Origin of the sequence: Nonomuraea rhodomycinica (assembly GCF_013363995.1) — a bacterium.
In the GTDB taxonomy this organism is placed as follows: Bacteria; Actinomycetota; Actinomycetes; order Streptosporangiales; family Streptosporangiaceae; genus Nonomuraea; species Nonomuraea rhodomycinica.
In genome coordinates this window covers 1-54,533 of sequence record NZ_JABWGO010000007.1, presented here as the reverse complement: position 1 = coordinate 54,533, position 54,533 = coordinate 1, and the positions used below count along the sequence as shown (strand labels likewise).

Genomic DNA, 54,533 nt, shown 5'->3' with positions numbered 1-54,533 from the left:
TCGGTCGCGGGCGCCGTCTCCGAGGACCATGTCCACCTGCTCGGACTCGTCCAGCCGCAGGGCGATCTTGTCGGGGAACAGGTTGCGGATGTTCACGACCTCCTTGCGCGGATCCTGAAGCGCCGCCATCACGCCGACCCCCACGGAGCGGCCTTGGGTCGCAAGGGTGGCCAGCGCGGCGGAGACGCGTTGCCGGAGTTGCTTGTCGGGCTGGTAGGCGGTCAGGAACGCGACCTCGTCCACGAGCACCAGGACGAACGGGTCCTCCACCGTCGGGGTGTGGGAGCGCTGAAGACCGGCGAAGCGGGCCGCCCTCTTCTGCATCACCGAGACCGCCTCGTCCAGCAGGTCGGCGCAGTCAGCGGGATCGCTGGCGTAGCGGCCCTGGAAGAGTTCGCGACCGAAGGACAGCTCCATCAGCTTCGGATCGAGTGCCCAGACCTCGGCCAGGCCCGCCCGCATGGCAGGGAGCAGGCCCCGGATGGTGTCCCACAAGAACGAGCCCTTACCGGCCCCCGTCGCACCCGCGATCAGGACATGCGTGCCATGGACCTTGAGCCGCAGAGGCCGGCCATCTTCTTGCTTGCCGATCTCGACCGGCCCGACCGATGGCTGATCGGGGATCGGGAGAGCCGGGATCGAGGAGGCGAGTGGGTCGCTGCGTGGGAAGGTGAGCAGCAGTCGGCCGCCCTTGATGAGCCCGATGCGGCAGGAGACGGCGCCGAAGCCCTGGGCGAGGTTGTCGGTACGGTCGGTCCAGTCCTTGACCGCCTGCCCGCCGAGCATCCGGACGGTGATCCGATCGGCCCAGCCGTCACAGGCCACGCGGAGGAGCCGGGGCATGTAGACGCGGCCGTTGATGCGCTTGGCCAGCCCGGAGACCTCCATGACCGCCCGCCAGTGACGCCGATAGACCCACACCAGCCGCCACCAGGCCAGCAGCCGCCACCCGACGAGCCGGGCGAAGCAGTCGCGAGCCAGGAAGGCAAAGGCAAGCAGGACCAGGACGACGAACCCGAGCACCGAGACCGCGAGCTGCCAGCCGTACAGCACCCACAGCACGCCCAGAAGGGCCGGAATGGCGCAGGCGATGGGATGCCGCCAGAGAGCGCGGACCAGTGCGGAGACGAAGCGCCAGCCGTAGATGACGAGTGTGACGAAAACCGGAGTCTTGACGACGGCGGGCCGGAAGACCACGGCCGTGTCGGGAGTGGTGGAGACGAGGTTGCGCGCCTCGTCCCCGGGGAGTCGCTTGAACATTAGGCTTGAGCCCTCTCGTGATTCGCGTCAGGGGAGAAAAGGGGCCGCCGGAAGGACCAGTTCCAGCGGCCCCGCTTGCGTGTCAGGCCGCCGCCGGCTGTTCGGCGTGCAGCCGCTCGCAGTCGGCCAGGAAGGCCGCAGCGGCGTCGAGCAGTCCGCGAGCGAAGCGCACGTGCTGCTCGGCGACCTCGGAGCCGTGGGTCAGGCCGATGCTGACCCGGGCTCCGGCGTGCTCGATGTTGAGGAACGGACACCCGCGCTCGGCGGGGTAGTACTCGACCCGCGCCCGCTCATCCGGGTAGAGCGAGACCCTGATGCGGGGCTCCCCGTCCGAGGTGACGTTGATCGTGGTGTAGCTGTAACCGCTCATGCTGCGACCTCCTTGCCGTTGGACTTGGCCGTGTTGGTGGTGGTGTTGGTGCGGGGCGCGAGCATCTGCCGCGCCTTGATCGAGTACGCGAGACGCCCGGCCCCGTTGACGTACGGCGTGACGGTCAGCCCGTCGAACTCGACCGGCGTGAACGGCAGCCCCGCGACCGGAGCCGGAGGCACCGGCTGGACCGGGGCGAGGATCTTGACCGCCACCGTCTTCTGAGCCGCCTTCAGCGACGGGTCGGCGTCCATGACGGGGATCTGCCAGACGAGCTCGCCCGTCTGCTTGTCCCGCGCCTGGACGAACCTGCCGTTCGTCGACGCCTCGAAGTCCTTGACCGGCTCGACCTCCCCGACGGTGTAGCAGCCGTGCGGGAAGACCTGGCCGAACGTCACCGGAATGGGTCCCTGGATTGCCATGCTGACGATCTCCTTGTCTTGAGTGCTCAGCCACCTTGACTGGCCAAGTGCTTCTATTAACCAGCATGCTCACTTGGCCAGTCAAGTAAACCAAGACGACGTGCCCAGAAAGCTGGAGCGCCGACTAGCACATAAGGTGATCTTGATAAGGCGGGCTGTAACCCATACAGGGTTCGTGGCTATCTCTCCTGTGTGGGCCATCGCCTCGACCCGTGAGGAGCGCTTGTGACGGAGTACCGGTTCAACTCACCTCCCGGATGGCCCGTCCCGCCCCATGGCTGGAAGCCGCCGCAGGGGTGGCAGCCGGATCCGTCGTGGCCCCCGGCCCCTCCTGGATGGAACTTCTGGCTTCCGGAGAACACGCCTGCCCCGCCGGCTCCAGCCGTCGTACCGCAGGTTCCGGAACGGAAGAGCGGCGGGCTGTTCGGCGGCAAGAAGCAACTTGAAGAGGAGAACGCCCAGCTACGCGCGTGGGTGGAACAACTCGGCGGGATGGACGCCATGCGCATCGCGGCGATGACCGAGGCGCTACGCGCAGAGCACGCAGGACTACAATCCGCCCTCGACGCAGCCACTCAGCGGCTACGCGAAACCGAGCACCGGATAGTGCGGACCGAGGAGACCGTCCTCCTTCAGGAAGTCGGCATCTACGAATACCGACACCCATTGAGTGACGCGATCGCCTACAAGGACCAGCTCGCCCAGGTGAAGGCCCGCATCAAGGACATGGCCAGGGAGGGACAGGCCGTCGTCGGCGCCACGAACTGGCAAGTGAACGGGTCGGCAGCCGAAGGACGCAAGATGGTGCGCGACTTCTCCAAGCTCATGCTCCGGGCGTACAACGCCGAGGCGGACAACTGTGTGCGGACGATGCGCCCATACAAGCTGCAATCGGCGATCGACCGACTGGAGAAGGCAGTCGAGATGATCGTCAAGCTGGGGCGGACGATGAACATCCACGTCCATCCCGACTACCACCGCACGCGAATCTACGAACTGGAGCTGACTGCCGACTACCTGGCCAAGCAGGAGCAGGAGAAGGAGCTCATCCGCGCCCAGCGCGAACAGCAGCGGGAGGAGGAGGCCGCACGCCGAGACTTCGAGCGGGAGAAGGCGCGCCTGCGCAAGGAGGAGGCCCACTACCGGTCGGCGCTGGCCAAACTTCTGCAGAACGGCACGGCGTCTGCGGAGAGCGTCGAGGAGTTGAAGGCCAAGCTGGAAGAGATCGGGGCAGCGGTGGCCCACGTGGAAACACGGGAGGCGAACACCAGAGCCGGCTACGTCTACGTGATCTCCAACATCGGCGCGTTCGGCGACAATGTGGTCAAGATCGGAATGACGCGCCGCCTGGAGCCAGAAGACCGCGTGCGAGAGCTCGGCGATGCCTCGGTGCCGTTCAGGTTCGACACACATGCGCTGATCTTCAGCGAAGACGCCGTCGGACTTGAGTCGAGACTCCATGCCGAGCTGAACGACCGGCGACTCAACAAGGTGAACCTTCGGCGGGAGTTCTTCCGCGCCACTCCGGCCGAGGTACGCGACGTGTTGCGGAAGATCGCAGGTCAGCATCTCCTGGAATACCGCGACACGGCAGAGGCCCTGGAGTGGCGACAGTCGGCCGCGGTGACCGAACCGGCCTAACCAGGATCGGCAGCGTCCTTCACCACCTACCGCTAACGGATGGGATAAGCATCTTCGAGTTCGTGGCGATCCCCCGGCAGCACCGACTCCACCACGACCCAGGGCTTGCCGGTGGCGTCGCAGGCCACGGCGTACACGGTCAGCAGCGCGGCCGAGCTTTTGACGTCGAGGAGCGTGCACTCCTCCTTGGTCGGGTTGCGCGCAGTGATGTGCTCGATGATGTGATCGAGCGAAGTGCCGGCCGCGGCCTCGACGTACCGGCGAACACCCTGCTTCAGCTCCTCCGTCTCGGCCAGCGCCGTACCTTCGGCGACGGCGACCGGTAGCCAGGTCGAAGAGATCTCGGTCGGCTCATTGTCGTGCTCGACCAGCGTCCGGCGCAGCACCACCGGAGACTTGGGCTTGATCCCGAGATAGGCGGAGATCCGGTTCGGCGCCTCCACCTCTCCGGCCGCGAGCAGTCGGCTGGAGACCTGGACCTCTTTCCGGTCGAGCAGTTCCCGACCCGTCCGTACCTGCTGTCCAGTGGGGAGAGCCGGGCGACCACGCACGAAGCGGCCCTTCCCTTGATGGGTGACGATCCAGCCCTGATCACGCAGGACACCGAGAGCCTTGACGACGGTCGGCCGGGCCATCCCGAACTCGGCCATGAGTTGGTGCTCACTCGGGAGAGGAGAGCCGGGCGCGTATTCGCCCGAGTCGATGCGCCGCTCCAGTTCCGCGATCAGTTGCGCGTACTTGGGCGGCGTGTATTCAAATGACATCGGAGCCCCACATTCAACATGCCTGTCTAGCCAAGCAGGCTATCAGCGCATGGCGCTTGCGTAACCCTCTGTTGGGCGAGGAAGTCATAACCTCGAAGGTCCGACCGCGCCGCCGCCCGCACTCAACCGTCCTATCTGACCTCGCCCCCGAGCAACGAGGCCCAGACTGACTCGGCTCTCCGAAACGACCAGCGAAACGTCTCATGGGTCTCAACCGACCGGTCGAGCTGGACGGTACGCCGCACGAACGCCACACCACCCGCATGGCACAGCTCGTAGGTCGTCGCCTTGCAGTCACATGTCCAGGCGATCACCCGGACACGTTCCTGAGCCCTTAATGGGTCCTGCCAGACCAGGCGCATGTGGTCGGTCCGCAAGGGAGCCACGTGCGGGCTCATGCAGCCCGTGAAGATCTCCATCACGCCGCCCTCAGCCTGCCAACGCCGGAGCAGTCGAAGCACTCGATCTGCGCCAGCTCGACAGCCACGCCGTCAATGCGGCATTGCGCGTCCGCCCGGCTCCTGCGCACCCACCGCCAGCCCCTTCCCCGGCAGGCGCGGCACCGCTCACATGCGACTTGATCGTTGGCAGTCATAGGCCAAGGGTCGTCATCAGGACATACACAGCCCATCCCGAGACGGAATCCCTCTACCGGATGGGCAATATCCCTTGACGGGATATCGCCAGGCAGTGAGCGTGGGGTTACCGGCAGTCCACGGACACAAGGGGATACGGCAGATGCCCGCAGACGGGGCCGAACCGGTCGTCGTACCGGCTGACCTCTGGGAACGCCCCGAAATGGTCTCGGCCCTCACAAGTCGCGACATAGGCCATGTGTTCCGTTTGGTCCGTCAGTACGCGGGCGTCAGCCAGACCCGCATCGGCGTGGCGGTGGGCCTCAGCCAGGGCAAGGTCAGCGAGATCATGAAGGGCGCCGTCCAGGTCGCCTCGTTCGAGGTGTTCGAGCGCGTCGCCGAGGGCCTGCACATGCCCGACCTCGCCCGCATGACTCTCGGCCTCGCTCCCCGCGTGATCACCGGCGTTCCACTCCCCCGCATACCCATCCCGGCTCGGGATGGAACACCAGCAAGTGCCCTGCCTAGCGTGGAACAAGTTGGTCAGCTTGTTCTCGGCCCGCACCAGTCCGACGACGTCCACGACGTTGACGTGCTGACGCTGGCCTGGGTAGTGGGAAGGCTGGATACGCACGTGGACCGTCGAACGATGCTCCTCCTCGCCGCGGGCATGACCGCCGAAGCCGCGGCTTCCATCGTCGACCCCTGGGAGCGCCTGACCCGCGCGCTCAGCGGCCCCCAAGCCCTCGACGAGGACACCGTCGAACGCCTCGAAGCCCGCACGATCGGCTTCCACCGCCTCGAATACGTCCTCCCGGCCCGGGCCATCTACCAGGGCCTGACCACCCACATCACCGAACTGAGCAACCTCATCCAGAGCGGCCCGCCGGACCGCTTCCGCCGCAGGCTGGCCGCCACCGCCGGCGAAGCCTCCACCTTGGCGGCGTGGATCGCATGGGACCTCAAACAGCCGGCCCAGTCCGCCTCGTTCGACCGCGTCTCAGCCCTGGCCGCGAAGGAGAGCGGCCACCCCGTCATCCAGGCATGCACCTACGCCTACAAGTCCTACGCCCTCGAAGGCGTCCTTGCCCTGAAGGCCGTACAGCAGGCGAAGACCTACCTTCCACCCCACGGCGACGACGCCACCCGCGCCTGGCTCCTCAGCCGAGAAGCCGAAGAACTCGCCGCACTCGGCGACCGGCGGGCCGTCGAGCTCCTGCACCAGGCCGAAGAAGCATTCGACCGCGCCCAACCCCACCGGGAACGCGCCTGGACCCGCTTCCTAGACGCTGGACGCATGGCAGCCTTCCAGCTCTCCACGTACGTACAGCTCAGCGACGAACGTCATGTGCTCGAAGCTGGACAGTCCGCCCTCGACTCCATCAGCCACAAGACCGACCACAAACGAGCCGCGGTCATCTACGCCGACATAGCCAAGGCACAGTTCCAGCTCGGCGACATCAGCGAGGGAGTCTCCTACGCCCGCCGCGCCCTCGACACAGCCCAGCGCACCGAGTCGACATGGGGCCTCCAGCACTTGGCCGCAGTGGAGAAGACCCTCGCAGGGCAACAGGACCAGGCCGCCCGCGAACTCCTCGGCGACCTGATCGCTACCCGCCGGGACGCGGGGCTGTCTCCTGCCTGATCCACTCCAGATAGTCAGCCGTGCCTGCCACCAGGGGCACAGCCACGATCTGAGGCACCTCGTAGGAGTGCAGCTCACGCACCTTTACGGCCAGATCCTCAAAGCGCTCCATGGTGGTCTTCATCAACACCAGCCACTCATCAGCTTCATTGATCTCGCCCCGCCACCAGTACCGCGAGGTGATCTGCCCGGCCACCTGAGCCGCCGCAGTCAACCGGGCAGCGACAACTGCCGAACAGATCCGATCAGCCTCATCACGGCTGCTCGCGGTCACACGAACCTCAATACACTCGGCCACGCCGCATACACTGCCGAATTGTTCTCTTAAGGATCAAGCGGCGGCGCGCCGCGCCGCCGTACCCGGCCCTCCGCCGCCCGCCGACCGGGCGTGCGGCCTGGGGGCCGGTCCCGGTCGGCGGCGCCCCGGGCCGTAGCCGTACCACGCGACCGCCGTACCAAACGAACGCGCCGACCGCCGGCCCGCCGCCGCCACGCCAGCACCCGCCATGCCATCCTGTGCGCCATGGACGACCTCGAATTACTCCGACGGGAGTTCGACGCCGAAGACGGATCGTTCCTCATCCAGCTCCGCTGCGACCTCCATTGGGACCAGCAAGCCTTCAGCCGCCTGGAGCAAGCCATGCGCCGCGTCTGTGCCGAGCAGGAGACCAATGAGCGACTCGACCGATGGCTGGTCGAAGGCTTCTGGTACATGGCTGATTTCGTCCCCAGCCATACCAGCCATCCGAACTTCCCCCGCCCCGAACAACCCCAGTACTACGAAGCCGCCATCGAACGACTCCATGACCTCCAGAACTGGTTCGTTACCGGCCGGTCCCCTTATCTCGCCACGTACACATGGCCCGATCTCTAGGCAACTCATGGGCGACAAGAAGCCTCCGGCGGGGGCACTCCGGCTCTGGGATGATCGCTGTGCTGAGAGCAGATCCGTAGGTGGCTGAGGCGGAAGCTGATCATCCCGCCCACCATCGACCCGGGACAAGCCGAGCAGACCAAGGCCAGGGGGTCAAGGTCGTTCGTCCAGTGGGGCGCTCCACCTTGACCCCCTGGCCTTGGCCCGCTTCCCCTGCGGGCGGGTCGACGGCAGACGGGATGATCAGCAGGCGAAGTGCGCGCGTACCCGCGCATCGGTACATCGTCGCCGTAGGTTGCTCTGGACCCCTGGGTCGGAGGTCTGGCGCCCGAACCAAGATCCGGGATATACACGGGATGATCTACGACTCGCAGGCCGGAGCGACGACAGATTGCGGAGGTCAACACGCGGATTCGACCGTAGTCCGCGACACCCGGGAAAATCGTCGGCTCTTCCTAATCGAGCTCAAGCCATCGTTCTCCCTGCACGAGAAGATAGGCGAACGGTTCAACACGCCCCTCGGACACATAGGCAACACACATGTGGAGGCCGGGTTGATCCCGAGCCTCCACTAGTTGTTTCTACGGGTAGTACGTCGGGCGCGACGTGGCTCGGCGATCCGCCGGGTCACCAGGGACGGATCGGCGCCGGCTTCCAGTGCGGCGCGCGTGAATCGTCCCTGCTCGACGCGCCCCGCTTGGCTCCGCCGCCAACCAGGCGTCCACATGAGGACGATGAGGGGCCGTTCTGCTTCCGTCTCCGGCCGACGAGCGCGCTCCGCACGGAGTCGAAGTCATCCATGGAGATCAGCGGCTCTTAGGTGATCTGTCCCGATCGGCCGGTGAGGGTGGGCGGGTGCCCCCGCGGGCCGCCTTCCATCGGGAAGGCGGCCTTACCACTTCATGGCCGCTGGGGGATCAAGGAGCGGGACGTTCTACCAGGCGATGGGGCCAAGGCGATCGATGAAGGTCCCGGTGGGCCCGTCTGGGGGGAGCGTCGCGAGCTCGATGATCGGGTCGCTGCCCTCGGTGACCGTCAGCTCGCCCGTGTGGATGTTCATGTCGGTGGCGGTGAACTTGCCGTTGGCGACCTCGCCGGGGGTCACGGCGTTGAACTTGATGGCCGGCAGCGCCTGAGCGTATCGGACGGTGATCATGTTCAGGGCCGCCTTTGACGAGGTGTAGGCGAGTTCGTACATCTTCGAGACAGCTTGCGCGGGGTCGGTCACGACCGCGATCGACCCTCCGGCGCCGGTGACCATCACCACGCGCGGGTTGTCGGCCGCCTGCAACAGCGGTAGGAACGCGTGCGTGACCCGGACCGGTCCGTACACATTGGTGTCGTAGACGGCGTGGATGTCGTTGGCCGTCGCGTCCGCCGGGTTGATACCGCCGCCCGGCGTGCCGGCGTTGTTGATCAGCACGTCCATCCGGTCGGTGTGCTCCCGGACCAGCCGCACAGCCCCGGCCACCGACTCCTCCGAGGTCACGTCCAACGGGACCATGATGACGTGTGCGCCGTCGGCGGCCAGCTTCTGCGCGGCGGCCCTTCCTCGGCTCTCGTCGCGTGAGCCGAGGAAGACCCTCCAGCCCAGCTCTCCGAGTCTGCGCGCCGTCTCGTAGCCCAGGCCCTTGTTCGCTCCAGTGATCAATACTGAGGTCATGTTCTCTCCTGAGGTCGTTTGTGCTTACGGCGGGATCGGCGTCTTGTGAGCAGCCGCTCACCAGGTGACCGGGAGTTCGTGAACGCCGTAGATGACGGCGTCGGTCTTGAACGGCAAGTCCTCGGCCGGTACGGCGAGCCGCAGGGCGGGGATGCGGCGGAACAGCGGCCGAGGCACTGGTGCGGGCCGAAGCCGAAGGCGACATGGTGGCGGGCCCCGCGCTCCACATCCAGTTCGCCCGGGTCCCTGAACGCCGCCGGCTCCCAGTTGGCCGACAGCATCGAGACGATGACGCCCTCGCCGGCCTTGATGCTCGCCTCGCCGACCTCCACGTCTTCGGTGGCCACCCGGGAGGTGACTCCGTCGGCGATGGTGAAGTAGCGCAGCAGTTCCTCCACGGCCATGGGCGTCCTGCTCGGGTCGGCCTTGACCAGGGCCAGTTGCTCCGGGTGGGAGAGCAGCCCGACCACGCCGAGCGAGATCATGTTCGCCGTGGTCTCGTGTCCGGCGGTCAGCAGCAGGAAGGCCAGGCTCACCAGGCCCGCGGGACGATCAGCCGGTCGGGGCCGCGAACGTCGTGGAGGCCGGTGGTGCGGGCGTCCTCACGGGTCCTGCGGCGACGGTGGCGGCACGGCGCGCGCGCAGTCCGCCGACCAGGCACAGCACGACACCGAGCGTGAGCCAGGCCACCAGGACGGTGACGGAGTGGGTGGCGCCGCGGCCGTCGAAGAACGCGGTGGAGCGCAGCAACTGCCCGCCCGCCCCGGGCGGCAGCAGCCGGCCCAGCATGCCGGACCAGCCGGGCAGCATCTCGGGTGCGGTCGCGGCACCTGACAGGGGGTTGCCGACGAGCATCATGGTGACGGCGCCGAGCCCGAAGCCGACGAACCCGAGCAGCGCCTCCAGCCCGAGGATGCTCAGGGAGGTGGCCGCGATGGTCAGGGCGACGGCGCCGCTGTTGGCCCAGTAGGAGCCGTTGAGCGAGCCGAGCCAGAACTGCAGGATCGCCGCCGCGGCCAGGCCGCCGGTGATCGCGAAGGCGAGCGCTCCGGTGACCCGGCGGGCGGTGCCGCGGACGAGTCTGGTCAGCAGGAGAGCGGCGAGCAGGCCGACCATGACCAGGGGAAGGGCGCCGGCGGCCAGGCCGGCGCCACGCGGGTCGTCGGCCGGCAGGGCGGCGAGGTCGCGGATCGCGACCTCCGCGCCGCCGGTCCGTGCCTGCGCCTGGCTGAGCCCGGTCCGTGCCTGCGCCTGGCTGAGCCCGGTCGCGACGCTCTGCAGGGTCTGGGCGATCGCTCCGCTGGCGGCGGAGGCGATGACGACCTGCGGGGTGCCGGAGCTGACGTCGATCGCCCCGTACACCTCCCGGTCGCGGATCAACCGTTCGGCGGCTGCGGTGCCGGCGACCTCGGTGATCTCGAAGGCGTCCGGCAGGCGTCGGCGGAGCGCGGTGCTGACCTGCTCGACCGCGGCGGCCGGCCCGGCGACGGCGATCGGCACGTCGTGTACCGATGAGCGCACCGACGGCCAGGCGAAGGCGGTGAGCAGCACACCGGTGATCGCCGTGAGCAGGACGACTGCCCTGGCCACTGCCGGCCAGGGTGATGGCGATGTGTCGGCTGCCGGCGGGGCCTGAACGGCCATGTCCACTCCTCGAAAGAGAACGTTCGCGTGATTGATGTGGTGAAGGGATGAGCCGGTACGCGCGTTTGTGCGCTACTTCAGCGTGAGCGAGACCTCAGATCCGATGCGGGTCAGCTTGCGCGGGTTGCGGACGTAGTAGAGGCCGGTGATGCGGGCGTCCTCGACGCGCGCCGCGATGACGCCGTCGATCTCGCCGTCCACGCGCAGGAGGAGCGCCGGGCCGCCGTTGACCACGGTGGGCTCGCTGGTGAGCGCGACCTGGGCCTTGGCGAGGCCGACGACGATCATGCGGGCCACCTTGTCGGCGCCGATGATCGGCTGCGGCGCGGCCTGCTTGACGCCGCCGCCGTCGCTGATCAGGACGACCTCAGGGGCGAGCACATCTAGGAGACCCTGTAGGTCCCTGGTTTCCAGCGCGCGCTGGAAGGACTCCACAGCCGCCCGGGTCTGGCTCTGGGAGACCACCTCGCGGGGCCGCCGGGCCTCGACGTGCCGGCGGGCCCGGTGCGCGATCTGGCGGACGGTCACCGGGGTCTTGCCGACGGCTTCGGCGATCTCGTCGTAGCTGACGTCGAAGACCTCGCGCAGCACGAAGACGGCGCGTTCGGTCGGCGACAGCGTCTCCAGGACGAGCATGAGCGCCATCGACACGCTCTCGGCGAGCTCGGCCTCCTCGGCCACGTCCGGCGCGGTGAGCAGCGGCTCGGGCAGCCAGGGGCCGACGTAGGCCTCCTTGCGCCGCTTCATGACGCGCAGCCGGTCCAGCGAGCGCCGGGTGATGATCCGCACCAGGTAGGCGCGCTGGTCGGACACCTGCCCGAGGTCGACCTTGACCCACCGCAGCCAGGTCTCCTGCAGGGCGTCCTCGGCGTCGGCGACCGAGCCCAGCATCTCGTAGGCGACGGTGAACAGCAGGTTGCGGTGGGCCAGGAATGCCTCGGTCGCCTGGTCCATCCGTCCGCCACCAGCCATCGGCTCGGCTGTGCCCGTTGCCGCATCCCCGCGTTCGTTCATACCTGGCTCCTGCCTGTGCACCCGCAGATCCCGCTCCATGCACAAGGCGTCGGCGCGCACCGCTGTGTGACACCTACGACCGGTGACACACGTCACATGGCCGCACTGTCACAAATCTCGGGGCGCCGACGCCGCATGGTCGTCAGGACGCCGCGCGAACGACAGGCGCGGCACACGACTCCCCGAGCGATCACCTTGGCCCCGTCGCCCGGTGCCCGCCGCGCGAGCGCTCAGCAGAAAGAACGGATGGACATCATGAGCAAGGTCTGGTTCGTCACCGGTTCGTCTCGTGGCCTGGGCCGCGAGTTCGTCGAGGCCGCCCTGTCGCGCGGTGACAAGGTGGCCGCGACCGCCCGGACCACCGCAAGCCTTGACGAGCTGGTCGCCGCCTACGGCGACGCCGTACTTCCGCTCGAGATGGACGTGACCGACAAGGCCGCCGTCTTCGACAGCGTCAAGCGGGCCAAGGACCACTTCGGCCGCCTCGACGTCATCGTCAACAACGCCGGCTACGCCATGATCGGCGCGATCGAGGAACTGACCGAGCAGCACCTGCGCGACCAACTGGAGACCAACCTGTTCGGCGCGGTGTGGGTGATCCAGGCCGCGCTGCCCCACCTGCGTGAGCAGGGCGCGGGCCACGTCATCCAGATGTCCTCGGCCGCCGGGCTCATGGCGTTCCCGCTCGGCGGCGCGTACCACGTTTCCAAGTGGGCCGTGGAAGCCCTGAACGAATCCCTCGCCCAGGAGGTCGCCGGCTTCGGCGTCAAGGTGACCATCATCGAGCCCGGCGGCTTCGCGACCAGGAACGGCAAGAACCCCGACCCCCTGGCCAACGGCCACATGGCCGAGCCCGACCCGATCTACGACGCTCTGCGGCGGCGCATCGCCGGCATCGCCGGAAAGCAGCCCGCCGGCGACCCGGCCGCCGCGGCCCGGACCCTCCTCAAGATCGTCGACTCCGACGACCCGCCTCTGCGGGTGCTGTTCGGCCTGGGCTTCCACCCCATGATCCAGCAGGTCTACGCCGACCGCCTCAAGACCTGGGCCGACGGACAGGACCTGTCGGCCCAGGCTCACGGTCACCTCGACCAAGAAGATCGGTGACCCGGTGCCGAGCCGACCCACCCGAAGCAAGCGAGCCGACAGGAGCAACCCATGAAGCATCGCATCGTCGTCCTCGGCGCCGGCTATGCCGGGGCTTACGTGGCCGGGAACCTGGCCCGCCGGCTGTCCCCGGCGGACACCGAGATCACCGTGGTCAACGCCGAGCCGTACTTCGTCGAGCGGCTGCGGCTGCACCAGCTCGCGGCCGGCCAGGTGATCGAGGCCCCCGAGCTCGTCGACGTCTTCGCGGGCACCGGGATACGGCTGCGCCTGGCCCGCGTCACCGCCGTCGACCCCGAGCGCCAGATCGTCGCCGTGGCCGACGCCGGCGGCGGGGACGGGGGCGGCGGCGGGGGCTGCGGCAGGGGCGGGGACGGCGGCGAACTCCGCTACGACACGCTCGTCTACGCGCTCGGCAGCCACGGTGACGACGGCGGCGTCCCCGGCGTGGCCGAGCACGCCTTCGACATCGCCGCCCGGCCCTCGGCGCTACGCCTGCGCGAACGCCTCGACAGCCTGGACAGGCGGGGCGGAGGCGGGAGTGTGCTGGTCGTCGGCGACGGATTGACCGGCATCGAGACCGCCACCGAGCTCGCCGAGTCCCGGGCCGGCCTGTCGGTGGCGCTCATCGCCCGCGGCGAGTTGGGCGCCCGGCTGTCCGCCGGGGCCCGCGGCCACCTGCGCCAGGCGTGTGACCGGCTGGGCATCACCGTCCTGGAGCACACCAGCGTCGAAGCCGTCGAAGCGACGCGGGTGCTGTGCGCGGACGGCACCGCCCTGGCGTCCGACGCGACCGTGTGGACGGCCGGGTTCGCGGTCAGCCCCATCGCCGCCGCCGGCGGGCTGGAGGTCACCCAGGACGGGCGGATCGTCGTCGATCGCACCATGCGGTCGGTCTCGCACCCGAACGTCTACGCCGCCGGCGACAGCGCCTACGTCATCGGCGACAACGGCCGGCCGCTGCCGATGTCCTGCGCGTCGGCCGGCTCCACCGGCCGGCAGGCCACGGACGCGATCGTGGGACGGCTGACCGGCGACAAGATCGCGAAGAGCAAACTGGACTACCCGGGTAACCACATCAGCCTCGGGCGGCGGGATGGGATCCTGCAGCCGGTCAACGACGAGGCGCAGGCGAAGCCGGCGTACGTGGGCGGCCGGAAGGCCGCGCGCATCAAGACGGGCATCCTGAAGATCTCGCTGTGGGCGGTCTCCCACCCCACCTTCGGCCTGCCCAAGCGCAGGCGCCGCGTGACCGCCGCGCCGGACGCGGCCACCCGGGAGGGGGCCGCGACCGCCGGGCCGGGGGTTGAAGGATCCGTCCGGAAGGTCGCGTGAGCGCCTTCGAGCGGTCCGCATGAACGGCGCCGCCGCTGATCGGTTCGAGGCCAGCCGGTTGGGGCCGGGGTCCTCACCGTTGAAACGGCGAGGCTCCTGCGGCGGATCGTCCCGGGTACGCCGGTGGTCGAGCCCGTCCGGGCCGGTCAGCCCTCTGGGCGGGCGCGGCCCGCGGGTTCGCTGTAAAGGGTGATGCTCCACTCTTCGCTGTAGCCGCCCTGCGGTGCGGGTTTGAAGGCATTCGTGAGCTCGACGCCCAGCCCTATCGTCGCGGCAGCTCTGACCAACTGGACAAACTGCTCGACATCACTGCCAACAACTTTCTTGATGACTTTCGGAGCGTGGATGTTGTCCGCCGATGCGGGATGGGATGACATGATCCTCCTCCAGGCTTCGCCAATTCTCGCCTATTCGCGGCGGCGGATCCTCCCGGATGGGGGAGATTGTCGGAGATTCCCGGCGCACAACGTCAGTGGGCCGTCCAGCCGCCGTCGACGGGCAGGATCGCGCCGGTGATGTACGAGGCGGCCGGGCCGGCCAGCAGGAGCGCGGCAGCCGCCAGTTCGGTGGGCTGCGCCCAGCGGCGCGCGGGCACCTGGTGGTCGAGGAAGGCGCGTACGCGGGGGTCGTCGTCGGCGCCGTCGTTCAGCGGGGTCCGGAACGGCCCCGGGGCGAGGGCGTTGACGCAGATGCCGGTGCCGGCCAGTTCGACGGCCAGGCTGCGGGTGAGCTGGACGACGGCGCCCTTGCTGGCGGCGTAACCCGCCCGGCCGGCGGCGCCCACCAGGCCGAGCGCGCTGGCGAGGGTGACGATGCGGCCGTATCCCGCGGCCCGCATCACCGGAACGGCCGCCTGGCAGGCCAGGAAGGTGCCGACGACGTTGACCTCCAGGCAGCGCCGGAACTCGGCCGCGCTCAGCCGGCCGAGCTCGCCTCTGGCCTGGATCCCCGCGCTGGTCACCAGGATGTCGAGGCGGCCGAAGCGGCCGGCGACCTCGTCCACGACCTGTTGGACGCCGTCCTCGTCGCTGACGTCGCAGGTCAGCGACGTGGCCGGGCGCCCGGTGAGTGACGTGATCCGCGCCGCGGCCAGCTCTCCCTCGTGCTTCCGCCGCCCGACGAGCGTGACGGCGGAGCCGGCCTCGGCCAGGGCGAGGGCGATGGCGTGGCCCAGGCCGGACGAGCCGCCGGTGACGATGGCGACGTGTCCGGTCAGGTCGGTGCCCGTGCGAGGGGCCGGAGCCGGTTCGTTCATGGTTCCGCTCTTTCGTCGTGCGCTCTACCGGCCGGACGGCCGACGATCCTGGCCGAGGTAGGCGGCTCCGTTGACCCAGTTCTGGACGAGCCGGCGCGCCGCCTGATTGAGGTCTCCGTCGCGGACGGCGGCGAGGATGTCGCGGTGTTCGTCGATGCTGCGCCTGGCGCGGTCCGGGCCGCCGAAATAGAGCACGTCGTATCGCTTGAGCAGCGGCTTGGTCTGGGCGATGATCCGCATCAGGTGGGCGTTGCCGCAGGCGGACAGCAGCAGCGCGTGCCACCTGTCGTCGAGGTCGGCCAGGCCGCGCCCGTCGTCCAGGGCGGCTCGCATCGCGTCGATCTGCCGTTCGAGCGGCTCGACGAGCCCGAGCAGGTCCTGAGGGGAGCTCCATCGCAGCGCGAGGGCCTCCAGCTCGCCGACGAGCGGATACAGCTTGCGCGCCTCGTCGAGGTTCAGGGGCGGCACGCGGAAGCCACGCCTCGGCTCGGCGACCAGCAGGCCGCGGTCGGTGAGCTCGACCAGCGCCTCTCGCAGCGGCGTGCGGCTGACCTTCAGCTCGGCCGCGAGGCGGACCTCGTTGATCCGCGCCTCGGCCGGCAGCCGGCCGTCCAGGACGCGGGCGGTGACCTGCTCGGCGATGTCGCGCCGCAGGGGAGCCGTCGTGGTCTGGTCCACTCTTCCGCCCTCTTGCATGCAGAATATGGTTTCTGTATTCAGAATATAGCGCCTGACGAGCGCTGTTTATGATGTCGGGATGACGGACGCCGCCGACGCGAAGCGTGACCAGGTCGTCGCCGCCGCGCTCGAGGTGTTCGGCCGCTACGGCTTCCGCCGTACCTCGATGGATCTCATCGCCCGGGCGGCCCGCATGTCCCGCCCGGCCGTCTACCTCCACTTCAGCGGCAAGGAGGACGTCTTCAGGGCGGTGGCGCAGAGGTTCGCCGGCGACATCGTCGCGGCGGCCGAGAGGGCACGACGCTCCAGGCGGCCGATCACGGATCGGCTCTATGACGTGCTGGCGGTCAAGGTCGAGTTCTTCGTCGGCACGGTGGAGGCGGAGTACCGGGCGGAGCTGTTCGCCGAGGCCGAGGTGCTCGTCGAGGACGTGATGGTCGCGTTCGAGGCCGGCTACCTGTCCGTGGTCGAAGCGGTGCTCGACGACGCCGCGGACGAGCTCGATCTGCTCGGCGTCGATCTTCCGGCGGGGGACGTCGCGGCGGTCCTGATGGACGCGGTGGCCGGGATCGCGCGGCAGAAGGCCGACCCGGCCGTGCTGTACCTGCGCCTGCGCCAGCTCGTGGAGCTCGCGGTGCGGGGTCTCACCAGCAAGCCGGCCGGCCTCTCCACGGCGTGACGGCGCCGCCACGGGTGGAAGGCGGCGCGGCTCGCGTGAACACCCGTCGCCGGGTACGCCAGGCCGCCGCCGTACCCGACGTCCGGACACCGCTCAGACGGCGTGACGCGGCAGCGGGGCCCGCGCCAGGGACCACGCGGCCGCGCCGAGCAGGAGGACGAAGCAGGCGGGGCCGAGGGTCTGGGCGACCTCGTGCCGGGTCGCGCCGATCACGGTGTCGACGCTCTGCACGCCCGCGTTCAGGGCCAGCACCAGCGCCAGCGGACGCCACGCCCGCAGCGCCGCGAACAGGGCCAGCCCGCCGAGCAGCACGATGCTCCGCGCGGCCATGTAGGCGGCGAACGCGCGCGGCGCCGCCGCGTCGCCGCCGGGGACGAGGATCCCCGGCGCGAGCAGCCCCGAGACGGTGAAGTAGCCCGACGAGAGGACGGTCAGCACCGTCACGGCGATCGCGAACACCCGCGCCGATCGTCCGGGGCCCATATGATTCGGCAACCTAATCATATGGGCAAGCTAGCATTGCGGTCATGACGTCGCAAGTGACCGACAGCCTGGCCTTCCTGCTCAGCAAACTCGGCCAGGCGACGGCCGAGCGGTTCGCCGAGCGGCTCGCGCCGCTCGGCCTGCGCCCCCGGCACTGCGCGGTGCTGCAGTTGCTGGAGGGCGCGCCGCTCGGCCAGCTCGCCCTGGCCAGGACCATCGGCGTCACCCCCAGCGTGGTCGTCGACATGCTGGACGAGCTGGAGGGCGTGGGCGCGGTGCGGCGGACGCGCGACACGGCCGACCGGCGGCGGCAGCTCGTCGAGCTCACCGACGAGGGACGCGAGCTCAGCCTCTCGGCCGCGAGGGCGGCCGCCCAGGTGGACGCCGAACTGCTGAGCGGGCTCGCCCCCGACCAGCGGAGCGCGCTGCGCCGGGCCCTGACCGCCATCGCCACCGCTCAGGACCTGCTCCCTCGCGGTTGAATGGGCGCACCGAACCTCTCGAAAGGTGAGAAACCATGGAGTTCGCCAAGGCGCTCGACGCCCACTTAGCCGCGATCCACGCCCGTGACCTGGAGGGTTATCTCGCGACCGTCCACCAGGACGCCTCGCTGATCCTGCCGAACGGGACGCTCCTGCGCGGGAAGGAGGCGATCGCCGAGTTCCACGCCGCGTGGTTCGCCGACACCGACTGGTCGATGCGGGCCGAACCCGTGCGGGTGGAGGCGGCGGGCGAGGCGGCGTTCGCCCTGCTGTCGGTGGTGTACGACGACCTCGACCCGAAGGGCGAGCCGTACCGGAAGACCTACTACCTGACGCTGTACTTCACCCGGGCCGACGAGCGGTGGCTGCTCGTCCACGACCAGAACACCTACCGCTGAGCCTCCGGGCCGCACGCGCGAACCGGCCGGCGTCCCCGCAGGGGGCTGATCCGTCGCGGAACTCCGGGGCAGGGCCTGATCGTCTGCCCTGTATGAGTGACGAGACGCGGACCAACAGGTTCCGGCGCCTGCCGGAGCGGCCGGACCCGGCGACGTGGCGCTCCGGCCGGGACGAGGGCCCCTTGCCGCAGGCGATCGCCGAGCCGGCGAGGGCGGAGGACACCGCCCTGCGCTGGGTGGCGCCCGAGCTCGAAGCGGCACGGCGGATCAGCGACGCCCTCGTACGGCGCCGCGGTCCCCGCGACTGAGCGCGCACGTCGCCGGCCGGGGTCAGGACGCCGTTCCGGACGTGAGGTCGTCCAGGGCTTCGCGCAGCGCGGCGGCGAAGCTCGCGGCCTCGAAGATGAAGCCCAGATGGTTGCCGGGGAACTCCAGGTACGGGCAGCCGAGGCGGTCGGCCTGGACGCGGGCGGTGCGGGCGTAGTAGGCGTCCGCGCTCTCGCGCCCGGCGGCGGTGACCATCGCGACCTTGTTGCCGCGGATGGTGCCGAGATCCGGGTCGAACGTGGCGAGGGGGAGGTACTCGCGGGCCAGCCAGAACTCGGCGTTGCTCGTCATCTCCCCCGCCGCCACCCGGGCCTGCTGGGGGTCGGCGGCGTCGAAGCCGACGAGTTCGGTGGCGAAGACCTTGGACGCCGCCTCCGCGCCCTCCGCGGTGAACGTGCCGTACACGCGGTCGGCGAAGGCGAGCCAGGTGTCGGCGTCGGGCAGCAGCGGCGAGGTGGGGCCCTCGTGGGCGACCAGCGCCCGGATGACCTCGGGGTGGTCGGTGGCGAGCTGCAGGGCGATGTTGGCGCCGCCGCTGTTGCCGAAGACGAGGGCCTCGTCGCCGCCCATCGCCCGGATCACCGCGACCGCGTCGCGGGCCTGCTGCGCCATGTCCAGGTCGACGGTGGTGTCGCCGGTGCTGCGGGAGTTGCCCCGCCGGTCGTAGCGGACGACCGTGTAGTGCTCGGCGAGGAAGCCGGAGATCCGCGCGTAGTGCTCGGCGGCCCCGCCGCCACCGGAGATCATCAGCAGCAGCGGGCCGGCGCCCTCGTGGTCGTAGACGATGTCGGCGCCTTCGGTGTGGACGCTTCCGGTCGTGGCCATGTGGTCGTCTCCTTCTCGACGGCGGATGCCGCTTCCTTGGTGTGGCGCCGGCCGGGCGTGCGGCCCGGCATGGCGAGGGCGATGAGGCGTCCGGCGTCCGGCCGCCGATCGAGGGCATGCCGGGATGGAGCGGCCTCGACGAGGCCGCCCGGGTCAGGTGGTGGTGGACGGGCGGGACGCGCTAGCGCGACGAGCCGGCCGGCGGGGCCGGGAGCCCCGCGGCGACCTGCCGCAGCGCCTCGCGCAGCAGCGGGACCAGCGGAACGGGCGGATCCGCGCGCAGCCACTGCTCGGTGGCGACGTGGACGGCGGTCGCGACCGAGCCCGCGACCAGGCGCGGATACATGTCGCGGCCGGGATCGGTGCCGGTCCGTTCGGCGACCGCCGCGGCGAGCTCGTTGTCGGCCGCCAGTGTGGCCTTGAGCGCCTCGGCCTGGAGCGCGGGCTCGGTGGCGATCAGCCGGATGCCGCCGAGCACGTCCGGGTCCGGGCTCTCGTGCGCCCGCCCGGCCTCGGCCAGCGGCGACAGCATCGCGTGGGTGACGGCCTCCCACAGCGGCTCGCCGGCCGGGCGGTCGCGCAGCGCCTCGGCCGCCTGCCGCACACGGTCGACGTGCCGGGCCACCAGGGCCTCGTACTTGGTGGAGAAGTAGTTGTTGAACGTCCGCGTGGTCACCTGCACCTCGGCGGCGATGTCCTCGACCCGGACATTGTCCAGCCCCCGCTCCAGCGCCAGCCGCAGGGCCGCGAGGGTCAACGCCTCGCGGGTCGCGCGCTTCTTCTGCTCACGGAGTCCGGTGCGCCGGTCGCGTGCCGGGATGCGTTCGGTGGTCACGTCACCACCATAGCCATAACTTTCTGAACGAGAAAGATTTCTGGTTGAGAAAGTTCAACGTCAAGGTGGAGGACATCGCCGGGGAGGCGGGCGTCTCGCCGCGCTCGTCGGGGCGCCGCTGGTCACCGAGTCGGACGACCCCCGGCCCGACGCCGGCTGGGTGGCGGGGCTCCGGCTGATGACCGGGCATCCGGCGCTGCGCGGCGAGTTCCTCGAAGCCGGCATGGCCGCCGAGCGGGAGCTGGCGGCCGCCGTGGCCGAGCGCACCGGCGCCGACCCGGAACGCGAGCTCCATCCGCGGCTGGTGGCGGGGGCGGTGGGCGTCGCCATTTCCGCCTCGACCGACCTGTGGTTGCGCCTCGGCCCTCCGGCGTCGTACGCCGACCTCCTCCAGGACGCGCTCGACCAGGCGACGAGGGGCCTGCCCCCCGCGGAACTCAGGCGTCCTCGAAGAAGTGGGTGACGGTGTCGCGCAGGACGGCGGCCTGCCGGCGTACCGCCGAGAGGCGGACGTAGTCGTCGCCGAGCAGGTCTCCCTCTTCCGGCACCCCGAACATCACGGTCGGGATCCCCCGGGACGACGGGCCGCCCGCGTCGAAGCTGCCGCCGTAGATGGTGTGACGGGGTTCGCCCACGTGCGCCCTGATCGACGTGGCCAGCGGGTCGAGGACGCCGCGCCGCTCGGGCGGCAGGTACGCCGGCAGCATCGTGACCCCCTGCCGGACGCGGATCTCGCAGCCGCTTCCCGCGCCCTCGACGGCCGCGCGGATCTCGGCGACGGCCGCGGCGGGGTCGCTGCCCGGCAGCAGCCGCCGGTCCACCGTGATCCGGGCCGTGGCCGGGAGCGTGTGCGGCGCCAGCGGCTCGTACCGCACCTGGTAGGGGACGACCTGCTCGCGCCCCAGTTCCGGGTGCGAACGCGTCCGTACGACGGCGTCGAGGTCGCCGAGCCTCCGTACGACGTCGGCCGCCGCCTCGATGACCCGTCCGGCGGCCGGCGGGGACGAGGAGTGGGCCGCCGTCCCCTCGATCTCGACGAGCACGTCCACCCGCCCGCGGTTGCCGACGGTCACGTCGAAGCCGGTGGGGAAGAGCTGGATGAGCAGGTCCGGCGTACGCGGGAGGCCGTCGAGGATGGCGTTCGAGCAGTCATGGGTGCTGCGTCCCTCGTTGTTGACGCAGAGCAGCAGCGTCCCGCGCAGCGGCACGCGCTCGCTGACGACCCACCGGGCGAGGTCCAGGAGGCACGCCTGGTGAGCCTTGTTCTGGGTGATCCCCTGGCCGAACACGCAGGGTTCGTCGACGCCGAGCTCGACGGGCGTCCGGATGCGTCCCGACCACGGGTCGGCCATCAGGTTGTGGTGCTGGGTCGGCGTGTACGCCATGAGCGCGAGGCAGGGCCCGGCGCCGTCACCGAGCCGTACGGCGAACTGGTTGCGGGGCAGGTCGATGATGTCGAGGGCCCCGAGGCCCTGGAACATCGGCCGCAGGCACTCCTGGACGTAGTGCCGGAGCGTCGGGTGGTCCGGCTCGATCAGCGTGTCCGCGCCGAGCGGCACCGCGGACGGCACGCGGGCGAGCGTCACCAGATCGGCGATCAAGGGCTTCATGACGACCATCCTCACGGGTCGCCCGCCCCCGCGTTCAGCGGATTTCCCCATAAATCCTGCTTTGGGGGTTGAAATCCATCATCTGGACATCGCCGGCTGGAGCCGACCGCGGCGCGACAGCAGCCTTGCGACATGACCGGCTGCGACATCGACAGAATCGACCACTCCGTCCTCTACACCACCGACATGGACGCCACCGCCACCACCTACGAGGCACTCGGCTTCACCCTCACGCCGCTGTCCATACACCTCGGCTCCGATCGCCCCGGCGGCGAGCGCCGGCCGATGGGCGCCGGCAACCGGTGCGCGCTGTTCGGCGAGACGTACCTGGAACTGCTCGGGCTGTTCGGGGACGGCTCCATCGACCCGTGGAACATCCGCCCGCTGATCGCCCGGTACGAGGGCCTGCACGGCTGCTCGTTCGGCTGCGACGACGCCGGGACCGTCGAGAGGCGGTTGCGCGAGGCGGGACTGTCGTCGTCCGGGGTGCTCCCGTTGCAGCGGGACGTGGAGACCCCTGGCGGGGTGGTGACGGCGCGGTTCGAGGCGGTTCACCTCGACCGCGCGCTCACCCCCGAAGGACTGATCCACATCGCGCGCCACCTGACGCCCAAGCTGATCCACCAGCCCCGCTACCTGAAGCACCCCAACACCGCCACTCACCTGCACAGTGTGCTGCTCGTCGTGGACGACGCCGAGCTGGAGGCCACCGTCGCCCGCTACGCCCGCACCCTGGGCGTCAGGCCGGTGACCGAGCGGCCCCGGCACGTCCTTCCCCTCCGGGTGGGGCGGATGGAGATCGTCGCGGTGTCCGCCTTCGACGAGGTCCTGCCCGGCGAGCCGGTGCCCGCGCTGCCCTGCTTGGCGGGGCAGGCCGTGGCCGTCGGGGACGTGCGGGCGGCCCGCGCCCTGGTGGCCGGCAACGGATTCACGGTCCGTGAGCTGCCGGGCGGGTTCTTCGTCGGGGCCGGTGAGGCCCGCGGCGCGGCGATCGCCTTCGTGGGCTGAGTCATTCGGCCGGGCAGACGGTGCCGGGCCGGGGCAGCTCCAGATCGGTCAGGTAGGCGGTGGCGTACCGGATCGGGCATTTCCTGCCGGACAGGTACGTCACGTGACCGGGCCCGTCGTAGGCGACGGTCACCGATCCCGGGATCATGCGGGTGAAGCTCTCGGTGGCGACCTGGTCGACCCACGTGGTGCCGACCCCCAGGACGGGCGGCAGAGCTCCCGTGGGCAGCGGCCGGGCCGGGTTGGCCACCGGCAGCGGCCAGCCCGCGCATCCGAGCAGGGTGATCTCGGCCCCCGCGTACTCGGGGGCGAGGTCGCGGGCCTTGCGGCGGTAGTCCTCCAGTTGCGCATAGCTGCCGTACGCGCGGTCGTCCCCGCAGCTCATCACCTGTGCCCCGGGCATGGCCACGAAGCTGGCCGCGCCGAGCGCCTGATCGGCGAACCCCGATCCGTCGCCGCGCCGCGCCCTGTCCACCGCGTCCGCGAAGGCCAGCCAGGCGGCGTTCCGCGGCCCCGGATCGGGGGGAATCGTCGTGGAGGTCAGCAACCATCCGGTGAGCTCCCCTTCGCCGTACCGGGATGAGGTGACGGGGATCGGATGACGATCGGCGTCCCGGACGAGCCTTCGCCACACCGCCTCGGCGTCCTCGCCGTGCAGCGCGCAGGCGGGGGTGTCCGCGCACCACCCGGCGAACCTGGTGACCATCTTCTGCAGGACGGGCAGGTAGCGCAGCCGCTGGGCCGGCCAGCCCTCGGTCTGGTTGTTCACGCCGTCGACGTACATCGCCCGGACGCGGTGCGGGAACAGCCGGGCGTACGCGGCGGCGGCCACCCCGCCCATGCCGCCGGCCATGAAGCTCGCCCGCTCGCCGCCCAGCGCCCTGCGGATCGCCTCGGTGTCCCTGGCGACCGACAGGGCGTCCAGGTGTGCGAACAGCCCGGTCGGGTCCGCCTGCCGGCACTTCTCGAACGCGGCCTTCATGCCCGCGGCCAGTTCCGCGAAGTCCTTCTCGCCGCGCGGGTCGTGCAGGGACGCCCCCGGCTGCTTGCACACCTCGGGCATCCGGGCGATCCAGTGGGTGACACGCGTGTCGAACCCGACGAGGTCGAACCTGCGCCGCAACTCCGCGAGGTCCGCCGCGGAGCGGGACAGCTCCTGGATCCCGTAACCGCTGGAGATGCCGAGGACGGTGCCGATCCGGCGCGCGGGCTCGGTGGCCGGCAACCGGGCCACCTCCAAGGTGATCTTCCGCCCGCGCGGCTCCGCCCAGTCCGCAGGCACCTCGATCGCGGCGCAGCGCATGCCCGCGACCACGCCCTGGCCGCCGCAGTCCCGCCAGCTCAGCCGCCCGTCGTCCCGGGCGGCCGAGGCCGCCGGAGTCGTCGCCGCCAGCATCGCCGCGGCCACGCCGGCGACCAGCCACCTGCTCCTAGCCCGAATCATGATCATGATTCGAGCATGGCGTCGCGGGCGGCCGGTGTCCTCCTGCCTCGGAACCGTTCCCGCGGCGGCGGTCCAGGGTCTTGATCCTAGGCTCCGGGGAGGAGGCGGCCGGGGACACCTCCCAGGTGGCCGGTCAGTGGTCGGGGAAGTGGGTCACGGCGTTGAGGACCGGGACGAGGTAGTGCTCCTCGCGATCGAGGTGGGTGAGGAGCTCGACGGACAGGCGCTCCAGCTCCGCGCGGAAGCCCGGGGCGGCGGGGGTCGCGGCGACCTCGCGGAGATCGGTCAGGAGCGTCGCCATGACGCGGTGGTCGGCGGACAGGCGCTCCAGCACCTCGGCCAGCTCGGGATGTTCGCCGGCCAGGAAGGGGAAGATCGTGCGGTCCTCGGTGGTGTGGTGCGCGTCGAGCGCCTCGCAGAAGGACAGGCAGTGGCTGTGGAGCCGGGCGGGCAGGGCGAGCGGGTCGGCGCTCTCGCCGTCGGCGGGCAGGCGGGACGCCTCCTCGCGCAGGGCGGCGATGTCGCGCCGGAGCTCGTCGTGCAGGGCGATCAGATGGTCGCCGAAGGCGGTCAGCCGGGAGTGCTCGGCGGTGGCGGTGCGCGTCTGGTCGGACATGGGTCCCCTTACGTTGTCGATGGGTTTCGGTGATCCGGGCCGGATGGGTGGGTTTCGGTGATCCGGGGTGGTCATGCGGCGCCGAGCGAGATCCCTCCGTCCACGACGAGCTCGATCCCGGTGATGTACTTCGACCGGTCGCCGGCGAGGAACAGGGCCGCCTCCGCCACGTCCCACGGCGTGCCCATGTGGCCCATCGGCACCTGCGCGTCCCGCTTGGCCCACATGGCCTCGGTGCTGGGGCTGTCGTACGCGTCGGCGAGGCCGCTCGCCAGGGCCACCATCGGGGTCTTCATCAGGCCGGGGAGCACCGCGTTCACCCGGACCCGGTGCGGGGCGAACTCCCTCGCGGTCATCCGGGTCAGGTGGTTGAGCGCGGCCTTGCTGGCGTAGTAGTTCGCGTACGGCACGCCGTTCCAGCGGATCCCGGCGATGGAGGAGATGTTGACGATGGAGCCGCCTCCCTGCTCGACCATCCGGGGGATGACGTGCTTCATCGTGAGGAACGCTCCCTTGACGTTCACGGCGAGGACCCGGTCCCAGTCGGCCTCGTCGAGGTCGGTGACGCCGCCCACGGTTCCGGTGCCGACGTTGTTGTCGAGCACGTCGATGCGCCCGTGCTCCTCGATGATCGCCTCGACGAGGGCGCGGACCTGCGGCTCCTTGGTGACGTCGAGCTCCGCCGCGTAGGCGGCGCCGTCCTCGGCCCCGATCAGCCGGACGGTCTCGCGGGCCGAGGCGTGGTCGACGTCGGCGCAGATCACGGTGGCGCCCTCGCGGGCGAACGTCAGCGCCGTCGCGCGGCCGTTGCCCATCCCCTCGCCGGCGCAGCCCGCGCCGACGACGAGTGCGACCTTGCCGGTCAGCTCTCTCATGGTGCTCCTCAGATTCTCGTGTCGTGATCGGCCCAGAACGGCTCCCGGACCTCCCGTTTCAGGACCTTGCCGTTGCCGCTGCGCGGGAGCCGGTCGACGAAGACGACCCGCTTCGGCGCCCGGACCGGGCCGAGCCGCTCGCGGCACCGGGCGATCAGCTCCGCCTCGCCGACGTCCTGTCCGGCCTTGAGCTCGACCACGGCCGTCACGACCTCGCCCCAGTCGCGGTGGGGGGCGCCGACCACGGCGCAGTCCTGGACCGCGGGATGGCTCCAGATGACCTGCTCGACCTCGCTGGGGTAGACGTTGAAGCCGCCGGAGATGATGAGGTCCTTCTTGCGGTCGGTGATGTGGAGGTAGCCCTCCGGGTCGCGGTGCCCGAGGTCGCCGGTGTGCAGCCACCCGTCCACGACGGTCTCGGCGGTGCGCTCGGGGTCCTTGTAGTAGCCCTTCATCACCAGGTCGCCCCGGACGCAGATCTCGCCCGTCCGGCCCGGCGCCACCTCCGCCCCGTCCTCGTCCAGGATCGCCACCGTGACCAGCGGGTAGGGCCGTCCGCACGAGCGCAGCCGCTCGTCGGGCGCCACCTCGCCGTCGATCAGGTGCTCGTCGGGCCGCAGGAACGAGATCGCCGCGGGCGCCTCCATCTGCCCGTAACCGCCCAGGAAGATCGGCCCGAGCCGCTCGATGCCGGCGCGCAGCTTCTCGGTCGACATCGGCGCCGCGCCGTACGCCAGGTAGCGCAGGGACGCGGTGTCCACGGTCCGGTGCTCCAGCGTGTCGAGGAGGCGGTAGACCACCGTCGGCGGCAGGAACAGCTCCGTGACCCCGTGCCGTTCGACGGCGTCGAGGACGCACTCCGGCGTCGCGCGCGGGACGATGACGACCGTGCCGCCGCGTGCGGTGGTCTGCAGGCTGAAGAGCCCGGCCGTGTGGGTCATGGGTGCGGCGGCGAGGTTGACGACGGGCGCGCCCGCGGGGTAGGTCAGCGCCATCATCTGGTGGGCGACCATCACCGACAGGCTGCGGTGGGTGTTCATCACGCCCTTCGGCTCGCCGGTCGTCCCGCCGGTCGGCGCCACGGCGACCACGTCGTCCGGGGCGAAGCGGACGGGCGGCGGGGTGTCCGGACGGCCGGCGGTCCAGTCCTCCAGGGCGACGTCGTCGGTGCCCGCCGCCAGGGCCACGTGGAGGCCGACCCCTGTCGACGCGGACTTCATCCGCGCCACCTGGTCGGCGAGGTCGGGGTGGTAGAAGAGCACCTCCACGTCGAAGCGCCGCAGCAGCCGGATGTTCTCGTGCACCGGGTTGGCGGGGTTGAGCGGGACCCACGCCGCGCCGGCGCGCCATGCCCCGAGCACGCAGATCCATGCCGACGGCGAGTTCGGCGACAGGACGGCGACCTTGGACTCGCGTCGCACCCCGGCGCCGAGCAGCGCGTGCGCGATGCGGCACGACAGCGCGCCGGCGTCGTCGAAGGTCCATGCCTCGTCGTCGGTCCGGTAGGCGACGCCGGTCGGGTTGATCGCCCTGCCCCGGTCGAAGAAGTCGATGACGGCCACCTCAGGCCCCCCTCAGAATGATCACGGAGGTGACGGCCTCCTCGCCGCGATGGAATCCCCCGCCGTTCTCCGCGAGGGCGATCCGGGCCCCGTCCACCTGACGGGGACCCGCGGTCCCCCGCAGCTGTTCGGTGAGCTCGAAGATCTGGCCGAGCCCGCTCGCCCCGATGGGGTGGCCCTTGGACTCCAGGCCGCCGGACGGGTTCACCGGGACCCGGCCGCCCAGGCTGGTCTCGCCCCGCAGGGCCGCGGGACCGCCCTCGCCCGGCGGGACGAGGCCCAGCAGCTCGGTCTGCAGGATCTCGCCGAAGGCCGTGGCGTCGTGGACCTCCGCCACGTCGACGTCGTCCGGGCCGACCCCCGCCTGTTCGTACGCGCGCGCGGACACCATGCGGCTCTGGTGCCCCTCGAAGCCGCGCGGGTCGCGATCCGTCCCGGTGCCCATCACGGCGGCCAGCACCTCGACCCGGGCCGACCGGGCTCCGTCCCCCAGCCGCCGGAGTCCGGCCTCGCTGCACACGACGACCGCGGCGGCCCCGTCGGTGACCGGCGCGCACATGGGGACGGTGAGCGGGTACGACAGCCTCCGCGCCGCCAGCACCTCCGCGACCGTCATCCGCCGGCGATAGTGCGCCCGCGGATTCGCGGCCGCGTGGTCGTGGTTCTTGGCCGCGACCGCCGCGAGCTGCTCCTGGGTCGTGCCGTACAGGCGCATGTGGTTGCGCGCGAGTGCCGCGTAGATGTCCATGAAGATCGAGCGGCGCCCGAGGTCCGGCTCGTCGACCGCGCCGCCGAGCTCCAGCAGGGTACGGGTGAGCGCGTCGGGATCGGACACGTCGTAGGCGCTGTCGAACACCGCCATGGTCCGCTCGGGGTCGCCGACGTTCATGCGCTCCACCCCCACGGCCAGCGCGACCTCGGCGGCGCCGGCCCGGATCTGGTTCACGGCCAGCGCGAACGCGGAGGCGCCGGTGGCGCAGGCGTTCTCGACGTTCACGACCGGGATGCCCTGCACGCCCGTCGCGCGCAGCGCGATCTGTCCCGCGATCATGTGCTGGCCCTCCAGCGCGCCCTGGGTGGCGGTGCCGAAGAACGCGGCGTCCAGAGCGCCGGTGGTGGCGCCGCAGTCGCGTAACGCGTCGGTGACGGCCCAGCGGGTGAGGTCGCTGACGCTCCTTCCGGAATGCCTGCCGAACGGCGTCATCCCGACACCGGCGATCCAGACGGGGGTGGTCATGGCCTACCTCATTCCGTCAGGGCGCGGCGCAGCGCCGCGGCGAGCTGGGCGGTCTGCCGCTGGGAGATCTCGGCGGACAGGATCGCCTGAGAGCCGTGGAAGGTGCCGGGCCACTGGTGCAGTTCGACCGACACGCCGGCCTGCAGCAGGCGCAGCGCGTAGTCGATGCCTTCGTCGCGGTTCGGGTCGAACTCCGCGGTGGCGATGTAGGCCGGTGGCAGGCCGGACAGGTCGGCGGCCCGCGCCGGCGCGGCGGCGGGCGTGGCGGGCCCGGAGCCCAGGTAGTGCCGCCACGACGCGGTGACCACGTCGCGCGTGATCCAGGGCGTGTCGGTGAAGTTCCGCGCCGACCAGCTCTCCTGCCGGTCGTCCAGCTCGGGCTCGTTGAGCAGCTGGAAGCGGATCGGCGGCCCCTGCCGTTCGCGGGCCCGCAGCGTCACCTGGGCCGCGAGCCCGCCGCCGGCGCTGTGACCGCCGACCGCGATCCGCTCCGGGGCGATGCCGAGTTCGGCCGCGTGCTCCGCCGTCCACGACAGCACGGCGTAGACGTCGTCCAGGGCGGCGGGGAACCGGTGCTCGGGGGCCCGGCGGTAGTCCACCGAGATCACCACCGCGCCGGAACCCTCCGCGATCCGGGCCGCCCAGAGGTGCTCGGTGTCCAGGTCGCCCATGACGAACCCGCCGCCGTGCAGCCAGACGACGGCGCCCTGGGCCCCGTGCGGGCGGTAGATCCGCACCGGCACCCCCGGATCGGCGGGCACCACGCGGTCCTCGATCTCCAGCCCCGTGGTGTCCGGCGCCGGCCGTGCCATGGCCGCCTGGGTGTACTGCTCGCGCGCGGTCGTCGGATCGGCCAGGTCGAGCCGCGGGATCCAGGGAAGGAACGCTTCGAGTTCGGGATTCACGACGCCCATCCTCACGGTCGCCGTCTCGGGGTTCATCCGCCGTCCGTCGTCCGTTTCCCCCGGATCACGCACCGAACGGCGCGCCCGCCGCCCGTATCCTCCTGGTATGGAGGCTCTGGCCGAACGGCTGTCGCACCTCGACTCCGACATCGGGAGCGTGATCCGCGTCGTCGCGTTCTACGACACGCTGATGCGCCGGCGGGTGGACCTGCCGGCGCTCGCCCGGGCCTCGGCGGGCCTGGCCGGGTGCGTGGCCGGGATCCGGCTCCACGGCACCGGGCGGGTGCTGCGCATGTCGCCCGACGGCCGGGAGGTGTCCGGCGCGCCCGGGAGCGGCCCCGGGTCCGCGCCGTCGTCGGCGGAGTCCACCACCGCGCCCATCACCCTGGACGAGGAGGAGATCGGCACGGTCTGGCTGGAACGCCCCGGCCCGGCCCTCCCGCTGGACGTGGTGCTGCTGGACCGGCTCGCCATCGCCGCCGCGGCCGTCGTCGAGCGCTACGGCCCCGCGCACACCACGATGGCCGACCCCGCCCTGGTCGAGCTGGTGATCAGCGCCGACAGCGACGAGGCGGCCCGAGCCCGGGCGCTGCGGCTGCTGGGGTTCGCCGCCGAGCTGCCGGTCCGCGTCGTCGCCGTGCACTCGCGGCTTCCGCTCGACCGGCTCGGCGGGCTGATCTGCCCGGGCCGCCCGGTCAAGGCGGCGCCGCTCGCCGACGTGGGCGTCCTGCTGGCCACCACCGTGGACCCGGCCCGCTTCCCGGCGGGCGTGCGCGCGGGCATCGGCGCCGCCGGGAGCCCCGGCCGGTCCTGGCAGCAGGCCCGCACCGCGCTGCGCTTCACCACGCCGCGCCGGCCGGTCGTCCGCCACGACGACCTGGGGGCGCTGGCGCTGCTGGCCCGGATACCCCCCGACGCCGTACGGGACAACCCCGACGTGGTCGCGATCACCCGGCTGGCGGAGAGCCCGGAGGACCTGGAGACCCTGGACGCCTACTGCGCCACCGGCTCCCTGCGGCAGGCCGCCGACCTGCTCCACCTGCACCACAGCAGCGTCTCGCGCCGCCTCGACCAGATCGCGCGGACCCTGGGCGTCGAGCTGACCGACCCCACCGGACTGACCCGGGCCCGCCTCGCCCTCACCGCCTGGCGGCTGCTCCACGACTGAGGAGGCTCCACGCCTGCCCGTGCGCGGCGGCGGCTGATATGACTGCTGCATGCAGGAAGAAGCCGCTCAGGCAGCGATCGACATGTTCCTGTCCGCGTTCAACGTCTCGGACGACGACCAGATGACTCCCCTGCTGTCCCAGGCGCTGACCTCCGACGTGGTGTTCTGGGGTCCGCTGGGACGGAGCGAGGGCGTGGCGGCGGTCGAACGGTTCGTGCGGGACATCCGCCGCCACCCGGCCGGTGTCGGCACGATGGTCCGCTGCTCGGCCGTGGACGTGCCGGGCGAGTGGGCGCGCTACCAGTGGGTCTTCACCACGCCGCAGGGGGGCCCGCGCCTGGCCGGGACCGACGTGGTCCACCTGCGGCAGGGCCGCATCGACCAGATGATCGTCTTCGCGGGGGACGTCGAGCGCGCTTCGTGACGAGCGCCGGCGGAGGTCAGATCGTGACGGCGAGCTTGCCGACGGTCCCGCCGGCGAAGTCGGCGAGCGCGCGCGGCGCCTCGGCCAGCGGGTACGAGCGGCCCACCGGCACCCGGAGGCGCCCTTCGGCCGCGTCGGCGGCGAGCCGGGACAGGGTGTCCGGAGTCGGGTCGGCCATCACGGCCGTGGCCTTGATGGCGCGGCCGGACTCCTCGGGCCGGTAGTGGATCGTGGAGGCCAGCCGCCCGCCGTCGGTCAGCAGGGCGGCGACGGCCGGCCCGTCGCCCGCCAGGTGCAGCGCGGCGTCCACCCCGCCCGGCGCGATCGCGCGTACCCCCGCCGGCAGGTCCGTGTGGTCCACGACCCAGGTGGCGCCCAGGCCGGTGACGAACGCGGCCTCCGCCCCGGGACGGGCGGTGGCGATCACCCGGGCGCCGCGCGCGGCAGCGAGCTGGACGGCGAAGGAGCCCACGCCGCCGGTCGCGCCGGAGATCAGGACGGTCTCCCCCGGCGCCGGGGCGACGGCGTCCACGGCGTTGAGCGCGGCGGTCCCGGCCAGCCCCAGCACGCCCGCGCGGGTGTGGCCGAGCCCGTCGGGGATCCGGGCCACGCCGTACGCTTCGCTCACCACGACGTACTCGGCGAAGCCGCCCTGGCCCAGGGTGGGCCGCATGACCACGCCGAACACGTCATCGCCCGGCGCCAGACGGGTCACCTCGGGGCCGACGGCCGCCACGGTGCCGGCGAAGTCCTTGCCGAGCACGACCGGGAACTCGTACTCGTAGACGCCCTTGAGATAGCCGCCCAGCACGCCCATGTCGAAGCCGTTGACCGAGGAGGCCAGCACCCGGACCAGCACCTCGCCCGGACCCGGCTCCGGCACGGGCAGGTCGGCGGGCGCCAGTTCGGCACCGAAGTCGGGGAAGGCCATGGCACGCATAGTGATCACTCCGTTTCGTGGACCAAGGGGACGCTGCTCATCGCAACAGCACTTTCTGTGCGCTGGTTACTTCTTGTGCGCGGGTCGAGTCTCGTCCACAATGCCGTCATGGCGGAAGTAGGCACTTCGACCCGCGCAAGGCACACCGATGTGCGCGAGACGATCGGCGAGGACCATCCCACCTGCCGGCTGCGCGACGTCCTGGACCGCGTCGGCGACAAGTGGAGCGTGCTGGTGATGGACCTGCTCGGCGACGGTCCCAAGCGCTACTCCGAGTTGCAGCGCGCCATCGCGGGCATCTCCCAGCGCATGCTCACGCTCACCCTGCGCAGCCTGGAGCGCGACGGCCTGGTGGAGCGCACGGTCACCCCCACCTCGCCGCCGCGCGTGGACTATGCCCTGACCCCGGTCGGGCGGACGCTGTCGTCCCAGATCGCCGGGCTCATCGCCTGGGCGCGGCAGCATCGCGACTACGTGGCCGCCTCCCGCGCGCGCTACGACGCGTCATGACCGGGCGGGGGCACGCTCGGCCGGGCCCCTGAGAGCCGCTACCGGTCTTCGCGGTCGTCGTGGTCGTCGCGGTCGCCATCATCCCGGTGGTCGTCGTGGTCGTCGTGCCAGCGCTCGGCCGCGCGGACCATGTCGTCGCCGAGGCGCTGGAGGAGCCGGCCCATGGTCGCCAGCCGGGCACCGGCGGGCGTGCCCCGCCCCAGAGTCTCGGCTCCGTCGCGGGCGACGCGGGCCAGCCGGATGTTCCTGCGCGCGCTGGCCAGCCAGGACTCGTACCAGATGTCGCCGTCGATGACGTAGCGGTCGCGGCGCCGGCGGGGATCGCGGTCGCGCCGGATCAGCCGCTGCTCTTCGAGCTGGCCGACGGCCTTGGAGATGGACGCCGGGCTGAGGCCCAGGCGCCGGACCAGCTCGGCGGCGGTGAGGCTGCCGCTGTCGGTGACGTACAGGCTCGCGAGCACCCGGGCGGTCGTGCGCGGCAGACCGGTGTCGACGAGCATGGCGGTGAACCGCTCCTCCAGCAGCCGGACGGTCTCGGGGTCGCGGCCGTGCGCGTCGGGCAGGGCCGGTGTGGCGCCGGGCACGGCGGGCCGGCCGCGGCGGGCCCGGTCACCGGTCGCCCGCTGGGCCCGGTCGGGGTGGTAGCCGCCGGCCCCGCCGTTGCGGATGACCTCCCGGCTGATCGTGGAGACGGGGCGCTGGAGGCGTCTGGCGATCTCGGTGTAGGTGAGCCCGTCGGCCAGCCCTCTGGCGATGTCCTTGCGCTCCTCGTGGGTCAGCCTGCCGCCCGGCATCGGCGCTCAGCCTCCTGTGCTCGCCTTGGGATGTCCAGTATTGCGTTCCTCTACAACTCATTGCAAATCGCATGAGCATTCACCTACATACCATTGCAAATAACCGGCTCAACGGCCAGTTATTTGTTGACATAATGGCGAAGGCAAATTAGCTTTTGGGATCACGCGAACACGTAATATCTCGTTTGAAAGGAGTTCCGGTGTGATCCCCTCCAGCGCGCCCGCCACCGCGCCGCCCGCCGCGCCCGCCCGGTCCCTGGCCCCCGACCTCGCCCGCGGCTTCATGCTGTTACTGATCGCCCTCTCACACGCCCCGGCCTTCGTGGACGGCGACGCCGGCCCGGCCCCCCTCGACGCCGCGGCGAGGTTCCTCAAGTCGCTGCTGGCCGACAACCAGGCCCGCAACATGTTCGTGTTCCTGTTCGGCTACGGCCTCGTGCAGCTCGCCCGGCGGCAGGAGGACAGGGGCGCCGGCTGGGCCTCCGTCAAGAGCCTGCTGCGCCGCCGGGCGCTGTGGCTCGTGGTCGTCGGCTTCCTCAACACGGTGCTGTTCGTGCCCATCGACATCGTCGCGGTGTACGGGCTCACGCTGCTGCTGCTCGCGCCGCTGGTGCGGGCCAGGGAGCCGGTGCTGTGGTGGACGGTCGCCCTGACCCTCGTGCCCGCCACGCTGCTGCTGGCCTGGCAGAGCGTCATGGCGCAGACCAGGCCGTCCACCATCGCCGAGATCATGGAGCCGACCCTCGGCGCCCACCTCGTCGCGAGCATCCCGTCCTGGCCCGCCAAGACCGTCGTGTCCGTCCTCATCGTGGTGCCCGCGATGTTCGTGGGGGTCCTGGCCGCCCGGCGGCGCGTCCTCGACGAGCCCGAACGGCATCTGCCGCTGCTGCGCCGCGTCGCCGTGATCGGGATCGGCCTCGCGGTCGCCGGCCGGCTCCCGGCCGCGCTGATGGCCGCGGGAGCGTGGAGCACCACCTCGGCCCCCGTGTCGTGGGCGGTCGCCGTCGCGCACGACCTCACCGGGTACGCGGGCGGCGTCGCCATGGCGGCCGTGGTCGGGCTGGTCGCGGCCCGGATCCGGCGTGGCCGCCTGGTCGCCGCCCTGGCCGCGCTGGGGCAGCGGTCGCTGACCTTCTACCTCTTCCAGGCCCTGCTGTGGGTGGTGCTGTTCTACCCGTTCGCCCTGAGCCTGCACGACGACATGGGTCAGGCCGCGACGCTCGGGGTCGCGGCCGGGGTGTGGGTGCTGTCGGTCGCGCTGGCCGACGGGATGCGCGCCCTGGGCCACCGGGGCCCGGCGGAGATCCTGCTGCGCAAGCTGACCTATCGCTCCTATGGGCGATAGTAGGTCGCGGGCGCCGGCTAGGGGGTGGGGGTATGTCGCGCGGGGACGGCGGCCGCGTCCCCGCGCGATCCCCGCGGGTCAGGCCCGGGCCTCCTCGGGCCGGGCGTCCGCCGCGACGGACGCCTTCCGGCCGCGCATGAGGACCAGGGTCAGCGCCCCGCCCGCGGCCGCCACCACGGCGGCACCGACGAAGGCGGCCCGGAAACCACCCGTGAGCTGGGACAGATCGCCCAGCTCGGCGGCCCCGCGCGAGGTGGCGACGGCCGTCATGACCGCCAGGCCGAGCGCCGAGCCCACGTTGTAGGTGGTGTTGACGATGCCCGAGGCCAGGCCGCTCTCCTCCGGCTGCACCCCCGACATGGCCGACATCATCGCCGGGATGTAGGCCAGCGACATGCCCACGGCGGCGACCAGCGAGGCCGGCAGCACGTCGGCGACGAAGGCGCCGTCCGGCCGCACCAGCGAGAGCACCCCGACCCCGGCCGCCAGCACGAGCATGCCGAGCACGATGAGCGGCTTGGCGCCGAAGCGGCCGAGCAGGCGGGCGGTGACGCCGATCATGAAGATCATGATGGCGACCGTCATCGGCAGCAGCGCCGCGCCGCTGGGGAAGGCGCCGTAGCCGAGGACCTGCTGCAGGTAGAGGTTGAGGAAGTACCACATCGGGATCCACGCGGCGCCGAGCAGCGCCATCGCCAGGTTGGCCGTGGCCAGCCCGGGGGTGCGCCAGATGCCGAGCGGCATGATCGGCTGCCTGGCCGTGCGCTGGACGATCAGGAACGCCACGAGCAGCACGGCGGCGCCGGCCAGCTCCAGGAGAGTGGCCGGGGCGCCCCAGCCCTGCTCGGGAGCGCGCACGACGGCGAACACGGCCAGGGCGATGCCACCCGTGGCCGTGGCCGCCCCGAGCAGGTCGACCGAGCCGCGCCTGCCCTGGACGGCCGGCAGCAGCGCGGGCACCGCGGCGAGGGTCGCGAGGCCGATGGGGATGTAGACGACGAACACCCAGGGCCAGCTCAGGTACTCGGTGACGACGCCGCCCAGGAACACCCCGGCGGTTCCGCCGGCCGGCGCGGCCGCGCCGTACAGCGCCATGGCCTTGCCGAGCTCCCGGGAGTCGTGGCCGAAGAGCATCATGAGCAGGGTCATCGCGGCGGGGGCGATCAGCGCGCCGCCGACGCCCTGGACGGCCCGGCCGAGGATCTCCACCCAGGCCGTTCCGGCCACCGCGGCGACCACGGAGCCGGCGACCAGGACGACCCAGCCGGCGGCGAAGACCCTGCGGGCCCCCAGCAGGTCGGACAGCCGGCCGCCGAGCAGCAGCAGGCCGCCGAAGGCGATCACGTAGGCGTTGAACACCCACTGCAGGCCGCCCTGGGTGAAGCCGAGGTCGCGCTGCATCTCCGGCAGCGCGACGCCGATGATGGAGGTGTCCATGATGACCATGAACTGCGCGGCGGCCAGCACGACGAGTGCCCACCACCTGCGGGGATTGACGGCGTTCATGCCGTACTCCTGATTCTTCGCACCGTACGATGCGATCCATGGGTCTGGGGTGATCGGGAAATCGGACCGGACCCGCCGGTGGGCGTGCGAGCCGACGCACGCCCACCGCTCGCGTTCCTAGGCCCCGGTCCCGGACGGCCGGCGCCCCGCACGCTCCACCGCGACGCGGACCCCCTCGTCGGAGAGGCCCGCCCCGCTGACGCTCCGGTCGCCGCCGTCCGTGGTGAGGGCCGCCGTCGCGGCCTCACCGGTGCCGCACGTACATGCCGTGCACATCTCGCCCTCCTCTGGATACCCATGGGGGGTATCTCTGACGCCGAGGAAGCTAACATACCCCCCGGGGGTTTGCAAGGGCCGTGCTCAGCGGACAGGGGCAGGCGGACGGGCCTAGAAGGAGAGCAGCTCCAGGCAGTGGTGGGCGAGCAGGGACGCCAGGCCCGGGGCGAGGCCGGTCACGGCCGGTCCCGCGAGCAGCAGGCCGACCGCGAACGCCCCGGTGACGCGCTCGCCCCGCCCCAGCGGCGGCGCGGGAGCCAGCAGGCGCCGTACGCGGGCCAGCGCGCTCTCGCCGCCGGCCCCGAGGGTGAAGGCCGGCGCGCGGCCGGTGGCCAGGCGCACCAGCGCGGAGGCGATCAGCACGCGGGGATGGCGGCGCGCGGCCAGGTCGTCGGCCAGCAGCTCGACCAGCCGGGCGAGCTCCGCCCGGCCCCGCTCGAACAGCGGCATCCCGGGGAACGCCCGGGCGAACGTCTCGCCGAAGGCGAGCACGAGGTGGTGCCGGCCGCGCAGGTGCGCCCGCTCGTGGGCGAGCACGGCCGCGGTCTCCTCGGGGCTCAGCTCGCGCAGCGCGGCCGTGGTGATCACCGCCTTGCCCTGGCGGCCGGGCACGCAGTACGCGAGCCGCTCGTCGAAGTCCACGACGATCGCGTCCAGCGCGCCGTCGTGCCGGCCGAGCAGCGCCAGCGCCTCGGCGTGGCGGCGCCGCTCGGCGCGGGCCCCGGCCAGGACGGCGGTGGCGCACCAGGCCAGGCGCGCCACCAACGCGCCGGTGACGCCCACGCCGACGAGCGCGGTCGCCGCGGTGAGACCCGGCCCGTCGGCCAGCGCCTCCGCGCACTCCGCGAACAGCTCGGCCAGGCCGTGACCGACCACCGGCGCCGGGACCGCCAGCACGAAGACGGCCGACAGCACGGAGACCACCACCGAGACGCAGGCCGCCTGCCACACCATGATCGCCAGCCGGGGGGCGCGTCCGGTCCAGGACGCCTTCCCCAGGAGCCGGGGAAGCGCGACCGCGGCGACGACCGCGTAGATCGCCAGCCCGGCGGCCAGGACGGCCGCCACGGTCACGCGCGGCCCTTCGGCGGGTAGACCTTCAGCGCCGCCTCCAGGGCGTCGGCCTCCTCGGGCGTCAGGCGCTCCAGGAAGTGGACGAGGGTGGCGGCCTGGTTGCCGCTGCGGGCCAGCGACTCGCGCATGAGATCGGCGGTGTAGGCCTCCTTGGAGGAGACCGGCCGGTAGATGTACGCCTTGCCGACGGCCTCCCGCTTGAGCAGGCCCTTCGTGTGCAGCTTGTCCATCACGGTCATCACGGTCGTGTACGCGATCTCCCGCTCGCGGCGGAGGTCCTCCAGCACGTCGCGCACGGACGCCGGCCGGCGGTAGGACCACATGCGGTCCATGATCGTGGACTCCAGTTCCCCGAGACCGCGCACCATGCGTAACCCTCCAGACGGCCAGGCACCCCCATGCTAACGGCTGACCACTGCCGCTTCTACTATGGTGCTTAGGGGAAGTAGGACATCGACGCGGGGGGCGGACGGTGCGGGGAGCAGTGGACGGGTGGCGCCGCGGCTCGCGGCTGGCCCTGCTCGTGCTGCTCGTCCTCGGGGTCTGCGGGATGCACACCCTCGGCCACGTCGGCCTCCACCGCTCGCACGGCGGTACGGCGACGCCGCAGCGCTCGCACGGCGCCACCGCGGCGCCCGCGCCGGCGGACCACGCCCGAGCCGGCGGCACCCGGCCCGACCACACCCGGCCCGGCGGCACCCGGCCCGACCACACGCGAGCCGACCCCACGCGGCCGGACCACACCGGGCGGCACGCCGCCGGTGAGGCGTCGTCCGCGGGCGGGCAGTTGCCCGACCTCGACCCGGGCAGCGTGTGCCTGGCCGTCCTGACCTCGCTCCTGCTGCTCATCGTGGCGGCGGCGCGGGCACGCGCCGGCCGGGGAGAGCACACGCCGGACGCCGCCGGGCAGGTCGCGGGCCGGACCGCCCGGCCGCCGCCCCGCCCCCTGTCGCTCCGGCTGGCTCGTGTCTCGGTGCTGCGCATATAGGCCGTTCGCCTCGCGACCACGGCCATGCACGCACCTGACGACAGGAGTCACCCGACCATGCCCACGAACCGATCCGTACGCACGCGCCTCTCGTTCGCGACCGCCGCCGGAGCCGGCGCGCTCGTCCTGCTCACCGCCTGCGGGGGCACCGACACCGCCGCCACCCCGGAGCGCGGCGCGCCGGCCGCCACGGCCCAGGCCACGACCTCCTCGGCGTCGTCGGCGCCCGCCACCCAGCCGGGAGGCTCGTTCGACGACGCGGACGTGATGTTCGCGCAGATGATGATCCCCCACCACCGGCAGGCCGTCGAGATGGCCGGCCTGGCCGCGACCCGGGCGGGCGATCCCGAGGTCAAGAAGCTGGCCGCCAAGATCAAGGCGGCCCAGGACCCGGAGATCGCGACCATGACCGGCTGGCTCCAGGGCTGGGGCAAGCCCGAGCCCACCGGCATGGGACACATGGACCACGGCATGCCCGGCATGATGTCCGCCGAGGACATGGACCAGCTCAAGGACGCCAAGGGCGCCGCGTTCGACAAGCAGTTCGTCCGCATGATGATCGCCCACCACGAGGGCGCGATCCAGATGGCCAGGACCGAGCTGGCCCAGGGCCGCGACGACGCCGCCAAGAAGCTGGCGCAGAGCATCCAGTCGTCCCAGCAGGCCGAGATCGACCAGATGAAGCAGATCCTCGACCGGCTCTGACCTGCCGCCGCCGGGCGCCCGCCCACGCGGGCGCCCGGCGCGGCCCGGACGCTCAGCCGGTGCGGAGCCCGTCCGCCGGGACGATCCGCCGCGGGGGGCGGGATGTCCGGGGGTTTGCCGGAACGGTCAGCGTCGGGGTTGCAGCCAGCCGAACGTGCGCTCCACGGCCCGCCGCCAGTTGTCGTACTCCGACTCCCGGCGGGCCGGGTCCATGGACGGCAGCCACTGGGCGGCCCGGTGCCAGTTGCGGCGCAGGCCCTCCAGGTCGGGCCAGTAGCCGACGGCCAGACCGGCGGCGTACGCGGCGCCGAGCGACACGGTCTCGGCGACCATGGGCCGCACGACCGGGACGTCCAGCACGTCGGCGATGCACTGCATGAGCAGGTTGTCGGCCGTCATGCCCCCGTCCACCTTGAGGACCCGCAGGTCGAGCCCGGAGTCGGCGTTCATGGCGTCCACGACCTCGCGGGTCTGCCAGGCGGTGGCCTCCAGGACCGCCCGGGCCAGGTGCCCCTTGGTGATGTACGAGGTCAGCCCCACGATCACGCCGCGCGCCTCGCTGCGCCAGTGCGGGGCGAACAGCCCGGCGAACGCGGGCACGATGTAGCACCCGCCGTTGTCGTCCACGGTCTTGGCCAGCGTCTCGATCTCCGGGGCGCTGTTGATCAGGCCGAGGCCGTCGCGGAACCACTGCACGAGCGCCCCGGTGACGGCGATCGGCGCCTCCAGGGCGTACACGGCGGGCTCGGCGCCCACCTGGTAGCCGACGGTGGTGAGCAGGCCGTGGGTGGAGCGCACCGGGTCCTTGCCGGTGTTGAGCAGCAGGAAGCTCCCGGTGCCGTAGGTGCACTTGGCCTCGCCGGGGGCGAAGCAGGTCTGGCCGAACAGCGCCGCCTGCTGGTCGCCCAGCGCGGCGCCGATGCGGACGCCCGGCAGGACCGTCCTGGCCACGCCGTACGTCTCGGTCGAGGGCCGGATCTGCGGCAGCATGGCGCGCGGGACGCCGAAGAAGTCCAGCAGGTCGTCGTCCCACTCCAGCGTGGTCAGGTCCATCAGCAGGGTGCGGCTGGCGTTGGTGACGTCGGTGAGGTGCAGGCCGCCGTCCGGTCCGCCGGTGAGGTTCCAGATGAGCCAGGACTCCATGGTGCCGAACAGCACCTCACCTCGCTCGGCGCGCTCGCGCAGCCCCGGTACGTCGTCGAGCAGCCAGCGGATGCGGGGCGCCGAGAAGTAGGTGGCCAGCGGCAGGCCGCAGCGCTTCTGCACCATCGACGCCTCCGGGCGGGCGGCCAGCTCGTCGACCAGGGCCGTGGTGCGCGTGTCCTGCCACACGATGGCGCGCCGCAGGGGCGCGCCGGTGTGGCGGTCCCACACGAGCGTGGTCTCGCGCTGGTTCGCGATGCCGATCGCGGCGACCTGCTCCAGGCCGACCCCGGCCTGTTTGAGCGCCTCCGGGGCGATGCGTTCAAGGTTGCGCCAGATCTCGACGGCGTCGTGCTCGACCCACCCGGGCTGCGGGAAGTGCTGGCGGTGCTCCCGCTGCGTCACCGACACCAGGCGTCCCTGCTGGTCGAAGATGATGCACCGCGTCGACGTCGTACCTTGGTCGATGGACATCACATAGCGCGTGGCCATGGCGTTCACCTCGGTATGTGTGAAGTGGGTGTCACCAGCGCGCGGCACCGAGGTCCCGGGAGACCGCGCGCGCCGCGTCGCGCACGAACGTCACCAGGGCGGTGTTGGGCTGGCCTTTGGCGTCGCAGATCCGCTCGACGGCCCCGGAGATGCCGATGGCGCCGACCACCAGGCCGCCGTGGCCCCGGATGGGGGCGGCGATGCCCGCCTCGCCCACGGTCATCTCCTCGACCTGGGCGGCCCATCCGACCTCCCGGATGCCCGCGAGGCTGCGGGTCAGGTCCTTGGGAGCGACGATCGTCCTGCGGGTGTAGGCCTCCAGCGGGCCGTTGCCGAGGGCGGCGCCGGCGCCGGAGTCGAAGGCGAGCAGCACCTTGCCGAGGGCGGTCGCGTGCATCGGCATCAGTGAGCCGACGTCGAGGGTCTGCAGGGTGTCGTCGGGGCGGAAGACGTGGTGGACCACGAGGACCTGGCCGTCGAGGACGGTGCCGATCTTGACGGACTCGCAGCTGCGCGCCGCGAGCGCGTCGGCCCAGTTGATGGCGCGGGAGCGGAGCTCGTTGACGTCCAGGTAGCTGGTGCCGAGGTGCAGCAGGGCCGCGCCGAGCTGGTACTTGCCGGTCGCGCTGTCCTGCTCCACGAAGCCGACCAGTTGCAGGGTGCGCAGCAGGCCGTGCGCCGTGCCGCGGGGCAGGCCGAGCGATGTGGCGATCTCGCCCACGCCGAGCTTGCCCGAGCTGCGCGCGAGGAGGCGCAGGATGGCCGCTCCCCGCTGGATGGACTGCACTGGACCTGGCACGGCATCGAGCCTAGTCGGGCGGCGCTCGTTCGACAATGTCGGCGCCGCTCAAAGAAAGATCTACACATATCACCTCATACCGCTCAGAGTGTGCGCCGGGCCATAGGCTCAGACCATAATCGCGGATGCCATAGCTGACTAGTGTTCGACATTGTCGGCACCCCGTCGTTGACCCTGTGGTCTTCCTCACTTAGCTTCCAAGCAGCCGTGAAGCGCTGGGAGCTTCACCGGACGTCCTGCCTGCGACGACACCTGTTCCCGCCCGAGGACCGGAGCGTGGTGAGGCACTGTGAGGAGGAAGACATGGCGGAGCGACTGAAAGCCCGTGGGATGCTCGGCGAGCTGGCCGCCGAGTTCGCGGGCACGATGGTCCTGATCCTGTTCGGGGTCGGCGTGGTGGCCCAGGTGGTCGCCGGCGGCATCGGCGACCACGACAGCATCGCGTGGGCCTGGGGCCTGGGCGTGACGCTCGGCGTCTACGTCGCGGCGCGGATCACCGGCGCCCATCTCAACCCGGCCGTCACCGTCGCCCTGGCCGCGTTCAAGGGCTTCCCCTGGCGCAAGGTCGGACCGTACGCGCTGGCGCAGACCGCGGGGGCGTTCGTGGCGGCGCTGATCGTCCGGTTCAACTACGCCGAGGTGCTCGCCAAGATCGACCCCGGCCACACCATCAAGACCCAGGGGGTCTTCTCCACGCTCCCCGGCAACGGCACCCTTCCGGTGGACACCTGGGGCGCCTTCCGCGACCAGGTGATCGGCACCGCGATCCTGCTGTTCCTGATCCTCGCCATCACCGACGTGCGCAACAACGCGCCCCTCGCCAACATCGCCCCGGTCGTCGTCGGCCTGCTCGTCGTGGCCATCGGCATGGCCTGGGGCACCAACGCCGGCTACGCCATCAACCCGGCCCGCGACTTCGGGCCCCGGCTGGCGTCCTTCCTCACCGGCTACCACACGGCCTGGCGGGACCAGTACGGCCAGCTGTACTTCTGGGTGCCGATCGTGGCGCCCGTCATCGGCGGCCTGATCGGCGCCGGCCTCTACCAGGCCCTGGTGGGGCGGTTCCTGCCGATCGAAGATGAGCCTGAGCCCGGCCGCGTGCCGGCCAAAGAGTCCTACGAGACCGTCTGACCATCCCACCCCCCTTCCGAGGAGGCACGATTCCATGCCGGACTTCGTCGGCGCCGTCGACCAGGGAACGACGAGCACCCGCTTCATGATCTTCGATCACGGCGGCAACGAGATCGCCCGCCACCAGCTCGAGCACGAGCAGATCCTGCCGCGCGCCGGCTGGGTCGAGCACAACCCCACGGAGATCTGGGAGCGCACCCGGGCGGTCATCGAGACCACGCTGAACAAGGCGAATCTCGTGGCCTCCGACCTGGCCGCACTCGGCATCACCAACCAGCGCGAGACCGCCGTGGTCTGGAACCGCACCACGGGCCGGCCGTACTACAACGCCATCGTCTGGCAGGACACCCGCACCGACCGGATCGCCTCGGCGCTGGAGCGCGACGGCAGGGGCGACGTCATCCGGGCCAAGGCCGGGCTGCCGCCCGCGACGTACTTCTCCGCCGGGAAGATCCAGTGGATCCTGGAGAACGTCGACGGGGTGCGCGAGGCGGCCGAGGCCGGCGAGGCGATCTTCGGCACCACCGACACGTGGCTGCTGTGGAACCTCACCGGCGGCCCCGACGGCGGCCTGCACGTCACCGACGTCACCAACGCCAGCCGCACCATGCTCATGGACCTGGAGAAGCTGGACTGGGACGACGAGCTGCTGTCGTTCTTCGGCATCCCGCGGCGGATGCTGCCGGCCATCGTCCCCTCCTCGCACGCCGAGGCGTACGGGCGCACCCGGGAGAACGGCCCGCTGGGCGGGCAGGTCACGCTCGGCGGCGTCCTCGGCGACCAGCAGGCCGCCACCGTCGGCCAGGTGTGCTTCGAGGTCGGCGAGGCCAAGAACACCTACGGCACGGGCAACTTCCTGCTGCTCAACACCGGCACCACCCCGGTCCGCTCGAAGAACGGGCTGCTCACCACGGTGTGCTACCAGTTCGGCGCGGAGGCCCCGGTGTACGCGCTGGAGGGCTCCATCGCGGTGACCGGCTCGGCCGTGCAGTGGCTGCGCGACCAGCTCGGCATCATCTCGGGGGCCGAGCAGAGCGAGTCGCTGGCCCGGCAGGTCGAGGACAACGGCGGCGTCTTCTTCGTGCCCGCCTTCTCCGGCCTGTTCGCGCCGTACTGGCGCTCCGACGCCCGCGGCGCGATCGTCGGCCTGTCGCGCTACAACAACAACGCGCACATCGCCCGCGCCACGCTGGAGTCGATCTGCTACCAGAGCCGCGACGTGGTCGAGGCGATGCGTCAGGACTCCGGGGTCGCCCTCGACGTGCTGCGGGTGGACGGCGGCGTCACCGCCAACGACCTGTGCATGCAGATCCAGGCCGACGTCCTCGGCGTCCCGGTCTCCAAGCCCGTGGTGGCGGAGACGACCGCGCTGGGCGCCGCCTACGCCGCGGGGCTCGCCGTGGGCTTCTGGAAGTCCACCGACGAGCTCAAGCAGAACTGGCAGGAGGACCGCCGCTGGCAGCCCGTCTGGTCGCAGGAGCATCGCGACGGGCGCTACGCCACCTGGAAGAAGGCCGTCACCCGCACGCTCGACTGGGTCGACGTCGGCTGAGCCGCCCGACCACCCGGGCCGCGGTCCCCGCACGGCCTCGCGCGGACCGCGGCCCAGGGCCCGCCTGACTTTCTTGAGATGAGGAGCTCTACTGTGACATCTGTACCGCTGGGACCCGCGTACCGCGCGGAGACGCTGCGGCGGCTGGGCGACGACGAGTTCGACGTGCTGGTCGTGGGCGGCGGTGTCGTGGGCGCCGGCGCGGCGCTGGACGCCGTGTCCCGCGGCCTGTCGGTGGCGCTGGTGGAGGCGCAGGACTGGGCCGCCGGCACGTCGAGCCGGTCGAGCAAGCTGGTCCACGGCGGTCTGCGCTACCTCGAACAGCTCGATTTCAAGCTGGTCAGGGAGGCCCTCAAGGAGCGCGGCCTGTTGCTGACCCGGCTCGCGCCGCACCTGGTGCGCCCGGTTCCGTTCCTGTTCCCGCTCCGGCACCGGCTGTGGGAGCGGTTCTACGTGGGCGCCGGCATCGCCCTGTACGACATGCTCGACGGCAGGCGGATCCTGCCGCGGCACCGGCACATGAGCCGGCGCCGCGCGCTGGCCGCCGCGCCCTCGCTCAGCCCGGACGCGCTCGTCGGCGCCGTCCAGTACCACGACGCCCAGGTGGACGACGCGCGGTTCGCGATGACGCTGGCGCGCACCGCCGCGCAGTACGGCGCGGCCGTCGCGACCAGGGCGCGCGTGACAGGGCTGGTCCGCGACGGCGACCGCGTGACCGGAGCCCGGGTGACGGACCTGGAGGACGGGCGCGAGATCGTGGTGCGCGCCCGCCAGGTGATCAACGCCACCGGCGTCTGGACCGACGAGACCGCGCGGATGGCGGGCAACAAGGGCGGTCTGCGGGTCAGGGCGTCCAAGGGGGTGCACATCACGGTCCCGCGCGACCGGATCACCCTGCACACCGGCCTGATCCTGCGGACGGAGAAGAGCGTGCTCTTCACCATCCCGTGGGGCCGGCACTGGATCATCGGCACCACCGACACGGACTGGAACCTCGACAAGGGCCGTCCCGTGGCCAGCCGGGCCGACATCGAGTACCTGCTCGACCAGGTCAACAAGGTGCTGAGCACGCCTCTCACCCACGACGACATCGACGGCGTCTACACGGGCCTGCGCCCGCTGCTGGCCGGTGACGCCTCCGACACCGCCAAGCTGTCCAGGGAGCACACCGTCGCCCGGCCCGCGCCGGGGCTCGTCGTCATCGCCGGCGGCAAGTACACGACGTACCGGGTCATGGCCAAGGACGCCGTGGACGTGGCCGCGCGCGAGCTGGGCACGGCCGTGCCGCGCTCGGTCACCGACCGGCTGCCGCTGCTCGGCGCCGAGGGGTACGAGGCGCTGCGCAACGGCCGCGCCCGGCTGGCCGCGCGCGCCGGGGTGGACGTCGCCCGCGTCGAGCGCCTGCTCGGGCGCTACGGCTCGGCCGTCGAGGACGTCCTCGGCCTGATCGAGGAGGACCCGTCCCTCGGGGAGCCGCTGACCGGGGCGGCCGACTACCTCCGGGCGGAGGCGCTGTACGCGGCCACGCACGAGGGGGCGCTGCACCTGGAGGACGTGCTGGTGCGCCGTACCCGCATCTCCATCGAGGAGCGCGACCGCGGCGTGGCCGCGGCGGCCGAGGTGGCCGCGATCATCGCCCCGGTGCTCGGCTGGGACGAGGAGGACGTGCGGCGCGAGACGGAGCGCTACCGGACCATGGTCCACGCGGAGATGTCCGCGGAGCTGCAGCCCGACGACGTGTCGGCGGCGGCGGCCCGCGCGGAGATCTGCGAGGAGGCCGGCCCTCGCGCCGACGATCGGGCGGTCGGCGTCTGACGGCCTGGGCCGGTGGGCGTCCCGGGGCCCGCGGTAGGGACCCGGGACGCCCGCCGCGCCCGATCCAGGAAGGATCTCCGTGGTCGTTTCCGGCAAGCCGTGGAGCCGGGCCGGGGTGTGCGGATAAGCTGGACAGCATTCCCGCTGGTCATGGGTGGCGACGGCATCGACGCGGCGACGGAGAGGCAGTGCCATGGCACGCCTGAAGATCGATATGGAGCGGCACGGCGACGTCGACGTGGTTCGCCTGACCGGTGAGCTGGACATGAGCTCCCAGCACCTGCTGACCGCGGCCCTGGCCGGGCCGCTGGCCGCGGAGCGGCCGCGCATCGTGCTCGACACGGCCGAGCTGCGTTTCTGCGACTCCAGCGGGCTGTGGCAGCTCATCGACTGCCAGCGCCGGGCAGAGCGCCGCGGCGGCGGCCTGCGCCTGGTCGGGGTGCGCGGCGTGCTGGCCCGGCTGCTGACCATCACGCAGCTCGTCGACCAGTTCCCGCCCTACGGCTCGTTGGAGGACGCCTGCCACTGGTCGTCGCTGCGCTGAGCCCGCCACTACGATGGCCGTCCGGCGATCTTGGAGGAGGGCATCGTGGCGGGACTCGGGGTGCTGGCGGTCCACGCCCATCCGGACGACGAGGCCGTCTGGACGGGCGGCACGCTGGCCAGGTGCTCCGCCGAGGGCGCCAGGACCGCGGTCGTCACCTGCACCTGGGCGGAGGGCACCGTGCGGGCCGGCGAGCTGGAGCGCTCGCTGGACATCCTGGGCGCGGGCGAGCCGCGGCTGCTGGGCTACGCCGACGCGCGCAAACCCGAGTCGGCGCCCGGCGCCCCGCGCTTCCTGGACGTGCCGTTCGACGAGGCCGTGGGCCAGGTGGTGCGGCACATCAGGCAGTTCAGGCCCGACGTCGTGCTCACCTACGACGGGTACGGCGCCTACGGGCACCCCGACCACGTCCACGTCCACCGGGTCACCCTGGCGGCGGTGGAGGCGGCCGGGTACGACCAGCTCTACCCGGACATGGGCGAGCCCTGGTGGCCGCGGGCGCTCTACCTGTCGGTCATCCCCCGGTCGGTGGTGGTCTCGCACTGGCGGGCGGTGTTCGGCGCGGATCCCGAGCCGGGGCAGACGCTGCCGGGCGTGCCCGACGAGCGGGTCACGACGACGCTCGACATCGCGCGGTGGGGCGAGCGCAAATGGGCGGCCATGCACGCGCACCGGTCGGAGCTGGAGCGGGGCGCGTCGATGACCCTGCTGACCGCCCTGCCCGAGCAGGCGCGCGCCCAGCTCCTCGGCACCGAGTGGTACCGCCGCGCCGGCCACACCGGCCCGGCCGAGACCGCGCTCACCGTCTGACCCCGGCCTCCTCAGCCGAGGTCCCGGCGGCGCAGGGCCAGCAGGCCGCCGGTGACGAGGGCCGCCGTGAGCGCGAACAGCACCAGGTAGGGCCGGGCGTCGACGGGGCCGCCCGCGAAGGTGTTCGGGATGTAGTGGAACGGCTCCAGTGGCGTGCCGGCCCACATCCCGTACAGCGGCCCCATGACCTGGCCCAGCGCGGCGGTCATGATCCACACGGTCCACGAGAGCGCCACACTCGCCCGCGGGAGCAGCCCGTACGCGAGCACGCACACCGCGCCGACGCACCAGACCGCGGGAACGTGGCCGAGGACCCCGGCCAGCACCCGGGGCGGGTCGGTGGCGAGGTCCCCCACGAGGAGCCCGTGGAGCACGCCGTGGACGACCCCGGCGACGGCCAGCAACGCGGCCGAGCCGAGCCCGGCCAGCACCAGGTGGCCGCCCGCCCAGCGCAGGCGGGTCGTCGGGGTGGCGAGCACGATCTCGGCCCGGCCGGACGTCTCCTCCGAGCGCAGCCGCTGGACCATGAGGACGGGGTAGAGCGCGATGACGTGGGCGAAGATGAGCGTCATGTACCGGAGGAGGACGTCGAGAATGTCTCCGGTGCTCCAGCCCATGCTCCGCAGCAGGTCCTGGCTCGCCGCGGGCGCGGCGGCGAGCTGGCCCGCGATGGTTCCGGCCCCGGCCACCGCGGCGGCGAGGACGGCGACACCGGCCGCCCATCGCACCAGCAGCCCGCGGTGCAGCCGCCAGGCCACACTGACCGGACCGCGCTCCCCGGGGGCCGACGCGGGGCCGAGCCGTTCGGGCACCAGGCCCGCGCCGAGGTCGCGCCGGTCGAGCAGCGCGTACGCGAGGACGCACAGCCCTGCGGCCACCGCCGCCGGCAGGCCCAGCAGCCACCACCGCTCGTCCTGGTAGGGGCGCACGAGGTGGCTCCAGCCGATCGGTGACAGCGCCTTCAGCCAGTACTGCCGCGTCGCGTCGCCGGTGTACCGCATGACGTAGGCGACGCCGAGCACGGACAGACCGATCATCGTGGCCGTGCGGGCGCTCCGCGAGAGCTGGACGGCCACCGCGGCCACGCCGGCGAACACCCATCCCGCCACCGCGATGGCGGCGCCGTAGGCGGCCGCGCCGGTGGCTCCGAGGCCGGAGGCGACCAGGGTCAGCGTGGCCGACAGGCCGCCGGCCACGCTGATGCCGGCGGCCACGAGCAGCGCGGCCGTCAGGGAGGCGCGGCGGCCGGTTCCGGCCGCGCGCAGCAGCTCGGCCCGGCCCGCGTCCTCCTCCGCGCGGGTGTGCCGGACGACGCACATGACGGCCGCGAACGCAGCGGCCACGTAGAGGAACCCGCCGCTGCGCCACGTCGCGAGGACGTCGAGGCGCGGCTCGACGAACCCGCCGCCGAGTGCCTGGAAGAAGGTGTTCTTCGCGATGACCGCGGTGTAGGTGGCCTTGACGGCGTCGGTCGGCATCTGGCGCTCGATGTACGAGATCAACGCCAGGGTCATGCCCACGTTCAGCAGGATCCACCAGGGGGCGACGGCCCGTTCCCGGCGCAGCGCCAGGCGGACGAGCGCGCCGGTGCCGGCGAGCGCGCTCATCGGGCCGCTCCGGCGGTCCCGGCCGCTCCGGCGGCTTCGGCGGTTTCGCTGTGGCGGTAGTGGCGCAGGAACAGCTCCTCCAGGCTGGGCGGCCTGCTGACCAGGCCGCGCACGCCCGCCTCGGCCAGGCAGCGCAGCGCCGCGTCCAGGGCGGAGGGATCCGCGTCGAAGGTCACCCGGCCGCCGTCGACGACCACGTCGTGGACGCCGGGCAGGGCGGCGAGCCCGTGCGGCGGGCCGGCGAGGTCGGCCTGGACCGAGGTGCGGGTGAGGTGCCGCAGCCCGGCGAGCGTGCCGGTCTCGACCGTGCGCCCGTCGCGGACGATGGTGACCCGGTCGCACAGGGCCTCGACCTCGGACAGGATGTGGCTGGAGAGCAGCACGGTACGGTCGCCGCGGCGCAGCTCCTCGCGCAGGGTCTCGCGGAAGACCTCCTCCATCAGCGGGTCCAGCCCGGAGGTCGGCTCGTCGAGGATCAGCAGCTCCGCGTCGCCCGACAGGGCGGCGACGAGGGCGACCTTCTGGCGGTTGCCCTTGGAGTAGGTGCGGGCGCGTTTGCGCGGGTCGAGCTGGAAGCGGTCCAGCAGCTCCTTCCTGCGCCGGCGGTCGAGGCCGCCGCGGAGCCCGCCGAGCAGGTCGATCACCTCCCCGCCGGTCAGGCCGGGCCACAGCGTGACGTCACCGGGCACGTACGCCAGGCGGCGGTGCAGGGAGGTGGCGCGCGTCCACGGGTCCTCGCCGAGCAGCCGCGCGCGGCCCCCGTCGGCGCGCAGCAGGCCGAGCAGGACGCGGATCGTGGTGCTCTTCCCCGCGCCGTTGGGGCCGAGGAACCCGTGGGCCTCGCCGGTGCGCACGGTGAGGTCCAGGCCGTCCAGCGCGCGGGTCGAGCCGAACGCCTTGGTGAGCCCGGACACCGAGATGGCGTCAGTCATGGTGATCTTCCTGGATCGAGCCGTGGCTGTCCGTATGTGAAGCGGACTACCCTGACGAGAAGCAAGCTACACGCTTGTGTAGTCAGCGTCCAGCGCGTGTAGTCTTCATCCCGTACGTACGCGTGAAGTCTGGAGGGACGGCGGTGGCGAGCATCGAAGCGGACCTGGAGGATCTGACCGCCCGCGCCCGCATCAGGGAAGCGGCGCTGCGGCAGTTCGGCGAGCTCGGGTTCGAGCGGGCCACGATCCGCGGCATCGCCGAGGCCGCGAGGGTCTCCTCGGGGCTGGTGCGCCACCACTTCGGCTCGAAGGAGGCGCTGCGCGAGGCGTGCGACGAGTTCCTCGTCAAGCTGCTGCGCCGGGTCAGCGACGCCACCTTCGACGACCCCATGCTCACCAGGTCCAACCCGGTCGCCATGTCCCAGGCCGTCTTCGGCCCCTACCAGCCGTACCTGGTGCGGGCCCTGGTCGAGGGCCGGGCCGAGCCGCTGTTCGACGAGATGGTGCGCGCGGGCGAGCAGTGGCTGGCGGAGATCGACGCCGAGCGCGCCGACCCGCCCTTCGCCGACCGGAAGGCGCGCGCGACGGTCAGCACCGCGATGGCGCTGGCCGTCACGGTCCTCCACCGGCACGTCTCCAGAAGCCTCGGCGTGGACGTGGCCAGCCCTGAGGGGGCGCACCTGCTGGCCACCGTCATCCTCGACCTCCACTCCCACCCCGCGCTGTCGCCGGAGAGGGCCGCCTCGATGCGCGAGGCCCTGGAGCGGATCCGCCCGTCCTGACGGCGGGCGCGCGCCTCAGGCACATGGAGACCGGGCCCGCGGCGCGCCTCCCGCACCGCGGACCCGGTTGTCTCGGGGCGGCTCAGCCGGTCGGGAAGTTGTCCGGGGTGCGGATGCGGTCGCGCATGTACGTGCCCGACTGCGTCAGCACAGCCGTCCCCGCGTACGTGCCGCCGTCGCAGGTGCCGGGCTTGAAGGCGGCGCTGCTCTCGTCGGCGTCGGAGTAGGTCCAGTTGGCGTAGCTGATCTTGTACTGGTCCAGCAGGTTGAGCCATGTCGTGGTGCTGGCGAGGTCCACCGTGCCGCCTCCGGTGTAGGTCACCGTGCCGAACTCCGTGACGAACATCGGGATGCGCGTGGCCGCCCTGCTGAGCGCCGCCCGGTAGGTGTCGGTGTGGGAGGCGGCGTAGAAGTGGAAGGTGTACATGATGTTGGCGGCGTTGACCGGGTTGTTGACGACCTCGCTCTCGTTGCCGCCCTCCGAGACGCCGAGCGACGACCAGCCGCGGGTGCCGACCAGGACGACGGCGTCGGGGTCGTTGGCGCGGATCACGGGGATGACCTGCTCGGCGTAGCTCTTGATGGTCGCCCAGCTCACCCCGTTGGGCTCGTTGGCGATCTCGTAGATGACGTTCTTCTTGGCGGCGTTGCGGGCCGCGACGGCGGCGAAGAAGGTCTTGGCCCGGTCGAGGTTGTACATCGGGTCGCCGGGCGTCAGCGTGTGGAAGTCGATCAGCGCGTACAGGCCGCGCGCCTCGGCCATGTCCACGAGGTTGTTGACCTGGGCGGTGAAGGCCGGCGGGTTGGTCTCGTAGCCGTCCTCCTGGACGTACATGGAGATCCGGAGCAGGTCGGCCTTCCAGTCGTTCGCCAGCGCGTCGAGGGAGGCGGTGTTGTAGCACTTGGCGAACCACTGCAGGCCGTGCGTGCTCATGCCGCGCAACTGGATGGGCCGGTTGTACTGGTTGCAGAGGTTGACGCCGCAGACGCGGAGCTGGCCGTTGATCCCCACCGGGGTGCCGTTGGTGGGCGGCGTCACCGTCGGTGTCACGGTCGGCGTCACGGTGGGCGTGGGGCCCGGGGTCGTGGAGCCGGTGCAGGTGACGCCGTTGAGGGTGAAGGAGGTCGGCGCCGGGTTGGCGCCGGTCCAGCTCCCGTTGAAGCCGATCGTGGTCGAGGCGTCGGTGGCGAGCGCGCCGTTGTAGCTCATGCTGCGCGCGGTCACGGCGGCGCCCGTCTGGCTGTACGTCGCCGACCAGCCCTGGACGACCTTCTGGCCGGAGTCCGGGAAGGTGAAGCCGAGCGTCCAGCCGTTGACCGGGTCGCCGAGGTTCTTGATCGAGATGTTGGCGCTGAAGCCGCCCTGCCAGGTGCTGGCCGTGTAGGTGACGGCACAGCCGGTGGCTGCCGCGGCGGTGACGGCGGGGCTGACCGCCACTCCGCCGAGGGTGAGCGCGGCGACGGCGCCGATCGCGAGAGCGGCACGTCCGCGCAGCGGGCGTGGGAGCAACGTCACGGTGGTGGCCTTTCGCGTCCGATGGGCCGGCGGGGTGATCGCGCGGGCGTGCTGCGGAGGGGGGTGCGCGCGATCCGGGGCAAGGTATCAACGGGGCGGCTCTGAGCTGTAGGAACGCGGGCCTCCCGGCCGCCCGGGAGCGGACGGCGTGGGAGGCGTTTGTCCTGTTCGGCGGCGTTTGTCGGGGGCAGCCGGTGGTTGAAAGTTTCAGGTCGGCCGAAAATCTTCAGGTGTTGAATTCCTCCTCCGGTCGTCCTAGCGTGGAGATCGTCATGTCAACGGCGACGACGAGGAGCGACATGCTGGAGGTCATCGGGGCGGGCCTGCCGCGTACCGGGACGTTGTCGATGAAGGCCGCGCTGGAGCGGCTGGGATTCGGCCCCTGCTACCACATGTTCGAGGTCATGACCCATCCCGACCACGTGGACCGGTGGCTCGCGGCCACCTCCGGCGAGGTCCACGGCCGCGAGGGCTGGGACAAGGTGTTCGACGGGTACCGTTCGGCGACCGACTGGCCGGCCAGCCACTACTGGCGCGAGCTGGCCGAGACCTATCCGGACGCCAAGGTGGTGCTGACCGTGCGCGACCCGCGCGCGTGGCACCGCAGCATCGACATGCTCATGTCCGGCCCCGGCGCCTCCGCCGCGGCCCTGGACGGACGGTCACTGGAGGAGCTGCCCGAGCAGGCCCGCACGATCACCACGAGCATGGGGCGGATGCGGCCGGCTCTGGAGGTGATCGGCCGGTGCTACTTCGGCCCCGACTGGAGCCACGGGCAGGGCGTGCCGAGCGAGAAGCTGGCCGTCGAGGCGTTCGAGCGGCACGTGGCCGCCGTCAAGGCCGGCGTCCCCGCGGAGCGGCTGCTCGTCTTCGACGTGCGCGAGGGGTGGGGGCCGCTGTGCGCCTTCCTCGGCGTCGAGGCCCCCGACGAGCCGTTCCCCCGCCTGAACGACGCCGAGTCGATGAAGCAGATGTTCCAGCGACTGGCGGCGGGCGAGCCGCTCAGCGTTCCGCGGCCTCGCTGACCGGCTCGTCGTCCTCTCCTTCGTCACCGCGGGAGCGCAGCAGGCTCGCCGTGACCGCGGTGACGAGGATCGCGGCGACCACCCCCAGCGAAAGCGCCGTCGGGATCTTGTACACGTCCAGGAGCAGCATCTTCACGCCCACCCAGACCAGCACCAGCGCCAGGCCCAGCTTGAGGTAGGTGAAGCGGTGCATCAGGCCGGCGAGCATGAAGTACATCGCCCGCAGGCCGAGGATGGCGAAGGCGTTGGAGGTGAAGACCAGGAACGGCTCCGAGGTGACCGCGAAGACGGCCGGGATCGAGTCCACTGCGAAGACGATGTCGCTGACCTCCACCAGCACGAGCACCGCGAGCAGCGGCGTGGCCACCCAGCGGCCGCCCTGGCGCACCAGGAACCGCTGGCCGTGGTAGTCGTCGGTGACGGGGACCAGGCGGCGGAACAGACGCAGCGTCCTGCTGCTGCCCGGGTCCACGCTCTCGTCGCGGTGACGGGCCATCCGGATCCCGGTCAGCACCAGGAAGGCGCCGAACACGTACAGGATCCACGAGAAGCTCGCGATGAGCACGGACCCCGCCGCGATGAACACGCCACGGAACACCAGCGCGCCCAGCACCCCGAGGAACAGCACGCGGTGCTGGTAGCGCGCCGGGACCGCGAAGTAGCCGAAGATGATCGCGAAGACGAAGACGTTGTCGACCGCCAGCGACTTCTCGATGAGGTAGCCGGCGTAGTACTGCCCGGCGAGCTCGGCTCCCCACAGCCACCACACCACGGCGCCGAAGCCCAGGCCGAGGGCGATCCACAGCGCTGACCAGAGCGCGGCCTCGGGCACGCCGCCGGCGGGCGCGCGCCCCTGGGGGAACACGTCGATCGCGAGCAAAACCCCGCTCACCCCCCGCCCGGCCGGCCCGGCCCCGAAGGGGGCTGCCCACCCGTTAACACCGGAGCCAGGGCGGCCACCGCGTCAGGACGAGCCGCTGGAAGACGGTCCGCGACGCCACCAAGTACCCGGTGCGCAGGGAGACCCGCGTCACCCCGGCCTCGGCCCGGGCCCGGTCCCAGGTGTGCACCTCGACGCGGAACGCGGCCACGCTCTGCTTCTCCGGCAAGGAGGGCCGCAAC

At 71.8% G+C, this 54,533-nt stretch carries 58 protein-coding genes (1 of these 58 running past the window's edge); 24 read left to right on the top strand and 34 right to left on the bottom strand.

The features are described 5' to 3' along the window. The 3 genes from HT134_RS26455 to HT134_RS26445 form a co-directional block, all read right to left on the bottom strand. Window positions 1-1,260 carry the 5' portion of an FtsK/SpoIIIE domain-containing protein gene (locus tag HT134_RS26455; RefSeq protein WP_175603174.1) on the bottom strand. The gene continues 168 nt to the left of window position 1, outside the view, so the window shows 1,260 of its 1,428 coding nt (coding positions 1-1,260); it begins with the start codon at window positions 1,258-1,260; the stop codon falls past the left edge of the window. Between the two features lie 82 nt (window positions 1,261-1,342). Beyond that, window positions 1,343-1,630 carry a hypothetical protein gene (locus HT134_RS26450; protein WP_175603173.1) on the bottom strand — a complete coding sequence of 96 codons (288 nt, stop codon included), beginning with the start codon at window positions 1,628-1,630 and terminating at the stop codon, window positions 1,343-1,345. Beyond that, complete coding sequence (locus tag HT134_RS26445) at window positions 1,627-2,052, bottom strand: plasmid replication, integration and excision activator (RefSeq protein ID WP_175603172.1); 426 nt, start codon at window positions 2,050-2,052, stop codon at window positions 1,627-1,629. Before HT134_RS26445 ends, HT134_RS26450 begins: the two co-directional genes overlap by 4 nt. A 225-nt stretch (window positions 2,053-2,277) precedes the next feature. Between HT134_RS26445 and HT134_RS47755 the strand changes: the two genes are divergently transcribed. Continuing rightward, window positions 2,278-3,693 (top strand): SNIPE associated domain-containing protein, encoded by a 1,416-nt coding sequence (locus tag HT134_RS47755; protein WP_312888442.1) that lies wholly within the window; start codon window positions 2,278-2,280, stop codon window positions 3,691-3,693. A 32-nt stretch (window positions 3,694-3,725) separates the two neighbouring features. Here the strand turns inward: HT134_RS47755 and HT134_RS26435 are convergent, their stop codons facing one another. Further along, entirely contained in the window at window positions 3,726-4,457 is a 732-nt protein-coding gene (locus tag HT134_RS26435; RefSeq protein ID WP_175603171.1) for a GntR family transcriptional regulator, read from the bottom strand. Window positions 4,458-5,195: 738 nt separating this feature from the next. On the opposite strand from HT134_RS26435, the gene HT134_RS26430 reads away from it, so the two are divergent. Next, window positions 5,196-6,677, top strand: coding sequence for a helix-turn-helix domain-containing protein (locus HT134_RS26430; protein WP_246365507.1), 1,482 nt, complete (start codon window positions 5,196-5,198; stop codon window positions 6,675-6,677). Here the strand turns inward: HT134_RS26430 and cutA are convergent. Beyond that, complete coding sequence (gene cutA / locus HT134_RS26425) at window positions 6,643-6,951, bottom strand: divalent-cation tolerance protein CutA (RefSeq protein WP_312888441.1); 309 nt, start codon at window positions 6,949-6,951, stop codon at window positions 6,643-6,645. The genes HT134_RS26430 and cutA overlap by 35 nt on opposite strands. 249 nt (window positions 6,952-7,200) lie before the next feature. Here cutA and HT134_RS26420 point away from each other — a divergent pair, with 249 nt between their 5' ends. Continuing rightward, window positions 7,201-7,551 carry a hypothetical protein gene (locus HT134_RS26420; protein ID WP_175603169.1) on the top strand — a complete coding sequence of 117 codons (351 nt, stop codon included), beginning with the start codon at window positions 7,201-7,203 and terminating at the stop codon, window positions 7,549-7,551. A 934-nt stretch (window positions 7,552-8,485) separates the two neighbouring features. Here HT134_RS26420 and HT134_RS26415 read toward each other — a convergent pair. The 4 genes from HT134_RS26415 to HT134_RS26400 form a co-directional block, all read right to left on the bottom strand. After that, window positions 8,486-9,214: an SDR family NAD(P)-dependent oxidoreductase gene (locus tag HT134_RS26415; RefSeq protein ID WP_175603168.1), complete on the bottom strand. Its 729-nt coding sequence runs from the start codon at window positions 9,212-9,214 to the stop codon at window positions 8,486-8,488. After that, window positions 9,211-9,750, bottom strand: a complete 540-nt coding sequence (locus HT134_RS26410) for a cytochrome P450 (protein ID WP_217708392.1) — start codon at window positions 9,748-9,750, stop codon at window positions 9,211-9,213. Before HT134_RS26410 ends, HT134_RS26415 begins: the two co-directional genes overlap by 4 nt. Before the next feature lie 16 nt (window positions 9,751-9,766). Continuing rightward, window positions 9,767-10,804: a hypothetical protein gene (locus tag HT134_RS26405; RefSeq protein WP_217708391.1), complete on the bottom strand. Its 1,038-nt coding sequence runs from the start codon at window positions 10,802-10,804 to the stop codon at window positions 9,767-9,769. Window positions 10,805-10,930: 126 nt separating this feature from the next. After that, window positions 10,931-11,812, bottom strand: coding sequence for an RNA polymerase sigma-70 factor (locus tag HT134_RS26400; protein WP_246365505.1), 882 nt, complete (start codon window positions 11,810-11,812; stop codon window positions 10,931-10,933). Between the two features lie 315 nt (window positions 11,813-12,127). On the opposite strand from HT134_RS26400, the gene HT134_RS26395 reads away from it, so the two are divergent. Together HT134_RS26395 and HT134_RS26390 are read left to right on the top strand one after the other, a co-directional pair. Then, complete coding sequence (locus HT134_RS26395) at window positions 12,128-12,979, top strand: SDR family NAD(P)-dependent oxidoreductase (RefSeq protein WP_175603165.1); 852 nt, start codon at window positions 12,128-12,130, stop codon at window positions 12,977-12,979. Between the two features lie 51 nt (window positions 12,980-13,030). Beyond that, complete coding sequence (locus tag HT134_RS26390; protein WP_175603164.1) at window positions 13,031-14,314, top strand: NAD(P)/FAD-dependent oxidoreductase; 1,284 nt, start codon at window positions 13,031-13,033, stop codon at window positions 14,312-14,314. A 146-nt stretch (window positions 14,315-14,460) separates the two neighbouring features. Here HT134_RS26390 and HT134_RS26385 read toward each other — a convergent pair whose 3' ends face one another. The 3 genes from HT134_RS26385 to HT134_RS26375 form a co-directional block, all read right to left on the bottom strand. Continuing rightward, complete coding sequence (locus tag HT134_RS26385) at window positions 14,461-14,691, bottom strand: hypothetical protein (protein ID WP_175603163.1); 231 nt, start codon at window positions 14,689-14,691, stop codon at window positions 14,461-14,463. A gap of 92 nt (window positions 14,692-14,783) precedes the next feature. After that, window positions 14,784-15,569 (bottom strand): SDR family NAD(P)-dependent oxidoreductase, encoded by a 786-nt coding sequence (locus HT134_RS26380; RefSeq protein ID WP_175603162.1) that lies wholly within the window; start codon window positions 15,567-15,569, stop codon window positions 14,784-14,786. A 24-nt stretch (window positions 15,570-15,593) separates the two neighbouring features. Next, the gene (locus HT134_RS26375) at window positions 15,594-16,247 is read right to left on the bottom strand and encodes a GntR family transcriptional regulator (RefSeq protein ID WP_312888437.1); all 654 of its coding nucleotides are present in this window, start codon (window positions 16,245-16,247) and stop codon (window positions 15,594-15,596) included. Between the two features lie 79 nt (window positions 16,248-16,326). On the opposite strand from HT134_RS26375, the gene HT134_RS26370 reads away from it, so the two are divergent. Continuing rightward, window positions 16,327-16,926 carry a TetR/AcrR family transcriptional regulator gene (locus HT134_RS26370; RefSeq protein ID WP_175603160.1) on the top strand — a complete coding sequence of 200 codons (600 nt, stop codon included), beginning with the start codon at window positions 16,327-16,329 and terminating at the stop codon, window positions 16,924-16,926. A gap of 93 nt (window positions 16,927-17,019) precedes the next feature. On the opposite strand, the gene HT134_RS26365 is transcribed toward HT134_RS26370, so the two are convergent. Further along, window positions 17,020-17,409 carry a hypothetical protein gene (locus tag HT134_RS26365; RefSeq protein ID WP_175603159.1) on the bottom strand — a complete coding sequence of 130 codons (390 nt, stop codon included), beginning with the start codon at window positions 17,407-17,409 and terminating at the stop codon, window positions 17,020-17,022. Window positions 17,410-17,453: 44 nt separating this feature from the next. Between HT134_RS26365 and HT134_RS26360 the strand changes: the two genes are divergently transcribed. The 3 genes from HT134_RS26360 (at window position 17,454) to HT134_RS26350 (ending at window position 18,597) form a co-directional block, all read left to right on the top strand. After that, on the top strand, window positions 17,454-17,891 hold the full coding sequence (locus tag HT134_RS26360) for a MarR family winged helix-turn-helix transcriptional regulator (protein ID WP_175603158.1): 438 nt from the start codon (window positions 17,454-17,456) through the stop codon (window positions 17,889-17,891). A 35-nt stretch (window positions 17,892-17,926) separates the two neighbouring features. Next, window positions 17,927-18,289, top strand: coding sequence for a YybH family protein (locus tag HT134_RS26355; protein WP_175603157.1), 363 nt, complete (start codon window positions 17,927-17,929; stop codon window positions 18,287-18,289). A gap of 92 nt (window positions 18,290-18,381) precedes the next feature. Further along, window positions 18,382-18,597: a hypothetical protein gene (locus HT134_RS26350; RefSeq protein WP_175603156.1), complete on the top strand. Its 216-nt coding sequence runs from the start codon at window positions 18,382-18,384 to the stop codon at window positions 18,595-18,597. A 22-nt stretch (window positions 18,598-18,619) separates the two neighbouring features. Here the strand turns inward: HT134_RS26350 and HT134_RS26345 are convergent, their stop codons facing one another. Together HT134_RS26345 and HT134_RS26340 are read right to left on the bottom strand one after the other, a co-directional pair. Next, window positions 18,620-19,441, bottom strand: a complete 822-nt coding sequence (locus tag HT134_RS26345) for an alpha/beta hydrolase (RefSeq protein WP_175603155.1) — start codon at window positions 19,439-19,441, stop codon at window positions 18,620-18,622. 181 nt (window positions 19,442-19,622) lie between these two features. Beyond that, on the bottom strand, window positions 19,623-20,276 hold the full coding sequence (locus HT134_RS26340; RefSeq protein WP_312888436.1) for an acyl-CoA-like ligand-binding transcription factor: 654 nt from the start codon (window positions 20,274-20,276) through the stop codon (window positions 19,623-19,625). A 40-nt stretch (window positions 20,277-20,316) separates the two neighbouring features. On the opposite strand from HT134_RS26340, the gene HT134_RS26335 reads away from it, so the two are divergent. Continuing rightward, on the top strand, window positions 20,317-20,739 hold the full coding sequence (locus HT134_RS26335; RefSeq protein WP_175603473.1) for an acyl-CoA-like ligand-binding transcription factor: 423 nt from the start codon (window positions 20,317-20,319) through the stop codon (window positions 20,737-20,739). Here HT134_RS26335 and HT134_RS26330 read toward each other — a convergent pair. Beyond that, on the bottom strand, window positions 20,714-21,886 hold the full coding sequence (locus HT134_RS26330; RefSeq protein WP_175603154.1) for a peptidase dimerization domain-containing protein: 1,173 nt from the start codon (window positions 21,884-21,886) through the stop codon (window positions 20,714-20,716). The genes HT134_RS26335 and HT134_RS26330 overlap by 26 nt on opposite strands. Before the next feature lie 132 nt (window positions 21,887-22,018). Between HT134_RS26330 and HT134_RS26325 the strand changes: the two genes are divergently transcribed. Further along, window positions 22,019-22,894 (top strand): VOC family protein, encoded by an 876-nt coding sequence (locus HT134_RS26325; RefSeq protein WP_175603153.1) that lies wholly within the window; start codon window positions 22,019-22,021, stop codon window positions 22,892-22,894. 1 nt (window position 22,895) lies between these two features. Here HT134_RS26325 and HT134_RS26320 read toward each other — a convergent pair whose 3' ends face one another. The 6 genes from HT134_RS26320 to HT134_RS26295 form a co-directional block, all read right to left on the bottom strand. Next, on the bottom strand, window positions 22,896-24,344 hold the full coding sequence (locus HT134_RS26320; protein ID WP_175603152.1) for an alpha/beta fold hydrolase: 1,449 nt from the start codon (window positions 24,342-24,344) through the stop codon (window positions 22,896-22,898). 127 nt (window positions 24,345-24,471) lie between these two features. Continuing rightward, the gene (locus HT134_RS26315) at window positions 24,472-24,954 is read right to left on the bottom strand and encodes a hemerythrin domain-containing protein (RefSeq protein ID WP_175603151.1); all 483 of its coding nucleotides are present in this window, start codon (window positions 24,952-24,954) and stop codon (window positions 24,472-24,474) included. Between the two features lie 71 nt (window positions 24,955-25,025). Beyond that, window positions 25,026-25,829, bottom strand: a complete 804-nt coding sequence (locus HT134_RS26310; protein ID WP_175603150.1) for an SDR family NAD(P)-dependent oxidoreductase — start codon at window positions 25,827-25,829, stop codon at window positions 25,026-25,028. An 8-nt stretch (window positions 25,830-25,837) separates the two neighbouring features. Next, window positions 25,838-27,391: a class I adenylate-forming enzyme family protein gene (locus HT134_RS26305; RefSeq protein ID WP_175603149.1), complete on the bottom strand. Its 1,554-nt coding sequence runs from the start codon at window positions 27,389-27,391 to the stop codon at window positions 25,838-25,840. A 1-nt stretch (window position 27,392) separates the two neighbouring features. Continuing rightward, complete coding sequence (locus HT134_RS26300; protein WP_175603148.1) at window positions 27,393-28,628, bottom strand: thiolase family protein; 1,236 nt, start codon at window positions 28,626-28,628, stop codon at window positions 27,393-27,395. 8 nt (window positions 28,629-28,636) lie between these two features. Further along, window positions 28,637-29,542: an alpha/beta hydrolase gene (locus tag HT134_RS26295; RefSeq protein ID WP_246365549.1), complete on the bottom strand. Its 906-nt coding sequence runs from the start codon at window positions 29,540-29,542 to the stop codon at window positions 28,637-28,639. 97 nt (window positions 29,543-29,639) lie between these two features. Between HT134_RS26295 and HT134_RS26290 the strand changes: the two genes are divergently transcribed. Beyond that, the gene (locus HT134_RS26290) at window positions 29,640-30,701 is read left to right on the top strand and encodes a PucR family transcriptional regulator (protein ID WP_175603146.1); all 1,062 of its coding nucleotides are present in this window, start codon (window positions 29,640-29,642) and stop codon (window positions 30,699-30,701) included. Window positions 30,702-30,750: 49 nt separating this feature from the next. After that, the gene (locus tag HT134_RS26285) at window positions 30,751-31,125 is read left to right on the top strand and encodes a nuclear transport factor 2 family protein (protein WP_175603145.1); all 375 of its coding nucleotides are present in this window, start codon (window positions 30,751-30,753) and stop codon (window positions 31,123-31,125) included. 16 nt (window positions 31,126-31,141) lie between these two features. On the opposite strand, the gene HT134_RS26280 is transcribed toward HT134_RS26285, so the two are convergent. Beyond that, window positions 31,142-32,056, bottom strand: coding sequence for an NADP-dependent oxidoreductase (locus HT134_RS26280; protein WP_217708389.1), 915 nt, complete (start codon window positions 32,054-32,056; stop codon window positions 31,142-31,144). Window positions 32,057-32,215: 159 nt separating this feature from the next. On the opposite strand from HT134_RS26280, the gene HT134_RS26275 reads away from it, so the two are divergent. Next, window positions 32,216-32,575: a winged helix-turn-helix transcriptional regulator gene (locus tag HT134_RS26275; RefSeq protein ID WP_312888435.1), complete on the top strand. Its 360-nt coding sequence runs from the start codon at window positions 32,216-32,218 to the stop codon at window positions 32,573-32,575. Window positions 32,576-32,613: 38 nt separating this feature from the next. Here HT134_RS26275 and HT134_RS26270 read toward each other — a convergent pair whose 3' ends face one another. Further along, window positions 32,614-33,369 (bottom strand): GbsR/MarR family transcriptional regulator, encoded by a 756-nt coding sequence (locus tag HT134_RS26270; protein ID WP_175603142.1) that lies wholly within the window; start codon window positions 33,367-33,369, stop codon window positions 32,614-32,616. Between the two features lie 202 nt (window positions 33,370-33,571). Between HT134_RS26270 and HT134_RS26265 the strand changes: the two genes are divergently transcribed. Next, entirely contained in the window at window positions 33,572-34,714 is a 1,143-nt protein-coding gene (locus HT134_RS26265) for a DUF418 domain-containing protein (RefSeq protein WP_312888434.1), read from the top strand. Between the two features lie 78 nt (window positions 34,715-34,792). Here the strand turns inward: HT134_RS26265 and HT134_RS26260 are convergent, their stop codons facing one another. The 3 genes from HT134_RS26260 to HT134_RS26250 form a co-directional block, all read right to left on the bottom strand. After that, window positions 34,793-36,220 (bottom strand): MFS transporter, encoded by a 1,428-nt coding sequence (locus tag HT134_RS26260; protein ID WP_175603141.1) that lies wholly within the window; start codon window positions 36,218-36,220, stop codon window positions 34,793-34,795. Window positions 36,221-36,607: 387 nt separating this feature from the next. Then, window positions 36,608-37,570, bottom strand: coding sequence for a M56 family metallopeptidase (locus HT134_RS26255; protein ID WP_175603140.1), 963 nt, complete (start codon window positions 37,568-37,570; stop codon window positions 36,608-36,610). Beyond that, complete coding sequence (locus tag HT134_RS26250) at window positions 37,567-37,938, bottom strand: BlaI/MecI/CopY family transcriptional regulator (protein WP_217708388.1); 372 nt, start codon at window positions 37,936-37,938, stop codon at window positions 37,567-37,569. Before HT134_RS26250 ends, HT134_RS26255 begins: the two co-directional genes overlap by 4 nt. A gap of 104 nt (window positions 37,939-38,042) precedes the next feature. Between HT134_RS26250 and HT134_RS26245 the strand changes: the two genes are divergently transcribed. Both HT134_RS26245 and HT134_RS26240 read left to right on the top strand, forming a co-directional pair. Further along, the gene (locus tag HT134_RS26245; protein WP_175603139.1) at window positions 38,043-38,558 is read left to right on the top strand and encodes a hypothetical protein; all 516 of its coding nucleotides are present in this window, start codon (window positions 38,043-38,045) and stop codon (window positions 38,556-38,558) included. A gap of 57 nt (window positions 38,559-38,615) precedes the next feature. Next, window positions 38,616-39,263: a DUF305 domain-containing protein gene (locus HT134_RS26240; RefSeq protein WP_175603138.1), complete on the top strand. Its 648-nt coding sequence runs from the start codon at window positions 38,616-38,618 to the stop codon at window positions 39,261-39,263. A gap of 126 nt (window positions 39,264-39,389) precedes the next feature. Here HT134_RS26240 and glpK (HT134_RS26235) read toward each other — a convergent pair whose 3' ends face one another. Both glpK (HT134_RS26235) and HT134_RS26230 read right to left on the bottom strand, forming a co-directional pair. Then, window positions 39,390-40,898 (bottom strand): glycerol kinase GlpK, encoded by a 1,509-nt coding sequence (gene glpK / locus HT134_RS26235; protein WP_175603137.1) that lies wholly within the window; start codon window positions 40,896-40,898, stop codon window positions 39,390-39,392. Between the two features lie 31 nt (window positions 40,899-40,929). Continuing rightward, complete coding sequence (locus HT134_RS26230; protein ID WP_175603136.1) at window positions 40,930-41,697, bottom strand: IclR family transcriptional regulator; 768 nt, start codon at window positions 41,695-41,697, stop codon at window positions 40,930-40,932. A gap of 303 nt (window positions 41,698-42,000) precedes the next feature. Between HT134_RS26230 and HT134_RS26225 the strand changes: the two genes are divergently transcribed. The 5 genes from HT134_RS26225 (at window position 42,001) to HT134_RS26205 (ending at window position 47,549) form a co-directional block, all read left to right on the top strand. Then, window positions 42,001-42,828 carry an MIP/aquaporin family protein gene (locus HT134_RS26225; protein WP_175603135.1) on the top strand — a complete coding sequence of 276 codons (828 nt, stop codon included), beginning with the start codon at window positions 42,001-42,003 and terminating at the stop codon, window positions 42,826-42,828. Window positions 42,829-42,862: 34 nt separating this feature from the next. Continuing rightward, window positions 42,863-44,380, top strand: a complete 1,518-nt coding sequence (glpK, locus tag HT134_RS26220) for a glycerol kinase GlpK (protein WP_175603134.1) — start codon at window positions 42,863-42,865, stop codon at window positions 44,378-44,380. Window positions 44,381-44,458: 78 nt separating this feature from the next. Then, complete coding sequence (locus HT134_RS26215; protein WP_175603133.1) at window positions 44,459-46,195, top strand: glycerol-3-phosphate dehydrogenase/oxidase; 1,737 nt, start codon at window positions 44,459-44,461, stop codon at window positions 46,193-46,195. Window positions 46,196-46,388: 193 nt separating this feature from the next. Next, window positions 46,389-46,739 (top strand): STAS domain-containing protein, encoded by a 351-nt coding sequence (locus tag HT134_RS26210; RefSeq protein ID WP_175603132.1) that lies wholly within the window; start codon window positions 46,389-46,391, stop codon window positions 46,737-46,739. 45 nt (window positions 46,740-46,784) lie between these two features. Beyond that, window positions 46,785-47,549: a PIG-L family deacetylase gene (locus HT134_RS26205; protein ID WP_175603131.1), complete on the top strand. Its 765-nt coding sequence runs from the start codon at window positions 46,785-46,787 to the stop codon at window positions 47,547-47,549. A gap of 11 nt (window positions 47,550-47,560) precedes the next feature. On the opposite strand, the gene HT134_RS26200 is transcribed toward HT134_RS26205, so the two are convergent. Together HT134_RS26200 and HT134_RS26195 are read right to left on the bottom strand one after the other, a co-directional pair. Beyond that, entirely contained in the window at window positions 47,561-49,156 is a 1,596-nt protein-coding gene (locus HT134_RS26200; protein WP_175603130.1) for an ABC transporter permease, read from the bottom strand. Beyond that, on the bottom strand, window positions 49,153-50,088 hold the full coding sequence (locus HT134_RS26195) for an ABC transporter ATP-binding protein (RefSeq protein ID WP_175603129.1): 936 nt from the start codon (window positions 50,086-50,088) through the stop codon (window positions 49,153-49,155). The genes HT134_RS26200 and HT134_RS26195 overlap by 4 nt, the downstream gene beginning before the upstream one ends. Window positions 50,089-50,231: 143 nt before the next feature. Here HT134_RS26195 and HT134_RS26190 point away from each other — a divergent pair, with 143 nt between their 5' ends. Then, the gene (locus HT134_RS26190) at window positions 50,232-50,870 is read left to right on the top strand and encodes a TetR/AcrR family transcriptional regulator (protein WP_175603128.1); all 639 of its coding nucleotides are present in this window, start codon (window positions 50,232-50,234) and stop codon (window positions 50,868-50,870) included. Between the two features lie 82 nt (window positions 50,871-50,952). Here the strand turns inward: HT134_RS26190 and HT134_RS26185 are convergent, their stop codons facing one another. Next, window positions 50,953-52,386 (bottom strand): cellulase family glycosylhydrolase, encoded by a 1,434-nt coding sequence (locus tag HT134_RS26185; RefSeq protein WP_175603127.1) that lies wholly within the window; start codon window positions 52,384-52,386, stop codon window positions 50,953-50,955. A gap of 272 nt (window positions 52,387-52,658) precedes the next feature. Between HT134_RS26185 and HT134_RS26180 the strand changes: the two genes are divergently transcribed. Continuing rightward, window positions 52,659-53,411: a sulfotransferase family protein gene (locus tag HT134_RS26180; RefSeq protein ID WP_246365499.1), complete on the top strand. Its 753-nt coding sequence runs from the start codon at window positions 52,659-52,661 to the stop codon at window positions 53,409-53,411. On the opposite strand, the gene HT134_RS26175 is transcribed toward HT134_RS26180, so the two are convergent. Continuing rightward, window positions 53,389-54,291, bottom strand: a complete 903-nt coding sequence (locus HT134_RS26175) for a TerC family protein (protein ID WP_217708386.1) — start codon at window positions 54,289-54,291, stop codon at window positions 53,389-53,391. The two genes, HT134_RS26180 and HT134_RS26175, sit on opposite strands and share 23 nt — an antisense overlap. Before the next feature lie 55 nt (window positions 54,292-54,346). After that, window positions 54,347-54,533, bottom strand: a 187-nt coding sequence (locus tag HT134_RS26170; protein WP_217708385.1) for a hypothetical protein, incomplete at its 5' end; no start/stop codon positions are given.

Excerpts from the sequence above, each read along its gene's own strand:
- glpK (WP_175603137.1), bottom strand. The coding sequence starts at position 40,898 with ATGGCCACGCGCTATGTGATGTCCATCGACCAAGGTACGACGTCGACG.
- glpK (WP_175603134.1), top strand. The coding sequence starts at position 42,863 with ATGCCGGACTTCGTCGGCGCCGTCGACCAGGGAACGACGAGCACCCGC.
- HT134_RS26290 (WP_175603146.1), top strand. The coding sequence starts at position 29,640 with ATGGAGGCTCTGGCCGAACGGCTGTCGCACCTCGACTCCGACATCGGG.
- HT134_RS26295 (WP_246365549.1), bottom strand. The coding sequence starts at position 29,542 with ATGGGCGTCGTGAATCCCGAACTCGAAGCGTTCCTTCCCTGGATCCCG.
- HT134_RS26390 (WP_175603164.1), top strand. The coding sequence starts at position 13,031 with ATGAAGCATCGCATCGTCGTCCTCGGCGCCGGCTATGCCGGGGCTTAC.
- HT134_RS26250 (WP_217708388.1), bottom strand. The coding sequence starts at position 37,938 with ATGGTGCGCGGTCTCGGGGAACTGGAGTCCACGATCATGGACCGCATG.
- HT134_RS26315 (WP_175603151.1), bottom strand. The coding sequence starts at position 24,954 with ATGTCCGACCAGACGCGCACCGCCACCGCCGAGCACTCCCGGCTGACC.
- HT134_RS26240 (WP_175603138.1), top strand. The coding sequence starts at position 38,616 with ATGCCCACGAACCGATCCGTACGCACGCGCCTCTCGTTCGCGACCGCC.
- HT134_RS26225 (WP_175603135.1), top strand. The coding sequence starts at position 42,001 with ATGGCGGAGCGACTGAAAGCCCGTGGGATGCTCGGCGAGCTGGCCGCC.
- HT134_RS26435 (WP_175603171.1), bottom strand. The coding sequence starts at position 4,457 with ATGTCATTTGAATACACGCCGCCCAAGTACGCGCAACTGATCGCGGAA.
- HT134_RS26345 (WP_175603155.1), bottom strand. The coding sequence starts at position 19,441 with ATGGCCACGACCGGAAGCGTCCACACCGAAGGCGCCGACATCGTCTAC.
- HT134_RS26280 (WP_217708389.1), bottom strand. The coding sequence starts at position 32,056 with ATGGCCTTCCCCGACTTCGGTGCCGAACTGGCGCCCGCCGACCTGCCC.
- HT134_RS26445 (WP_175603172.1), bottom strand. The coding sequence starts at position 2,052 with ATGGCAATCCAGGGACCCATTCCGGTGACGTTCGGCCAGGTCTTCCCG.
- HT134_RS26180 (WP_246365499.1), top strand. The coding sequence starts at position 52,659 with ATGTCAACGGCGACGACGAGGAGCGACATGCTGGAGGTCATCGGGGCG.
- HT134_RS26350 (WP_175603156.1), top strand. The coding sequence starts at position 18,382 with ATGAGTGACGAGACGCGGACCAACAGGTTCCGGCGCCTGCCGGAGCGG.
- HT134_RS26380 (WP_175603162.1), bottom strand. The coding sequence starts at position 15,569 with ATGAACGAACCGGCTCCGGCCCCTCGCACGGGCACCGACCTGACCGGA.
- HT134_RS26325 (WP_175603153.1), top strand. The coding sequence starts at position 22,019 with ATGACCGGCTGCGACATCGACAGAATCGACCACTCCGTCCTCTACACC.
- HT134_RS26320 (WP_175603152.1), bottom strand. The coding sequence starts at position 24,344 with ATGATCATGATTCGGGCTAGGAGCAGGTGGCTGGTCGCCGGCGTGGCC.
- HT134_RS26200 (WP_175603130.1), bottom strand. The coding sequence starts at position 49,156 with ATGAGCGCGCTCGCCGGCACCGGCGCGCTCGTCCGCCTGGCGCTGCGC.
- HT134_RS26330 (WP_175603154.1), bottom strand. The coding sequence starts at position 21,886 with ATGAAGCCCTTGATCGCCGATCTGGTGACGCTCGCCCGCGTGCCGTCC.
- HT134_RS26260 (WP_175603141.1), bottom strand. The coding sequence starts at position 36,220 with ATGAACGCCGTCAATCCCCGCAGGTGGTGGGCACTCGTCGTGCTGGCC.
- HT134_RS26300 (WP_175603148.1), bottom strand. The coding sequence starts at position 28,628 with ATGACCACCCCCGTCTGGATCGCCGGTGTCGGGATGACGCCGTTCGGC.
- HT134_RS26430 (WP_246365507.1), top strand. The coding sequence starts at position 5,196 with ATGCCCGCAGACGGGGCCGAACCGGTCGTCGTACCGGCTGACCTCTGG.
- HT134_RS26360 (WP_175603158.1), top strand. The coding sequence starts at position 17,454 with ATGACGTCGCAAGTGACCGACAGCCTGGCCTTCCTGCTCAGCAAACTC.
- HT134_RS26210 (WP_175603132.1), top strand. The coding sequence starts at position 46,389 with ATGGCACGCCTGAAGATCGATATGGAGCGGCACGGCGACGTCGACGTG.
- HT134_RS26400 (WP_246365505.1), bottom strand. The coding sequence starts at position 11,812 with ATGGACCAGGCGACCGAGGCATTCCTGGCCCACCGCAACCTGCTGTTC.
- HT134_RS26415 (WP_175603168.1), bottom strand. The coding sequence starts at position 9,214 with ATGACCTCAGTATTGATCACTGGAGCGAACAAGGGCCTGGGCTACGAG.
- HT134_RS26370 (WP_175603160.1), top strand. The coding sequence starts at position 16,327 with ATGACGGACGCCGCCGACGCGAAGCGTGACCAGGTCGTCGCCGCCGCG.
- HT134_RS26365 (WP_175603159.1), bottom strand. The coding sequence starts at position 17,409 with ATGGGCCCCGGACGATCGGCGCGGGTGTTCGCGATCGCCGTGACGGTG.
- HT134_RS26215 (WP_175603133.1), top strand. The coding sequence starts at position 44,459 with ATGAGGAGCTCTACTGTGACATCTGTACCGCTGGGACCCGCGTACCGC.
- HT134_RS26450 (WP_175603173.1), bottom strand. The coding sequence starts at position 1,630 with ATGAGCGGTTACAGCTACACCACGATCAACGTCACCTCGGACGGGGAG.
- HT134_RS26420 (WP_175603169.1), top strand. The coding sequence starts at position 7,201 with ATGGACGACCTCGAATTACTCCGACGGGAGTTCGACGCCGAAGACGGA.
- HT134_RS26395 (WP_175603165.1), top strand. The coding sequence starts at position 12,128 with ATGAGCAAGGTCTGGTTCGTCACCGGTTCGTCTCGTGGCCTGGGCCGC.
- HT134_RS26310 (WP_175603150.1), bottom strand. The coding sequence starts at position 25,829 with ATGAGAGAGCTGACCGGCAAGGTCGCACTCGTCGTCGGCGCGGGCTGC.
- HT134_RS26355 (WP_175603157.1), top strand. The coding sequence starts at position 17,927 with ATGGAGTTCGCCAAGGCGCTCGACGCCCACTTAGCCGCGATCCACGCC.
- HT134_RS26270 (WP_175603142.1), bottom strand. The coding sequence starts at position 33,369 with ATGCCGGGCGGCAGGCTGACCCACGAGGAGCGCAAGGACATCGCCAGA.
- HT134_RS26385 (WP_175603163.1), bottom strand. The coding sequence starts at position 14,691 with ATGTCATCCCATCCCGCATCGGCGGACAACATCCACGCTCCGAAAGTC.
- HT134_RS26195 (WP_175603129.1), bottom strand. The coding sequence starts at position 50,088 with ATGACTGACGCCATCTCGGTGTCCGGGCTCACCAAGGCGTTCGGCTCG.
- HT134_RS26285 (WP_175603145.1), top strand. The coding sequence starts at position 30,751 with ATGCAGGAAGAAGCCGCTCAGGCAGCGATCGACATGTTCCTGTCCGCG.